The organism is Demequina sediminis (genome assembly GCF_039545075.1).
Lineage (GTDB): Bacteria > Actinomycetota > Actinomycetes > Actinomycetales > Demequinaceae > Demequina > Demequina sediminis.
On sequence record NZ_BAABRR010000010.1, the window covers coordinates 54,724 to 100,928 of the forward strand.

The following is a 46,205-nucleotide window of genomic DNA, read 5'->3' on the forward strand; positions in this document are numbered from 1 at the left end:
CCACGTCGCGCCGCGCGCGGAGGCGCTGCTGTACGCTGCGGACCGCGCGCACCACATCGCGACGCTCGTGCGCCCGGCGCTCGAGGCCGGAGCGGTGGTGGTGCAGGATCGCTACCTCGACTCCTCCGTGGTCTACCAGGGAGGCGCGCGCGGGCTGGGAGACGAGGTCGAGCGGATCTCGATGTGGGCCACCGAGGGCCTGCTGCCCGACCTCACGATCGTGCTCGACATGGCGCCGGACGCCGCGCGCGTGAGCCGCGACCTCGACCGCGTCGAGCGCGAGACCATCGCCAAGGCGGCGCAGATGCGCGCGGGCTTCCTCGCGCGCGCGGACCTCGACCCGGGACGCTACGCGGTGGTCGACGCCGCGCGGTCGATTGACACGGTGCACGGGTCGGTGGTGGCCGCGGTGCTCGAGCGACTTCCTGGTCTCGCTGCTGGCATGGGGATCGAACCGTGGGGTACGCCGTGAGCGTGTGGGACGAGGTCGTGGGCCAGGAGCGCCAGGTGGAACCCTTGCGCGCCGCGGTGGCGGATCCCGTCGCAATGACCCACGCGTGGCTCATCACGGGTCCGCCCGGCTCGGGACGCTCGTATGCCGCGCGCGCGTTCGCCGCCGCGCTGCAGTGCCCCCAGGGGGGGTGCGGGACGTGCCGCGAATGCGTGACGGCGCTGTCGGGCGCGCACGCCGACGTCACCCTGGTCGCCACCGAGAAGGTCACGATCTCGATCCAGGAGGTGCGCGACCTCATCTCTCAGGCGGCATCCTCGCCCAGCCAGGGCCGCTGGCGCGTGATGGTGGTCGAGGATGCCGACCGCATGACGGAGCGCACCTCGAACGTTCTCCTCAAGTCGATCGAAGAGCCCCCTCCGCGCACCGTGTGGCTGCTGTGTGCCCCGAGCCCGCAGGACGTCGCGGTCACCATTCGCAGTCGCTGCAGGATCATTGGGCTGACCACGCCGGAGCCCGAGGACGTCGCGCGGCTGTTGGCGTCGCGCGACGGCATTGAGCCTGGTCTGGCGCTCGAGTGCGCGCTCGCGGCGCAGAGCCACATCGGGGTGGCGCGTCGCCTCGCCCGGGATCCCGAGGCCCGCGCGCGCCGCGACCAGGTGCTCGCGCTCGCAACCGAGATTCGGGGCGTGGGCGACGCGATCTTTGCGGCCGCGGACCTCGTGGAGGTCGCCGAGGCGGATGCGAAGGCGGCCACCGAGGAGCGCGACGGGGCGGAGCGGGCGGAACTGCTCGCGATGTTGGGCGTCGAGGACGGCACCCGCATGCCTCCCGCGCTGCGCGCTCAGCTGCGCCAGCTCGAGGAGGACCAGAAGCGGCGCGCGACCCGCCACAAGCGCGATGTGCTCGACCGCGCGATCACGGACCTCATGTCGCTGTACCGCGACGTGGCCGTGGTGCAGACCGGGGCCACGGTGCGGCTGGTCAACGTCACGCACGAGGGTCACGTGCGTGACCTCGCGGCACGCACGACTCTCGCCGACACCATGAGGTGCCTCGACGCCCTCGGCACCGCGAGGGAGCGGCTCGCGGGCAATGTCGCGCCGCTGCTCGCGCTCGAGGCGATGGCCCTCGACCTGCGTCCGCACGGGCCGGTCGGTGGCACTCGTTAGGGTGGCGACATGAACCGCCGCCTCGCCGCGACCATCGCCGTCCTCACGGCATCGTTCCTCCTGGCCGCCTGCACTCCGGAACGCACTCAACTCATCCCCGAGGAGTCCGCGGTGACCGCGGCGCCCACCGGGGAGGCAATCGCTCCGGAGGACTCGCCCGTGTACCAGCAGGAGGTCGAGTGGAGCCGATGCGGCGAGCTTGAGTGCGCGACGCTGCAGGTGCCCGTCGACTGGACCGACCCGGCCGGTCCGACGGTGGACCTCGCGATCAACCGTCACGGCGCGACCGATCCTGACGCGCGGCTCGGCTCGCTGCTGATCAACCCCGGTGGCCCGGGAGGCAGCGGTCTCGACCTCACCGAGAGCTTCGTGGTGAGCGCGGGCGAGGACCTGCTGGCGGCCTACGACGTGATCGGCTTCGACCCGCGCGGAGTGGGGGCCTCCACGCCGATCGCATGCGGCGACGCCGAGCAGATCGACGAGTTCTTCCTCACGGACCTCACCCTCGACACCCAGGAGCAGATCGACGCGGCGGTGGCGTCCACCACGGCCTTCGCCGAGCGCTGCCGCGAACTCAGCGGACCGCTGGTCGAGAACGTCGACACGTCCTCCGCCGCGCGCGACATGGACGTCATTCGCGCGGTGCTGGGCGACGACCAGCTCCACTACCTGGGGTACTCCTACGGGACGCAGTTGGGTGCGGTCTATGCGGAGCTCTTCCCCGCGAACGTGGGCCGCATGGTGCTCGACGGCGCGGTGGACTTCCTCCTGCCGGCGGTGGAGCAGGCGGCCGGTCAGGCGCGCGGCTTCGAGGGCGCGCTCATGAACTTCATCGACTGGTGCCGCGGCGAGGAGGGCTGCCCGCTCGACCCCAACCCCGAGCGTGCGGCGGCGCAGGTGCGTGACATCGCGCTCACCGCGCGCGACGAGGGCTACGAGTCGCTCGACGGCAGCCCGGTCAACGGCAACGTCATGGTCTACGGGATGGTCGTGACGATGTACGACCAGAACTCGTGGGTCTACCTCCAGGCCGGGCTCGACGAGGTCATCAACGAGGGCACGGCGGATATCTTCTTCCAACTTGCGGGCTTCTACCTCGACAAGGACCCCGCGACGGGCGAGTACCTGTCCAACTCACAGTGGGCCTTCACGTCGATCGGCTGCCTCGATGCGGTGGGCGACGAGCCCACGACGGTCGCCTCGCTCGACCAGATGAGGGCCGCGCTCGACGAGGCGTCGCCGACGTTCGGTTGGTGGTTCGCGTCCTCGGTGGGCTGCGACGGCTGGCCGTGGGAGGCCAAGGAGCCGGTGACGGCGCTCGAGGCGGCAGATGCGGCCGCGCCCCTCCTGGTGATCGGCACCACGAACGATCCCGCGACGCCCGTCGAGTGGGCCGAGTCCCTCAGCGAGCAGCTCGCGAGCTCCGAGCTGCTGATCTTCGACGGCGAGGGACACACCGCGTACGGGCGCTCGAACCAGTGCGTGATCGACGCCGTCGACGGCTACCTCGTGGACGGACAGATGCCGGTTTCGGGAACGCGGTGCTGAGGCGCTAGTATGTCTACCCGTGCCCCTCGCGGGGCGCGACCGCGGTCCTCGGACCGCACGCCGCCTTAGCTCAGTCGGCAGAGCGATTCACTCGTAATGAATAGGTCGTGGGTTCGATTCCCACAGGCGGCTCTCACCGAAGCCCCTGGTATCCGTTGAGATGCCGGGGGCTTTGCCGTATCAGCGCCTCGCGGCTCGCAGCGCCGTCGCCGTCGCCGTCGCCGTCGAACTCGAACACCCACCGCTCGTAGCAGTCGTGGTCGCCCGTCCGCATGGTCTCGCCCCACAGCGCGTCGCCCGCTCCGGTCACGGTGACCTGCACCTCGCCACTGTCGACGGTGAGCGTCGTGAGAACCAGGTCAGCGTCGTCGCCTCACCACTCCGGCGCGGCGCTGCCAGCCGTTCACGATCGCTCCCGCGAGGCCCATGAGGGGCGTCATGAGCGGGGGGACCGGTATCGCCCCGATCACGACCGCGGTCGAGTCGCCCAGCACCGCGAAGGTTGCGATCGCGACGGACAGCACGAGCATCACCCACTACGTCCCGAGCTTGGTGAGGCGGCCGGGGTTCTCGAAGTAGAGGCCCTCCGCCTGAGCGGCGCGCTCCCGGCGCCCGATGTCCGAGCCCACGACCCAGTCCCACAGCACGTCGGGGATCGAGGCGGTGGCGGGGTCGAGCGCGCCGTCGCCCTTGCCCATGGTTTCCCGGTCACGACGCATGCTCCACGCGACGAGCACGGCCCCGACGAGCAACGACCCCGCCGCGGCGGTGACGATCGCGGCATCCGTGAGCGAGGCGGGCACCACCACGGCGAGTACCCCGACCATGATCGCGATCGAGCCGCCGGCGAGCGCGGGAATCGGGTCCCGCTCGCGGCGCTTCGATACGGCCGTGATCATCGCGATCGCGCCGCGCAGCTCCGTGGAGAGGCCCAGCGCCTCGACGGCCGCGACCGGGCTCAGCCGCGTCGCCCCGGCGAGAGCGACCAGCGCGAGCGGAACCGCGAGCACCACCGCGACCAGCCCGCGGAGTGCGCCCGTGTTCGCGAGCGCGCGGACCAGGCCGCGGACCTGGTCGCGCAGGGGTGGGTTGGCCGAGACGATGCTGGAGTCCGGCGGTCTTTGGTCCTCGGTCTCGCTCATGGCGACCCCCTCTGTCCCCGGTGGGGTGAATCGTGCGGCCGGGCATCGAACTGAGGGCGGTGATGGGCTACCATCGTGGCCAGACGCTCATTTACAACGATGAAGAAGCGGCGCGAAGGCGCCGGCAAGGAGGCCAGCCCGTGTCCATCGATGCCGCCGCACGTGCAATCGGTCAGCCGAACCCGCGGCCGAGCACACATCCGATCCAGAACCCGATCCCCAACCCGATCCCCAACCCGATCGTCCTGCAGCGCGCCGATCCCTGCGTGCTGCGCCACGAGGGCCACTACTACTTCACGGGCTCCCACCCGCTGTACGACCGCATCGTCCTGCGGAAGGCCGAGCGCCTCGAGGACCTGCAGGACGCACCCGAGGTCGCGGTGTGGACGCGCCACGACTCGGGGCCGCAGTCGGGGCTGATCTGGGCGCCAGAACTCCATCGCGTCAACGACGCCTGGTACCTCTACTACGCGGCGTCGCCCGACGGCGCCCCCTCGGCGGACCGGCCCGGCGCGGCCGAGACCTTCAATCACCGCAACTACGTGCTCGAGTGCACGGACCCCGACCCGATGACGGGGAGCTGGGTCGAGCGCGGGCAGATCGACACGGGGTGGGAGTCGTTCGCGCTGGACGCGACATCGTTCGTGGTGGGCGGCGTCCAGTACCTCGTGTGGGCCCAGCAGGACCTTGCCATCCCGGGCAACTCGAACCTCTACATTGCGCGCATGGAGAACCCGTGGACGCTCGCGAGCGAGGCGGTGTTGCTGTCGCGCCCCGAGTTCGAGTGGGAGACCCGCGTGTTCGCGGTCAACGAGGGGCCGAGCGTGCTCGTCCGCGACGGACGGCTGTACCTCACGTACTCGGCCTCGGGCACCGGCATCGAGTACGCGATGGGTCTACTGACCGCCGACGTCGACGCGGACCTTCTCGACCCCGCGTCGTGGGTCAAGAGCCCGGTACCGGTCTTTGTCTCGGAGCCGGACGTGGGGATCTACGGACCGGGACACAACTCCTTTACTCAGACGCCCGATGGCGAGACGGTGCTCGTCTTCCACGCGCGCACCTACACCGAGATCGTGGGTGACCCCCTGTGGGAGCCCAACCGTCACGCGTGCGCGCAGGTGCTGCCGTTCGACGAGTCCGGCGACCCGCAGTGGGGCCGGCCGCTCCCGCTGACGCGGCCCGTCCCCACCTCGATCGACGTGCTCCCGTAGTTCCGGCACCCCCGCCCCCCACCCGCCCAGAGCCACCCACCCCCCACCCACCCACCCCTGCACGCCATGGGACGCTCATGGTCGAATCCGGGAGGTCTCCGCCTTCCATGGGACGCTCATGGTCGGCGACCTCGTGCCGAGGCCCCTTCCGCGCTCGCCCGCGGCCACGTACGCTAGGGCAGTCCTAGGGTCTGAGGGAGGTCCGATGCGTCGCATCGTGGTGGTGTCCGTGCTGGCGGGCGCCGCGGTCGCGGTGGCGGGCTGTTCGCCCACCCCGGATCCCGAGCCGTCGGCGAACATCCCCACCGCCGCATCGTTCCCCGACCGTTCCGCGACCCCCGCGCCCAGCGCGTCCGCGTCCGAGGTTGCCGACCCGAACGTGTCGTACGTCGCGCGCACCGAGGAGTCGGAGATCACCGTGCTCACCGAGCCGGGCGGCGGCGAGGAGATGACGGTCCGCGCGCAGGATGTGCTCACGGTGCCGGACCAGACCCCGTTCGTTTTCCTGGTCAAGGAGGTCCGCGGCGACTGGGTCGAGCTCTACCTGCCGGTGCGCCCCAATGGGACCACGGGATGGGTTGAGGCTGACTCCGTGACGCTCAGCGCGACCACCAAGCGCATCGAGGTGTCGCTCGACGACTACCGCCTCACGGTCTTCGACGGCGACGAGGAGATCCTCACCACAGAGATCGGGCTGGGGCAGGACGAGCTGCCGACGCCCGGCGGCGTCTACTACATCCGCGAGCTGCTGCAGCCGCCGGATCCGACGGGCACCTACGGCCCGTACGCGTATGGGCTGTCGGGCTATTCGCCGGTGCTCGACGAGTTCGCGGGCGGCGACGCGGTCATCGGCGTGCACGGCACGAATGATCCGACGTCGTTCGGCCGCTCCGTATCGCACGGCTGCATCCGCATCCCCAACGACGTCATCACGCAGCTGGTCGAGGAGATCGGAATCCCGCTCGGGACGCCCGTCTTCGTCGACGAGCGCGCGTAGGGCTTTCGCCGCACACGCAAAGCGGACCCGGTGGGCGCTCGACCTGCTGAGGTTGGTCGGAGCTGCCCACCGGGTCCGGTGGCGCCGGTGATCAGCCGGCGTATTGGGCCTCGGCCACCACCGGGGTGGCGGGAGGCGCACCTAGGACCTCGACGATCTCCTTGGGCGGCGCCGAGTTGCAGTTCGGGGTCGCCGGCGGGTAGTTGACCGTGAAGGTCGTCGAGGGGTTGACCTCGATGAGCACCGTGGTGTCGGCGGCGCGGGTCCAACCGAAGTTGCCGTCACCCACGCTCACCCACTCCTCGGTGGCCTCGTTGTACTCCCAGCCTGGCCAGCCATCGGCCTTGCCGTTCGCACCCAGGCTCGCGCCGGGCCACAGGATCCGGCCGGAGCCGATCGGCACGGTGGCCGACCAGTTCTGTGCGGGATCGGTCGGGTGGACGAACGTGATCGTCGCGGTGCCGTCATCCGTCGACAGGTCGTCGGGGTCGTTCAGGACCACGTCGTAGTCGAGGAACGGCGCATCGGCGGAGCAGTACTCCGTGACGATCGTGCCGTCGAGAGTGACCTCGCCTGGCAGGACCCCACCGCAGCCCTCGGTGAGCTGCGACGCGATCGTGTAGGTGACGTCGAGCTCGCTCGAGCCACCGGGGAAAACGTGGCCGGGCTCGGCGACGAAGGTCACCGTGTGCTCGCCAGGGGTGCTCGGCAGCGACTCGGGTGCGATCGCGTTGGTCGTGAGCACGGTGCCCACGGAGCCGTCCGCGTCACAGCTGGCGGGCTTCACGGAGACCGAGGCCGCCGCGTCGACACACGGCTCGTTCGAGTCGGTGTCCTCCCACACCATCGTCGACTCGCCGCCGGGGAACACGTACCCCTCGGCCGCGGTGGCGACGACGGCAAGCTTGCCCTCATAGCCGTAGGCGGCATAGGAGTAGTGCTCGGTGTCCTCCGGGAGCGTCCAGTACGCGTTGTCGAAGCCGCACGCGTCCGTCCAGGTGGGAGCGTCGGGCGTGTCGAGGACGCAGGGCTCGTTGGAGTCCTTGTCCTTCCACGTCATGACGGTCTCGCCGTTGGGGAACACGTAGCCGTCCTGGGCCGTCGCGGTGACGACCAGGTAGCCGTGCCACGTCGACTGGGTGTACGTGACGTGCTCGGTGTCGTCCGGCAGCGTCCAGTACGCGTTGTCGAAGCCGCACTGATCCGTCCACAGCGGGGCCGCGGGCGTCGTCGCGCAGTGCTCGAGGCGCTCGTCGTCGGTCATGTCGCGGTCGCGGGTCTCGGTGGTGGTCGAGCTCGATCCCACCCACTCCCATGCCTCGGCATCCCACGTGTACGTGGTCGTGGTGACCTCGCGGGTCTCCGTCACCGCCTGCGCCTCGCAGCTCGTCGACTCGACGCCCCACTCGGTGCGCTCGACCTTGTCCTTGGGCTGCTCGGGCGGCGGGCAGTACTCCACGCGCTCGCCGGCGGTCATGTCGCGGTCACGCGTCTCGGTCGTGGTCGTGGGGGCGGCGGCCACCCACTCCCACTCCTGGGCGTCCCACGTGTACGTGGTGGTGGTGACCTCGCGGGTCTCCGTCACGGACTGAGCGTCACAGTCATAGTCGGAGACGGACCACTCGGTGCGCTCGACCTTGTCCTGCGGCTGCTCGGGGATGTCGGGCTGTCCGCAGACGAGCCCCTCCTGCCAGTGGTAGTTGGTGCCGTTCACTTGGACCCAGTCGACCGAGTAATACCCCGTCGCGGCGATGTTCACCGTCACGACCTGGCCGTCGGTCGCGCCGACGTTCGGGTGATAGTTCTGGGTCTGCTGCGAGCCGCCCGGCAGTGCGGTCCACTTGATGTTGACGTCGATCGAGTCGATGCCCTGCGGATACGTGATGGTGACGGCCTCGCACGTGACCTCGTAGTCCACGGGCACGTCGCCCTTGCACACGATCCAGTGCGAGACGGCCGCCTGCTGTCCGCCCGCGTTGAGCGGCGGCTTGTAGGAGGTGCCGGCGTTGGGGAACATGTAGACCTTGTTCCCCGCCCCGTCCTCGCCAGCGGAGCCGCCCTTGACGATCAGGGCGACGTAGCCGGTGCCCTCCCAGTTCGGGTCGAAGGGCGACAGCGAGACCGCCATGCCGTTGTCGACCACGCGGCCGTGGCTGTCCTTGTAGCAGGACACATTCCCGCCCCCGATGTCGTTCGAAATCACCGTCTCCCAATACTCCGGGCTGTTGGTGTTGTCCGTCCCGCCGCCGCCGTTGGCGCTCGCGGGTGTCGCTCCAATGATCACAAGCGCGCCAAGCAGCGCCGTGATCATGAGTTCCCTCAGTCTCATGATTCCCTCCCAGCCGCGGGAGTTCGAAGGCACCCTCAGCGATGCCCTAGCCCCTCAGCTGTCGCCATGCTCGTGGGGCGCCGGAGGGGCGTCAACGACGCCAGAGGTGCCATGTCACCTCATGTGACTCGGAGATACGGGCGTGAAGGATGTGACGCAAGGGATTGCGTTATCGGCGTTCCGCGTCGGTGGCACGGCTGCCGCCCGAACATCTCGCGGAGGGACGATGCGCGGGTCGCCGCACCCGACCAGAAGTGGATACTTCAACATGGGTTGAGATAGAATCGCGGCATGGAACCAGGCCGCGGCGACCGCCCCGTCGACCGCCTCGCGCTGCTCGCGGCGCTCGCGGATCAGCACCGGCTCGCGATCGTCGATGCGCTCGGTAGCGGGGACCTCGCTCCCAGCGAGCTCGCCTCCCACACGGGCCTCAGCTCGAGCCTGCTCGCCCACCACCTGCGTGTCCTCGAGGACGCCGGCGCCGTGGTGCGTCGCCGCTCGGATGCCGATGGCCGCCGCGCCTACCTCTCCCTTGACTGGTCGCCGGTGCTCGAGGCGGCGGTGGCCGCGGGGCAGGCCGGCGCCTCCCACTCGTCGCTCCCGGGCAGGCCGCGCCGCGTGGTGTTCGCGTGCACGCGCAACTCCGCCCGATCCCAGCTCGCCGCCGCGATGCTGGCCGCCACGGGCATCGTCCCCGTGGCCTCCGGCGGCACCCAGCCGGACCCCGCGATCCATCCCCTCGCGCTCGCGGAGCTCGAGCGCCGCGGGCTCTCCCCAGTCGCCGCGACTCCGATGCATGTGGACCGCGTGCGCGCCGAGGGCGACCTCGTGGTCGCTGTGTGCGACCTCGCGTATGAGTCGTGCGGGGGAGACCTCCACTGGTCGATTCCGGACCCCGCCGTCGAGGGCACCTCGCGCGCGTTCGGCGCAGCCTTCGACGCCCTCGAGCCGCGCGTGCGCCGGCTCGCCGCCACGCTCACCTCCACCCCACACCAAGGATCACCATGACCGCAACCCCTGCCGTGCTCTTCCTCTGCGTCAAGAACGGGGGCAAGTCCCAGATGGCGTTGGGCCTGTTCAGCCACTACGCGGGCGACCGCGCGACCGCGTGGTCGGGCGGCTCCGAGCCGGGCGAGTCGCTCAGCGCTGGCGCGGTCGCCGCGATGGCGGCGGTCGGGATCGACATCACGCATGAGCACCCCAAGCGCTGGACCGACGCCCAGCTCCACGAGGCGGACGTGATCGTCACCATGGGCTGCGGCGACGCGTGCCCGTACGTCCCCGGCAAGCGCTACGAGGACTGGGCGATCGAGCCCGGCCCGTCCGAGGCGCAGCGCGACGAGATCGACGGCCGCGTGCGGGACCTCATGGTGAGCCTCGGCCTCGAGCCGGGCCCCTCGGTGGTGCAAGCCTGACGGGACGATGCGGGGACGGGTCTCCCCGCATCGTCCCTGGGCCCCCTCAGCCCGTGTAGTCGACGTCGGCCGTGACGGGTGCGGCGGGCAGCTCATCCTCGAGCTCGACCACCTCCGGCACCACCACCTCGGGCTCCTCGGGCACCACTTCCTCGGGTAGCACCGAGATCGTGGGCGACGGAGACGGCTCCGGGGTCACGGACGGCTCCGGGGTGACCGACGGTTCCGGCGTCACGCTGGGTTCCGGAGTGACCGACGGCTCCGGGGTCACGCTCGGCGACGGGGTCACCGACGGCTCGGGCTCGACGGGCTTGCACCCGTTCTCCCACAGTGCCGCGGTGTCGTCATTCCAGTTGCTGCCGGGGAAGTCCGCGAACGGAGGGATGATGTCGCCCTCGTGGTCGCCGTGCCCGTTCCAGTCGATGTTGTACCCGTTATCGGTGGAGTTCCACGACACCCAGTTCACGGTGTACGGGTTGGACTCCGAGGCGGTCGCGTGACAGATCGTCACCTTCTCGCCCTCGACGTGTGGCCCCCCGTCGACGGCAACCGCTGCGGTCCCTCCCACGGCGAGCACCGCTCCGATGCTCGCGATCGTGACTATTGCCCTCAGCTTCATGATGACCTCCTGTGCCGAAGGGTCATCAAGGAGGCGCCCTCACGCCTCCGCTACCCTCAGCTACCTTCAGTGTTTGCCTCCCCCGGAGTCCCCTCAACGAGTTGCTCAGGACCGTGTCGACGCGTGCGACGCAGATATACGCGTGTGACGGATGTGGCAGAAGTGACAGAAGGTGGCGGGCGGGTCGCGTGCTCGGGTGGGGTCCGTCCCGACCGGTGCGAGAATGGCGCTCGTGACCGCCACCGCATCCGTCGCCACCACCCCCGAGTCGGCCGCCCAGGACGCCGCCGCCAGGGAGTTTGCCGCAGCGCTCTCGCGCGCGATGTCGGGCGAGGTCGACGCGAGCTCGCGCCGGCGAGCGGAGTACAGCACCGACGCCTCCAACTACCGCATCCCGCCGCAGGTGGTCGCGTATCCGCGCGACGCCGACGACGTGCTCGCCGCGCTCGCGACCGCGCGCGAGGCGGGAGTGCCCACGACGATGCGCGGCGGCGGCACCTCGGTCGCGGGCAATGCGATCGGGCCGGGGCTCGTGCTCGACGTGAGTCGCCACATGAATCGCGTGCTGGACGTCGACATCGAGGGCAAGACCGCGCGCGTCCAGCCGGGCGTGGTGCTGTCCGATCTGCAGAAGCGTGTCGCGGGCGCCGGGCTGCGCTTTGGGCCCGACCCCTCGACGTCGACCCGCGCGACGCTCGGCGGGATGATCGGCAACAACGCGTGTGGCCCTCACGCGGTGGCCTTCGGGCGCACCGCGGACAACGTGGTCGCGCTCGACGCCGTCGACGGCATCGGGCGCAGGTTCACCGCCGCCGCCCGCGGGCTCGACGCGGTGCCGGGCCTCGAGGAGATGGTGCAGGCCAACCTCGCGCTGATCCGCACGGAGTTCGGTCGCTTCTCCCGTCAGGTGAGCGGCTACAGCCTCGAGCACTTGCTGCCCGAGCTCGGCGGGGATCTCGCCCGCTTCCTCGTGGGCTCCGAGGGCACGCTCGCGACCACGCTCGAGGCGACCGTGCGCTTGGTCGACGTGCCGCCCGTGCGCCTCACGGCGGCCTTCGGCTACGAGGACATGCCCGCGGCCGCCGATGCCGTGGTGCCGATGCTCCGGCACTCGCCCCAGGCGGTCGAGGGTCTTGACGCCCGCCTGGTGGCGCGCGTCGCGGCGGCGACGGGCGCGGTGCCCGAGCTCCCCGCGGGGGCGGGTTGGCTGTTCGTCGAGGTGGGCGGGGCCACGGAGGAGGAGGCGCGCGCGACCCTCGCGGCGCTCGCGGCGGACTCGGGGAGCTCCGCGTGGCGCGAGGTCGTCGACCCTCGCGAGGCGGCGCGCCTGTGGGCGATCCGCGCGGACGGCGCGGGTTTGTCCGGGCGCACCCCGCAGAACACCGAGGCATGGCCGGGCTGGGAGGACGCCGCGGTGCCCCCCGAGCGCTTGGGTGCCTACCTGCGCGACTTCGACGCGCTCATGGATCGCCACGGCATCACGGGGCAGCCCTTCGGCCACTTCGGCGACGGCTGCATCCACGTGCGCCTCGACATCCCGCTCGCGGACGAGCCGGAGATGCTGCGCACGTTCATGGAGGATGCGGCCGCGCTGGTCGCGTCGCACGGCGGATCGCTATCGGGAGAGCACGGCGACGGACGCGCGCGCTCCGAGTTGCTGCCCGCGATGTACTCGCCGGACGCGATCGCGCTGTTCCGCGGCGTCAAGCACCTCTTCGACCCCGAGAACCTGCTGAATCCCGGCGTGCTGGTCGACCCCGACCCGCTCGACGCGCACCTGCGCCGCCCGGCCGCCCCACCCAGCCCCGGCATCGGCCTCACGCTGCCGCACGACCATGGCGACCTCACCGAGGCCGTCCACCGCTGCACGGGCGTAGGCAAGTGCCGCGCGGACGCGATCGGCACCGGTTCGGGCTTCATGTGCCCCAGCTACCAGGCGACGGGTGACGAGAAGGACGTGACGCGAGGACGTGCGCGCGTGCTCCAGGAGGCGCTCACGGGGGCGTTCCCCGGCGGAATCACGGCCCCCGAGGTGCGCGAGAGCCTCGACCTGTGCCTCAGCTGCAAGGCGTGCAGCTCGGACTGCCCGAGCGGCGTCGACATGGCCGCGTACAAGTCCGAGGTGCTGCACCGCACGTACCGGGGCAAGCTGCGCCCGGTCACGCACTACTCGATCGGATGGCTGCCGCGCTGGCTCAAGGTGATCGGGATCGCGCCGCGACTCATCTCCGCGGTGCTGCGCCCGGCGTGGGTGCAGCGGATCGCGGTGTCGATCGCGGGCATGGACACACGGCGGCGGTTGCCCGAGTTCGCGGTGCCCTTCCGGCGCAGTGCCACGGCCCGCTCTCGCCGTGCCGATCCCGCGCGGGCCAAGCGCCTCGACAACCTCGTGGTCCTGTGGGCGGACAGCTTCACCGACGGCCTCGAGCCGGACATCCCCGAGGCGATCGTGAGCGTGCTCGAGGACGCGGGGCTCGATGTGGTCGTGGTGGCCGGCGACGCCTGCTGCGGCGTGACGTGGATCAGCACCGGTCAGCTCGACGGCGCCAAGCGGCACCTCGATCATCTGCTGGGAGTGCTGGGTCCGTGGGCCGTCAACGGCGTGCCGATCGTGGGCGTCGAACCCTCGTGCACCGCGGTGCTGCGCGGCGACCTCACGGAGCTGCTCCCGGACGATCCGCGCGCTCACGCGGTCGCGCGGCAGACGTTCACGCTCGCGGAGGTGCTCACGGGCCGGTCGCCGGTGAAGCCGCGCGACGGCTGGAAGGTGCCCAGCCTCGCCGACGTCACCGCCGTGGTCCAGCCGCACTGCCACCAGTACTCGGTGATGGGCTACGCCGCGGATCGCGAGCTGCTCGCGCGCGGCGGGGCGACCGTCACGGAGACCGCGGGCTGCTGCGGGCTCGCGGGCAATTGGGGCACCGAGAAGGGCCACTACGAGACGTCGGTCCTGGTCGCGGAGAACTCGCTGTTGCCGGCGCTGCGGTCCGCACCCGAGGGGGCCGTGTACCTCGCGGACGGGGTCTCGTGCCGCACACAGGCCGACGACCTCGCGGGAGTGCAGGGCCGCCACCTCGCGCAACTGCTCGCGGAGCGGCTCGGTGGTGCGTCGTGACCGCCCCCGTTCGCTTCGCGGTGGTCGGGACGGGCTGGCGGACGCGGTTCTTCCTGCGCCTCGCGGCCATGGCGCCCGACCTCCTCGAGCCGGTGGCGATCGTGGGCCGCACGCCCCAGCGGGCGCGTGAGGCGCTCGAGCAGGCGCGCGTGGCCGCGGCGCCGTTCGCGGCGCACCTTCACGATCGCCTGCCCGCGGAGGGGCTCGACCACGCGCTGAGCCTGCGCCCCGACTTCGTGATCGCGGCGGTGCCGTGGGAGACCAGCCCGGAGGTGATTCGCGACGTCGTGGCGGCCGGGATGCCCGTGCTCGCGGAGACACCGCCCGCCCCCGACCGCGAGGGTCTGCGCGCGCTGTGGTCCGACGTCGGAGCGTCCGGGCTGGTCCAGGTCGCGGAGCAGTACACCCGCATGCCGGGCCACGCGGCGCGCATCGAGGTGGTGCGGCGCGGGGTGATCGGCGCGCCCCACCAGGTGCAGGTGTCCTCGACTCACCTCTATCACGCGGTGTCCCTCATGCGGACGATGCTCGGGTCGGGTGATGTGGCGGCGGTCACCGGGGCGAGGGTGACGGCGCGTCAGGCCACGGCGCCGATGGTCGACCCGCTCACGCCCGACGGTTGGGTGGGCGCCGGCGTGCCCGCCCCCGAACCCCGCACCACCACCATTGCGACGCTCGACTTCGGCGAGGGTCGCCTCGGCCTCTACGACTTCGTCGACAACCAGTGGTGGAACCCCTACCTCCACCGGCGCATCGTCATCAGGGGCAGCCTGGGCGAGATCGCCGACGACTCCGTGCTCCGCATGACCCCCGACGGTCCGATGGGCTCGCGCCTCGAGCACCGCCGCACTGGGGTGGACCTCAACCTCGAGGGCAACGCGTTGTGGCACACGTCGTTCGACGGCGAGGTGGTCTACCGCAACGCGTGGCACGACGCGCGGATGTCCGAGGACGACCTCGCGGTGGCGCAGCTGCTCGTGGACATGGGCGCGTGGACGCGCGGCGAGGGGCCCGAGCCGTATCCGCTCGCGCAGGGGCTATGGGACCACGCGTTGTCGCTCGCGATCGGCGACTCGGCGCGCACGGGCGAGGACGTGACCGTGGGCGCCGAGCCTTGGGCCTGAGGCGTGCGCTCGCGGCGGGCGTGCTGGGGCTCACGATGACCGCGTGCGCGCCCGGGGAGTCGGGGGGTGCGACCGACGACGGCGGGACCGACGGCGGCGCGGGCGTGCTTCACGTCGCCGTGGTGGGGGACTCGCTGTCGTTCGGCAACTCGACGTCGTTCACCGCGGATGGTCTGGGCGACGAGTCCTATGTGCGCTGGGCGTTCACCGACGGCATCGGGCTCGCGGGCGGCACCGCGGTGCCCGGGGCGACCTCGGTGCAGCAGGCGGCGCGGGTGGTCCCGGTGGATGCCGATGCACTGGTGCTCGCCCTCGGCACGAACGACCTCGCGTGGGGGTTGCCCTTCGAGGAGACCTCGGGCGCGCTCGCACAGATCGCCGACACGGTCGGGGCGCCGCGCGTGCTGCTGCTGTCCATCCCGCCCCTCGACTATGGGCAGGAGGTTGACGTCGCCGGCTTCAACCGCCGGCTCGAGGCGCTCGCCGCGGAGCAGGGGTGGGAGTACGTCGACGCGACCGCGCCGGTGCGCGAGGGCGACGGATGGGCGCCCGGCATGACCACCGACGGCGTCCACTACACGGTCGAGGGGGCCCGCGCGGTGGGCGAGAGCCTGCGCGAGGCGCTGCGGAACGGCTAACCCCCGCATCGTCCCCATCCCAGCCCTCCGCAACCTGCCGTTCGGGACACTCAGGACTCCATTTCGCCCCGAGAACTGAGGTTCGGGACACTCAGGACTCGGCGAACCCGCGCTAAAGTGCGCGCGTGGGGCGCAAGCTGAAAGTCGCGACGGCCGTCGCCGTGGTGGCGGGTGCGATCGCGCTCGCGGGCGTGCCGCTCTACGTGATGCCGGCTCGCGACGAGCCTCGCGCCGTGGACGCGGTCTACGTGATCGGCCCGCCCACGGACACGCGCATGGAGCTCGCTCAGTCGCTCGTCGCGGAGGGCATGGCCTCGACCCTGGTGGTGTCTCTCTCCGAGGAGCCCGAGGACCGTGCGCGCTACCCGCTCGCCGTCGCGGCCTGCGAGAGCGCCGACCCGGCCGTGGTCTGCGCCATGCCCGAACCCTTCACCACCCGCGGCGAGGCGCGCTGGCTGCGCGACCTCGCGGACAGCCACGCGTGGGAGTCCGCCGCCGTCATCACGGTCACGCCGCACATCACGCGGACGCGCGTCATCATGGAGAGGTGCTGGGACGGGGACGTCGCGTACCTCGACTCGGGTGAGCGGCTCGCGCCGCACTACTGGGCCTACCACTACGCGTACCAGAGCGGCGCCTTTCTCAAGGTGGCGCTGGAGGACGGATGCTGACCAGGGACGATGCGCGCGCCGGAGGGCGCTGTCGCAGCGCCCTGGCGCGGGTGGCGCGGGTGGCGCGGGTGGCGCGTGCAGGAAGGGCTGCCGCCGTCGTGGCGGTGGCGGCGACAGTGGGCGTTGTGGTGACGGCATGCGCGCCCGCCGCGCCGGTGGGCGTCGACGAGCTCGCCCGCGAGATGTTTGACCTCACCAACGCCGAGCGGGTCGAGGCGGGTCTCGCGCCGCTTGAGTGGAGCGACTGCCTCGCGGACAAGGCCCTCGAGCGCGCCGCGCCGTTCGCCGACGACCCGGACCTGGTCCACGACACCCTGATCGCGACGTGTCACGAGGGCGCGATGGCGGGGGAGAACCTGTCCCGGAGTGAGCGTGCCGCGGCCGAGGTCGTCGAGCTGTGGATGGACTCTCCGGGGCACCGCGCCAACATCCTGCGCGCCGAGTTTGTCATCGCGGGCATCGGCTGTGTCGAGGGCCCCGACGGCGTGCGGGCATGCGCTCATCTCTTTGAGGGCGCCGCGGACTGACCGCCTCGACTGCCTCCACCGCACGAAACGTGCGCCTGCAAGGGGGAGGAAAGAGAAATTGGCGACAATTCGGACAGCCGGTGCTACTGTCGGAATCGCGAGCGCAGGTCAGGGGGGCCTGTCGCGCGAATGAGGGGGAGTAGGCGCAATGATTCGTCGCTCGATTGCAGTGGGGGCCCTCGCGGCCGCCATCATCGCTTTTCCAACGGCCGCGATGGCGGAGGAGTACCCGGCTGGCGAAGCCAGCCTGGTCTGCGACGCCACCGTTGTCACCGCGGGTGACGAGTTCGGGTGCAAGGTCATCACGAACTATGGCGAGATGGGGAACATCCAGGTCTCGAACCCGAGCGTCGATGTCACCATCGCCGGCACGGTCACGTCCGCCGAGAAGTCCGTCGCCTCGGGTGAGGCGCCGTACGTGGTCGACACTCCGCTCGGTTCCTCGGGCATGCTCGACATCACCGGATTCGTGGATGGTGACCCCGTGGGGGTCGCTCAGGTCCAGGTGATCGCGGGTGGCGTGCTCGATGAGGAAGTCGTGGAGGAGGAGGGGACCCTCAGCGCCGGTGGCGTCGTCACCGCCGAGGAGACGCTGTCGGCCACCGGCTTCGAGAGCCTGCCGATGGCAGTGGGCGCGGGAGTCCTGCTCCTGGCCGGTGTCGGAGTCGTCATGGTGGCAGCCCGGCGCACCGCCGCCGGCACTCGCTCCTAGCGGCCTCACCGGCGCCCCGCTTCGCGGGGCGCCGGTTGCCGTTGAGGCGAGTCACGTCCTGCCTGGGGGGAGAGCGTCGTGAGCATTGCCGCAGCAGCGCCGCGCTATGCGGCCGCACCCATCTCGGTGCGCCGCGTCCAGCGGCGCATCGCGTTCACCGATGCCTTTGTCATCGTGCTTGTCATGGTGCTCGCGCATGGCATCCGCTTCGGATGGGATCCGTTCTCCGCGATCGTCGGCCCCGCGGGCCCCGCCTACTGGTGGGTCACGGTCGCCGTCGCGGGACTGTGGATGCTGCAGCTCGGGTGGACGCGCTCGCGCGACATCCGCATCCTGGGCCAGGGGCCCGAGGAGTACCAGCGGATCGGCACCGCGGGGTGGCGGACGTTCGCGATCGTCGCGATCATCGGCTTCCTCACGCAGTGGCAGGTGAGTCGCGGCTATCTGCTCTTTGCGCTCCCCGTGGGCACCCTGGTGCTCTTCGGCTACCGGCGCGCGTGGCGTGCATGGCTGCGCGAGCAGCGCCAGCTCGGGCGACTGCGCCAGCGCGTGGTGATCGCGGGGCCACAGCGCACCGCGGAGCAGATGATCCGACGCCTCGACCGCGTGCACCGCGATCACTCGTATGAGGTCGTGGGCGTGTGTCTCTCGGGTGACGCCTCGAGACCGCTCGCCGCGGACCTGTCCCATGTGCGCGTGCTGAGCGGGATCGGCGACGCGCCCATGGCGGCGTCGGCGGCCGGCGCCGAGTACATCGTGCTCGCCGGCACGGAGGAGGTCTCGCTGCGCGAGGCCCGCAAGCTCGAGTGGGCGCTCGAGGAGACGGGGATCGGGCTGATTGTCGCCCCCACCGTGTCCGACGTGACGATGCCCCGGGTGGCCGTCTCGCAGGTGGCGGGCCTGCCGCTCATGCATGTGGACCCGCCTCAGTTCACCGGGCCTACGCGCGTGCTGAAGTCGGCGGCGGACCGCGTGGGGGCGCTCGCGATCCTCGCGGTGCTCGGGTTGCCCATGATCGCAATCGGGATCGCGGTGAAGGCCAGCAGTCCCGGACCGGTGCTGTTCCGTCAGCAGCGCGTGGGGCTCGCGCATCAGCCGTTCGAGATGCTCAAGTTCCGCACGATGTACGTCGACGCGGAGGAGCGACTGGCCGCGATCCTCGACGCCAATGAGGGCAACGGCGTGCACTTCAAGATGCGCGAAGACCCGCGCGTCACCCCCGTGGGCCGGATCCTGCGGCGCTTCTCCCTTGACGAACTTCCCCAGCTGCTCAACGTGGTCAAGGGTGACATGTCGATCGTGGGGCCGCGCCCGCCGCTCCAGCGTGAGGTCGAGCTGTGGGACGAGGACGTCTCCCGTCGCCAGCTGGTTCGACCCGGAATCACGGGTCTGTGGCAGGTGAGCGGTCGCTCCGACCTCTCGTGGGAGGAGAGCGTGCGGCTCGATCTCCACTACACGCAGAACTGGACCCTGGGGCTCGACGCGGTGATCGTCATGCGGACCGTGTGGGCCGTGGTCGCGGGTCGCGGCGCGTACTGACCCGCGCCGCTCCGCCGGGGCCCATCGGGTCCGCCCCGGGGGCCCGCTACTCGGCGCGGCTGGCACCCACCGCGCGAGCCCTGCGCTCGCGCTTGGTGAGCGGGGCATCGGGCTGGGCCTGCGCGCCGCTGGAGGGGGGATTCGCGCCCGCGGCCAACTCCCGCTCGCGGGTGCCGGCGCCGCCCGTGAGGCCGGCACCGCCCGTGACGCCGGCATCGTTCCTCGCTCCGGCATCGTCCCTCACCCCGGCACTGGAGCGCCCGCGCGTCCGCTCGGCCTTGCGGGCCGCTCGCGCCGCACGGCGGCGCCTCCGCCACGAGTCCTTCGTGTCCGGCGTCGAGTACGCGTAGCCGTGGCCGCGGCGGCGGTACGTGTAGCCGTCCGCGCCACGCAGCGGCAACATTGACATCACCACGCCTGCGGCCGGCACGCCCACCTGCTCGATGCTCTCGAGCGAGGCGCGCACCTCGGGCGTGTGTGCGGTCCCCACGCCCACGAGCACCACGGCGGTGCCGACATGCTGGACGAGCACCGCGGCATCGGTGACGGGCAGGAGCGGTGCGGCGTCGTAGAGCACGAGGTCGTAGCGCTCCTCGAGCTCGCGCGCGATCCCCGCCATCGTGGGGGAGCCCAGGAGCTCGGACGGGTTGGGCGGGATGCCACCCGCGGACAGCACGTGCAGGCCGGAGGTGCCCCAGGGGTGGATTGCATCGTCGAGGGAGACGCGCCCGATGATGATGTCGGTCAGCCCCACGCCGCCCTCGAGCCCCATGAGCTCCGCGACCTTGGGGCGGCGCAGATCCGCCTCGACCAGGAGGACGCGCGTCTGGGTCTCCGCTATCGCGATCGCGAGGTTGGCCGAGGTGGTCGACTTGCCCTCCCCGGGGACCGAGGACGTGATGACGATGCTGTGCGCGGTGCCTCCCGCCTGCAGGAATTGCAGGTTGGTGCGCAGCGACCGGTAGGCCTCGGCGAGCACTCCTTGGCTGTCCTCCTTGACCAGGAGCGGCCGCGTGCGGGCGCGCGGGTCATAGGGAATGCCACCCAGGATGGGCGACGTGGTGATGCGGCGCAGGTCGCGCTCGGTGCGGACCTTGGTGTCGAGCGCCGAGATCAGCAGCGCGACCCCGATCCCGATCGACAGCCCTACGACCAGGCCCACCGCGACGTTCATGGTGCGTTGCGGACTCGTGGGTGCGCCGGGCACCTCGGCCTCCTGTGCGACCGTGAGTGACACGGGCGAGGCCTCCATGGTGCCGGTCTGCTCCCAGTCCTCGACCACGGTGATGAGCTGGCGGGCGACCTCGGTCGCGAGGCTCGCGGCCGCCCGGCCGTCCGAGCCCTTCGCGGTGATGTCGATGATCGTGGTGTTGGCGGGTGAGGTCGCGGACACGCGGCCGCGCACCGCTCCCACCGAATCCGTGAGCCCCAGCGCGTCGATCGTGGGTTGGATGACCGCGGCGGTCTTCACGAGCTCGGAGTACGTCTGCACCCGCTGCATCGTGTACGAGTTGCCCTGGGCCAGCTCGGAGGTGGAGCCGGCGCCGGTGGTGGACACGAAGACCCGCGCCAACGACGTGTAGACGGGCGTGGTGAACGTCGCGTACGCGAGGCCGGCACCCGCGGCCAGCACGGTCAGCGCGACGATCACCAGCCAGTGCTTCCTGAGGATTCTCAGGTAGTCCCTCAACTCCACAGCGGCCCCCCATCGTGGCCGGCCCCCCCGGCACGGCCATGCCCCGTTGATTCGGACACTACAGCAGGGGTGGGCCTTCGCGGGAGGGGGTGGGCGGGCATCGGCCCTCGAACCTGGGGGGTCGTTCGCGAAGTGGACCTTCTGGACGAACCGGATGAGTGTCTATAGTCGGGAGGTGAGGGACATGGGGGGCATGAGGGACATGAGCGCGAGCCTGGTCACGGTGGTGATTCCCACCTACAACGTCGGGGCCTTCGTGCGCGATGCCGTCGAGTCCGTGCTCGCTCAGACCCACACCGCGCTCGAGGCGATCGTGGTCGATGACGGCTCGACAGATGGCACGCTCGCGCATCTCGACGGCCTCAGGGATCCGGCGATCATGGACCCCCGACTGACCGTCCTCACCAAGGACAACGGCGGCGTCTCGACGGCGCGCAATCTGGGCATCGACAGGGCGCGCGGCGAGTTCATCGCATTCCTCGACGCCGACGACCTCTGGGATGTCGACAAACTCGAGCGCACCCTGCCGGCGCTGGACGCGCCCGGGGTCGTCGCGGCGGGCACGATGATGCGCTACGTCGACGAGTCGGGCCGCGACCTGGGATCCGCGGCCGGCGAGGACCCCACTGTGGGTGACGCACCCGAGCGGATTCGCGCGGCACGCCTCATGCCCTTCCCCCTCTCCGGGATCGTCTTCCGTGCGGACGCGGTGGCACAGGCTGGGCCGTACGATCCGGGGCTTCGGCTGGCGCAGGATCTCGACTTCCTGGCGCGGATCGCGAGGCTCGGCGAGCTCGGCTACGTGCCGCACCCGACGGGCGGGTACCGGCTGCGCACGACGGCCGCGAGCGCGCGCTCGTATGCGCGTCAGCGCAAGCACATGCGGTTCATCCAGGAGCGACTCGCGCGCCGCGACGCGGGCGGGGACCTGGGCTGGGACGAGTTCGACGCCACCTACGCCCCGTCGTGGCGCACGCGCCGGCGGGACTATGCCGCGGCCGCGTACCGCGACGGCGGACTCGCGCTCGCGCAGGGGCGCTGGGCGGGCGCCCTGCAGGTGATGGGGGCCGTCGCGGTCGACCCGACCTACGCGGTGCCGCGCTTGGTGCGGCACGTGCGGGCGCGCCGGGCGTAGGGACGATGCGCGCGCCCAGGGGGGTGGGCGGCCTCCTCTCCCTCGCTGATGCGGGGACGGCCTCGGTGGCCACGTTCCTCGCGGGGCTCATCGCGCTGCGCACGCTCGACGATGACCGGCTGGCCCTGTATGCCCTGGTCTTCGCGGCCGTGACGGCGCTGACCATCGCGCCGCAGTACATGGTCTACATCCCGCAGCGACTCCATGCCAACCGCCATGCCGAGCCGCGCCGCACCGACCTCCGCGCGGACCTGCGTGCTGCGGCGCCGCTATGGGCGATCACCGCGGTCGGGGTCGTGATCGCGGGGCTTCCGCTGTCGGGAGTGGTGGATGACCGGGCGGCGTTCGCGGCGCTGTGCGGGACCGCGGCGGTGCTGACGGGCCTGTCGCCGCTTCAGGATCACGTGCGGGCGTCGCTTCACGTGGTGGGGCGACACGGCGGGGCGGCGGCGGTGTCGGCGGTGAATCTGGCGACGGTCGCGGTGGTGTTCACGGCCGTGCTCGTGGGGGGCGGTGGGGCCGCGGACGCGGGGGGCGGTGGGGCCGCGGGTGCGGGCGTCGCCCTGATCGCCCTTGCTCCCTTTGGCGCGCTGGTGGCGGGCAACCTGGTCAGCGTGATCGTGGGGGTGCGGCTGCTGCGCGGTGTCGCGCTGATGGAGGACCGCGAGCTCGTGTCGGTGCCGCGCGCGATGCTCATCGCGTCGACCGGCTTCTCGCGCCACGGCGCGGGCTACGTCACCAACCTGCTCGTGGCCGCGCTGCTGTCGCCCGCCGCGCTCGCGGGCCTCGAGGCGGCGCGCGTGGCGGCGCAGCCCGTGCTCATCCTGGGCACCGGGGTCGCCTCCGCGATGATGCCACGGGCGGTGCGGGCGATCGGCGCGGGCGACCACCGCCGTGCCGCCAGGGTGATGCGGCGCATGGTGGCCGTGGTCTCGGGGACTGGGGCGGCGTATGCGCTCGCGCTGCTGCCGCTGGCGCCACTGCTCGCGGTGCTGTTCGGCCGTCCGGTCGAAGCCGGGCTGGCGAGCGCTCGCGCTGGCGCCTATGCGCTCTCCGCCGCGGCCAACCCGTTCAACGCGTACAACATGGCTGAGCGCAGGTATGGGCTCGCGCTCGGCCTCACGCTCGGGTCGGAGCTCCCGGCGCTCGCGGTGCTCGTGGCGCTCCTTCCGTCGCTCGGCGTCTTTGCGGTGCCGGTCGCGGGTGCGGTGTCGGCGCTGTTGAGGATCGCGCTCAACCTCGTCGTGCGCGCGCGGCGGGAGCGTAGACAGTGACAGTCCCCGCGGATAGCCTGGGCGACGGGGGAGAAATGACCGAAATGCGTGGTCTTCCGCGTGCCGGGCTGAGGGACGCTGGTCGGGCAAGCGTGCTCGCGCCCACGACGCTCGTGCCCACCCCGCCCGGACCCACCACACCAGTACCCACCACACTCGTGCCCACCCCGCCCGGACCCACCACACCAGTACCCACCACACTCGTGCCCACCCCGCCCGGACCCACCACGCTCGTGCCCCGTGCCCCTCGCACGGCCCTCCACGCGGGAGCGGCGCTGATCATTGCCGGTCCGCTGGTCGCGGTCGCGGGCGGTCGCTGGGGCAGCTACATCGGCATCCCCGGCACGCCGGTCTTCCTCGCGGATCTCCTGGTGATCGCCGGCCTCGCGCTCTTCGCACTCGACTCCGCGCGCCACGGGTCCGTCCCCGGAGTCGCGCGCTCCCCGCGCGTGCTGCGGACCGCGGCGACGCTGTGGGTCGGCGCGCTCGCGCTCGGCGTGATGCGAGGAACGGGAGACCTCTTGGCGGTGCGCGACGCGTTGCCGTTCGCATACCTCGCGCTCACTCCCGTCCTGGTGCGCGCGGTGAGGATCGTGGGCCGTGGGCGCGTCCTGCGCTGGGTGACGGCGGCGGCAGCGGTGCACTCGGTGTGGTTCGGGGCGGCCGTGTTCGGCGTGCTCCCGGAGATTTCGATGCCGCTCGCCGGCATCCCGGTGTTCACCACGCGCGGCGACTTTGACGGGCTGGTGTGCGGGATCGCGATTGCGACCATGCTGGCGGCGCGGCGCGTGCCGCTCGCGGTGCGGCTCGGAATCATCGTGCTCAGCGCCGCCGCGGTCATGGCGCATGGCTCGCGCGCGGGGCTCGTGGCGGCGCTGCTGGTGGTCGCGGTGACCGTGGTGGGCGCGCGCCCGTTCAGGGACGAGCGCCTCGGACCCGTCCGGCTCGCCGCCGTCTTTCTGGCATTGCCGATGCTCCTCGCGGCCTTCGTGGTGGCCGCGCGGTCCTCGGCGGGATGGGCGAGGGGCTTCGAGCGGCTCGTGGCGGGTCCCGCGGTCGAGGGGTCGTCCAACACGACATCGGCGAGGGTCGATGCGTGGGAGAGCATCGTCGCGCACGTCGCTAGCGACCCCTGGAGCAGGTGGCTCGGGGAGGGGTTCGGGTCCTCGTTTGTCGCCGACTCAGGAGCACTCGTCCACCTCTCGGGGGACGCCGCGGTGCGCCAGGCGCACAGCTTCGTGATCGGCTGGTTCGCGATGCTCGGAATCGTGGGTGCCACGCTCGCGCTGAGCGCGGTCGCGGCCGTGCTGATCGCCTCCCTGCGACGCGTGCGGACCGCGCGGGCCGCGAGGATCGGAGCGGCCATCCAGGTGGGGCTGTTGTTCGCGGCGCTGGTGGGCGTGATCCTCGAGTCCCCGTTCGGGTACATGACCTATGCGCTCGCGGTCGCGCTCACGTTCGCCGCCGATCCGGACCTCGATCATGCCTCCTGAGCGCCCCGTCCTTGACCCCGCGCGCATCCTCGTGACGGTGTGCACGTACGACCGTCCCGACGGGCTGGCCGCGTTCCTCGACACCTACCTCGCGGATCCGACCACGCAGCGCGCGACCCTGCTCGTGGTCGACAACAATCCGGACGGGAGGGCCGCCGCCACGGTCACCGCGGCATCGTCCCGGGCGCCGGGTCGGAGCATCGTCTACGCGCACGAGCCGCGTCCCGGCATTGCCGCCGCCCGCAACCGCTGCCTCGACCACGTCACCGCGGAGGTGGACGCGTTCGTCTTTGTCGACGACGACGAGCTCGTGCCTCCCGGCTGGCTGGGCGCGCTGCTCGACGCCGCACACGACCACGACGCAGACATCGTCAACGGCAACGTCGAGACCGTGCTGCCGTCGGACGCGCCGGGCTGGGTGCGCCGGTCGGGCCTGTTCGAGCGCCGCCGCCGCCCCACGGGAAGCAGCGAGGGCCTGCCCGCGACCAACAACACCCTGGTGCGGCGCGAGGCGTGGGAGCGCGCGGGCGCGCCGCGCTTCGACGAGCGATTCTCGGGCACCGGAGGCTCGGACACGCAGTTCTTCTGGGGGCTCATCCGCGGTCACGGCTGCACGTTCGTGTGGAGCGAGGAGGCGACGGTGCGCGAACCTCTCGAGCCCGCGCGCATGAGCCTGCGGTGGGCGTGGAGGCGTCACCTGCGCGCGGGCAACGTGCTGGGCAGGGTCATGCTCGCCGAGAGGTCGCGTGCCGCGGTCGCCGTCGGCGGCGTGGGGAGGGTGGCGAAGGCGCTCGCGACGGGAACGCTCGCGGCCATCACGCTGCACGACCCCACGGGGCACTTCGTGGGTCGGGTCGCGCGCGGGGTGGGGATGGTGGGTTCCGCGTCGCGGCACGTCGTGGTCGAGTACGGCCGTGGGGGTACGGGCTGAGCGCGGTGCCGGCTAGCCTTCCCGCCTCAGACGGACGATGCCCGGGCTGGCCACGGGGGCGCCCATGTAGGCGGCCCCGAGGGTCTCCGCGAGCGCGCCGAGCGTGAACTCTCGCGTGGGGCGCGGGCGGTCGCTGGGGTCTTCCGCGGCCGCCGCGACGAGCGCCTCGGCGAATCGGCGGGGGAGCGAGTCGGCGTCCGCGGTGCTCACCACGCGGGCGGCCTCGCCGGCCATCATCGCGACGCCTCCCAGGTCGAGGCAGACCACCGGGACGCCCAGGGCGGCGGCCTCGGCAGCGGCCCAGGGAGCCGAGTCGTGCAGCGAGCCGAAGGCCAGCGCGTCCGTCGCAGCCAGGAGCGCGAGCGCCCGGTCGCGCGGGAGCGAGCCGTGGAACGTCACGGGCGTCCTGAGATGAGTGAGCGCCGCAGCGGCGTCGCGATACGCGGACGCGTCGGTGCCCGGGCCCGCGATATCGATCACGGTGTCGGGCGGGAGGTGCGCGGCGGCGCGCAGCAGTAGCGGCAGTCCCTTCCATCGCGTGCCGCGTCCCATGAAGAGCACCCGCGGCGCCGAGCCTGGCCGGTGATCCTCGCGCAAGGGCAGCGCCGCGTAGTCGATCACGGCGTTGGATGTCACGCTGACGCGCGGAAAGCCGAGGCGCGAGAGCTCGGCCCGCGAGTCGGGGTTGAGGGCCAGGGCGTGGTCGACGCGGCGCCGAAGCCGTGCCGCCATGAGGCGTCGCGAGGCCCGCGTCGACCAGCGTCGGACGAGCTCGCTGGCGAGGGTGGCAACGCCGCCGCCCGCCGCGGCGCGCGCGATCGCCACGGACGGGTAGGTGGCGCCGCCGCCCGGGCCGGCGACCCACTGCTCCCCGGGGGCCTTGCGCAGCAGCATCAGCGGATTGAGGAACCAGTCCGAGGCATACGTCGCGTGGTGAAGGACCTGGTAGTCGCTCCCGGTGCGGTGGGCGCGCCGCCACGCGGCCGCCCGCACGCACCAGGCCGCGTAGCGCACGTGCACCGGCAGGCGCGCCTCCCAGGCACGCGACGGGATCGCGACCGCACGGGTCACCCCGCAGGCGGCCGGGATGTCGACCGCCGGGTCTCGGCCGGGCTCCGCGCGGGTCAGCACCGTGACGTCTCCCACGAGTGCGGCGGCCTTCGCGATCGCCGCCCCTGCTCCGGGCTCGGAGCCGCGGTGAGGGTCGCACGCGAACGCGAAGACCAGCACCCGCGGACGCGCTTCGCCATGGGTTCGCGCGGCACGAGCCGGCGCGGCGCGATCACTCGCCTCAGGCATCGTCCCTCCCCCCCGGTGCGACGCAGAAACTACCCCCGCAGTTGCTCCACGTTCTCGTGGTACCACTCGACGGTACGCCGCAGGCCCTCTTCGAGGGAGATCTGCGCGGTCCAGCCCAGCGAGGTCAGGAGCGAGACGTCGAGCAGCTTCTGGGGCGTGCCGTCGGGCTTCGTGGTGTCCCACTCGGTGCGGCCGCCGTAGCCCACCACTCCCGCAATGGTCTCCGCGATCTCGCGGATGGTGACGTCGGAACCCGTGCCCACGTTGACCTGCGAGGGCCCGTCGTAGTGCTCGAGGAGGTGGAGGCAGGCATCGGCCATGTCGTCCGCGTGGAGGAACTCGCGGCGCGGCGTGCCGGTGCCCCAATTGGTGACGGAGGCAGCGCCGCTCGCGACGGCCTCGTCGTAGCGGCGGATCAGCGCCGGCAGCACGTGGCTTCCCTGCGGCGAGAAGTTGTCGTTCGGGCCGTAGAGGTTGGTGGGCATCGCGGAGATCCACGCCTTGCCGTACTGGCGTCGGGCGGCCTGGATGTGGAGGATGCCGGCGATCTTGGCGATCGCGTACGCGTCGTTGGTGGGCTCGAGGTGGCCGGTGAGCAGGCTGTCCTCGCGGATGGGCTGCGGCGCGAGGCGCGGATAGATGCAGCTCGAGCCCAGGAACAGCAGTCGCTCGACGTCGTGCGCGATAGCGGCGTCGATCACGTTGGTCTGGATGCGCACGTTGTCGCTGAGGAAGTCCACCGGGTAGGTGTTGTTCGCCATGATGCCGCCGACCTTCGCGGCGGCCAGGACGACGTAGCGGGGCTTGGTCTCCGCGAAGAATGCGAAGGTCGCGTCGCGGTCCTTCAGATCAAGATCGGCCGATGCCCGTCCCACCACATGCGTGAATCCCGCCTTTTCGAGGCGGCGGACGATCGCGCTGCCCACGAGCCCGCGGTGGCCCGCCACATAGAAGGTGGCGTCGCGGTCGAGAGGGCCGGGCGTGAACTCGACGCCGTCGGACGCGACGTGGGATCCGCCGTGGGACTCGCCGTGGGACGCCGGCCCGGACGTCACTTGGCGGTCCACGAGTCGAGCGAGACCTTGTCGATCCACGCGGAGCCCTCGTGGGTGAGGGCCTCGACGTCAGCATCGGCCATGAGGCGGGCGAGGGCGCGGCCGTCCACGGTCGCCTTCCAGCCGAGCTTTGCCTCCGCCTTGGACGCGTCGCCGATCAGGGCGTCGACCTCGGTGGGGCGCAGGTAGCGCTCGTCGAACTTGACGTGGTCCTCCCAGTTCAGGCCCAGGTGGGAGAAGGTCTCCTCGAGGAAGTCGCGGACGGTGATGCCCACGCCCGTCGCGAGCACAAAGTCGTCGGGCTCGTCGACCTGGAGCATGCGCCACATGCCCTCGACGTACTCCGCGGCGTAGCCCCAGTCGCGGACGGCGTCGAGGTTGCCCAGCCACAGGTCATCCTGGAGCCCGGCCTTGATGCGGGCGGCGGCGCGGGTGATCTTGCGGGTCACGAAGGTCTCGCCGCGGCGCGGGGACTCGTGGTTGAAGAGGATCCCGTTGACCGCGAACATGCCGTAGGCCTCGCGGTAGTTCTTGGTCACCCAGTACGAGTAGACCTTCGCGGCGCCGTACGGGCTGCGCGGGTAGAACGGGGTGTCCTCGTCCTGCGGCGGCGGGGTCGCTCCGAACATCTCGGAGGACGATGCCTGGTAGAAGCGCGTGTTGATGCCTGCCATGCGGACGGCCTCGAGCATGCGCATCGAGCCGACTCCGGTGGTGTCGCCGGTGTGCTCGGGCTCGTCGAAGCTCACGCGCACGTGCGACTGGGCGGCGAGGTTGTAGACCTCGTCGGGCTTGATGGCGGCGAGGAGGGACACGAGCCTGGCGCCGTCGCTCAGGTCGCCGTAGTGGAGGAAGAGCTTCGCCTGAGTCTCGTGGGGGTCCACGTAGAGGTGGTCGATGCGGCTGGTGTTGAACGTCGAGGCGCGGCGGATGAGTCCGTGAACCTCGTACCCCTTCGAGAGGAGCAGTTCCGCGAGGTAGGACCCGTCTTGTCCCGTGATGCCGGTAATGAATGCGCGCTTCATGATGCTCCCCCAGTCAGTGTGGTGCGGTCGACGGGGCCGAGTTTACCGAGGTCATGTGACACTCAAGCGACCAGGTGTCGCCGACACCGTCGAGAGCGGGCGAGTCCCCCCGGTCCGCGACGCCCCCCATCGCCGCGAACCGCCCCCCTCGGGCCCCTGTTCCCCCGGTTCCCGCCCGTCAGGCGACCCGATGCCTCTCGCGCCACATGATCCGCTCGTACTCGTAGATGCCCACGGTGTACCGGCGCCACAGCCGCTGCGGCTCGCTGAGGAAGCGGAAGGCCCACTCGAGCTTGGCGCGGCGCATCCACAGGGGTGCGACGGACTTGGTGCCGGCCACGAAGTCGAACGCGGCGCCCACGGCCGCGGTGGTGAGTCCAAGGTCCTCCGCGATACGGGTGGCCACGATGTCCTGCTTGGGCGTACCGAGTCCCACCCACACCAGGTCCGGCTTTGCGATGGCGATGCGCTCAAGGAGTTCCGGTGCACAGAGTTCCTCAGCCGTGCCGAAGGGCGGCGCCAGCCGGCCCGCGATGATCGCTCCCGGATAGCGCTGGTTGATCACGGTCACGAGGCGGGCGAGGGTCTCGTCGTCCGCGCCGTAGAAGAAGTGGCGCGTGCCGGTGAGGCGTCCCCTGTCGAGTACCGCCTCGAAGAACGACGGGCCCCTGACATGGGCATCGTCCATCCCGCCCTTCTTGGCGACGGCGTCAGCGACGGGGCGGCCGTCGGCGAAGTTCTCTCCGCTCGCGTTGAGGAGTGCTTTGTATCCCGGGTTCCGGTCGGCCAGCACGATGCACCACGTGTTGGTGAAGCGCAGGCACGTCGAGTCGTGGCGGTGGGCATGTTCGAGGGCGTCTTGGACGGCCTGGTCGAGACTCGCGGGGGCGATGCTGACGCCACCGATGGACATGCCGGGGCAATGGTCACGGTTCACCTCTACTGGGGACGAGCGCGTTCCCAGTGATCCCCCCAGGCCGCGCGACGGTGAGTGCTATGTCCGCTTTCGCGTTATTTATGCAGTTCGGACACTACACAGATGTGACATAGGTCACAAGGGGTGCGAAAGGGATATTTGGGCGACCGTCGGACGGGAGTGGCGACCGGTGGGGTCAGCGACTCGGGGGTCAGCGACGCGGGCGTCAGCGACTCGGACGGCAGTGGCGACCGGTGTGGGGTCAGCGGCCGCGCAGTCCGGTGGGCGGTGGCTAGCTGGCGACGTCGGCGACCGCGGCGTCGACCTGCTCGCCCCTCAGCCACAGAGAGACGTCGCGGACCGCGCCCCTGATCAGTGCGTAGGAGTCGTGGTACGCGCGCTGCGAGCGGCGGTAGGGGTCGGGGACGTCGTCGAGGTCGAAGCCGGCGAGCGTGTACCGGTGGGCCGCGATCGCGGACGGAAGCTCGCGGATCCGCTCCACGACCGTCGCGGACTCCAGCACGGCCCCCGTGCCTGCCGACGCGGCGAGCTCCGCCAGTGTGAACGTGCGCTTGAGTGCCGATGGCGCGATCTGCACCGCTCTTTGCCTGTGCTCGCGCGTCATGGTGATGATGAGGTCCGCCTCCTTCATCAGTTGCTCCGTGAGCAGGCGACCGCGGTGGGCGGCTCCGTCGATGTCGTCGGTGCGGAGCTCGAGGAGCATCTCCTCCGGGATGGGGGAGTCGACCATCGCGTGGGTGCCCGCGCTGCCGACCAGTGCGTGGCCCTCGAGTTCTCGGGCGAGGAGGAGCTCGGCGGCAGGTGAGCGGCAGATGTTGCCCGTGCATACGGTCAAGATGCGTGCCATGCGGTCACCCCCTGTTGGCGCTATGCCCGCCGAGCATCGGTTTGTCCGAATTGTCGGATTCCACGGCGCGGTCCGCACCCACGGTACCAGCGCCTGGCACGGATGCCGAGAGGTGGGTGCGATTCGTGCGCGCGGCTCGCCGCAGCGCGCACCCGCCCCGCCGGCACCCGCCCCGCCCCGCCCCGCGACCACCCGCCCCGCCACCCGCCCATGTTCCCGCCTCACCCACCCGCGTAGAGCGGAGGCCCGTGGGTGACGCGGCCGACCCCGCGGTGAGTTCCCGGATGGACATACTCACGTGTGATGTCGAGTGCCGCCCTGCCGCCAAGCCGTGGGGTCTGGCTCTCGTCGATGTGGGAGGGTGGGATGAACCACACCACGCCGTCGATGATGTCGATCCCCCAGCCGTCGTCGTGAATTCGATGATGGCATCGGACGCAGAGCATGATCGCGTTGTCGAGACTCGTGTGCCCCAGATGTCGGGACCACCACCTGATGTGGTGCACCACGCACCAGGCAGGTGGCGCATGACAGAATGCGCAGCCTCCATCCCGCTCTACCAGGGCAATCCTGTGCCGCTTGTCGAAGAGCCGCTGTGCGCGGCCCATGTCGAGGACCTCCGACTGGCTGTTCAGGACCAGCGGGAGGAGCTCCGCGTCCACCGCCATGTGGCGTAGCGACGCCGCCGAGAGGGGCGCGTCGAGCTGATCGCAGTCGCCCATGGAGCCCACGGAGTCGGCGACCCGCTCGCGAAGCGCAGACTCATCGATCCGCACGATCACCTGAGTCTTCACTCCGCCCGTGAAGCGGTCGCAGTCGAGTCCGTGGGTGAAGAGCATCACGAAGGCGTCCGCCATGATCTGAATCCGTGGTCGCGTGTCGCGCATCGCGGGATCCTGGTCCTGCCGACGCTGATATGCAGCCCGGACGTGCGCGTCGAGGTATGCGGTCACGGCCGCCGACGATGCCGGATCGAGGCGGGCCGTCACTACCACCATCCCCTCGTGATCCGTCTGCACGGTGACGGCTCGCTGCTCGTACTGCGCCCGCTCGCGCTCGTGCGCATCCGTGGACTGCGCGAGGCTGACGAGCCGGTCGCACGCCCGCCGCAGGTCTCGCATGCTCATGCGCAGGGCCTTCTCCAGCAGCCGAGCCTCCGTGCCCTCCCTGAGCCCCGCCGCCGAGCCAGCCAGCTTTTCGAGCGTCCGGCGTAGCAGTGCTGCCTGCTCCGCGGTGAGCCGGCCCGCCGCGAAGGCCTCGAGGATGAGCGGATAGGGCGGCGGCGCGGACGTCGAGCCCTGTGCGCTGGCGTCACGGCCCTCACCGCCAGCCCCACCGCCGCCAAACAGTTCACCTGCCTCGATGGTCTCGCGCACGCGCCTGCCGCTGCGGCCCGTCACGGTTCCCGACATGTCGGGATTGCTCTGGTGGCCGTTCTTGCGCGCATACTCCATGGGCCGATGCGCGAGCACCGTGTCCGCCATCGCGAGCGGCACCTCCGCCAGGTTGCGCACCAGCACGGCCGCGCGCTGCACTTCGACCACTTGGTCGGACGGCAGCGCGGACAGGTCGCGGCCGGCAAAGGCGCTCAGCGCCTCCACCGCGACCATCAGCCTGTCCGTCGAGAACTCCATGCTCACAGTCCATCACGCACCTCTGACATTCAGGACAAACCGGACTCCAATGCCCCCTCGCCTGTGGATAACTTCTCCCCTATAGTCGGATTTGGGTGGAAATGGCGGGGGGGGCTCGCGCCGGCCGCCCGCTGGGGAGGCCCGCTGGGGAGGCCCGCTGAGGGGAGGGCGCGTGGGTAGGGACGATGCTCGGGCTGGCGAGGATTCGCCGCGCGCCGAGTCCCCCCACGAGCCACCCCCGGCCACCCCACTCCCGGCCACCCCACCCCCCCGCCAACCGAGCAAGCGGGCGGGACTGGCCCACGGCATCGGCCTCACGCTGGCATTCCTCACGACGGCCGCGCTCCTCGTGACCGCCGCCCTGCTCGCCTACGACGCCACCCGCCTCCAGCGCGCGGCGACGGACCTCGAGACCCACGCCCAGGCCGCCCGCGACGCGCTCGAGGACCGCGACGCCCCGGCCCTCGCGCGCGAGGTCGAGGCCCTCGAGGTCGCCGCCACGGCCGCGAGCGAGTCCACCGACGGCCCCCATTGGTGGCTCGCCGCGCGCACCCCGTGGATCCGCGACCAGGCCATACCCCTGCGCACCGCGGGCGCCGCCGCCCACGCGATCGCCACCCAGGCCCTCGCGCCACTCAGCGATACCGCCGCGCGGCACGACGGCGGCCTCGACAGCATCGCGACCCTCCAGTTCGAGAACGGCCGCCTGGACCCCGCCATGCTCGAGCCCTTCAGGGAGCCCCTCGCGCAGGCCGCGCAAACCCTCCGCGACCAGCAACAACGCCTCAGGGACGCGGCGACGGAGTACACGCTGCCGCCCATCGGCGACCCGTTGGCGCGGCTCGCGGCCCAGCTCGATGACCTCGCCGCTCAGCTCCAGAACGCGCACGTGACGGCCGAGTTGCTCCCGGGAATGCTCGGCGAGCAGGGGGACCGCACGTACCTGATCGCGGTCCAGAACAACGCCGAGCCGCGCGCCACTGGCGGCATTCCTGCCTCGCTCATCGAGGTCACGGCCAGCGACGGCACGCTCACGCTCGGCGGCTTCACGCCCTCGTATACCCTCACCGGCCCCGCAGGCCACGCGACCGCGACCCTCACCGACGACGAGCTCGCGCTCTTCTCCGCCCGCATGTCCCGCTTCCCGCAAGATGCGACCTTCACCCCCGAGTTCCCGCGCGCCGCCCAGGTCCTGCTCGACTTCTGGGAGGCCGCGCACGGCACGCGCCCCGACGGTGTCCTCGCGATCGACCCGGTGGCCCTGGGATGGCTGCTGGACGATGCCCCCGTCACCCAGGTGCCCCCCTTCGAGATCGCGGGGGACACGTTGGCAAGCATCATGCTCGCCGACGCGTACCTAGCCTTCCCCGACCCTGGCGACTCGGACGCGTTCTTTGCCAGGGCATCGTCCGCGTTGTTTGAGACCCTCCTCGAGGAGGGACCGTCCGCGGACGGGATCGACCGCGCGATCGAGGGCGGGCGCCTCATGCTCTATTCGGACCGTCCGGCAGAGCAGGAGCTGCTCGCGACTACACCGCTAGGTGGCACGTTCCTGTCTCGAACGGACGCGCTCGGCGTGTTCCTCAACGATGGCTCGGGCTCGAAGATCGGCTACTACGTCGACACCGCTGTGACGCTCACGGACCACCTCTGCACGGACGGCCGGCTCGCCGCGCAGACCCTCGAGATCACCCTCACGCACACCTTCGATGGGGACCTGGCGGCGCTCCCCAGCTATGTGAGCGGCGGCGGCAACTTCGTGCCGGACGGCGAGTTTCACGCGAATGTGCTGGTCTACCCGTCGGCGGGGATGGGGGTGACGGCCATGACGCGCGACGGCGAGCCCGGTTTCCTCGCCCCGCACACCCACGATGGCCGACCGATGTCCCAGGCGCGAGTCGACCTGGCGCCGGGCGGGTCCACCACGCTGACCTATGACCTGACGGCCACCGCGGTCGCCGCGCCGCCCACGCTAGTCCTCACCCCCGGCCCGCGTGAGGCCACCGCCGACCGCGTCACCGAGGCGGCCGCGGGCTGTTAGCGACCGGCCTGCTAGCGACCCCGCACCCAGCTCGCGACGTCTCCCACCATCTCGCGCAGCAGCAAGTACGCGATGCGATACGTGGTCTGGTCGTGGCCCATGGGATCGGGGATGTCGGTCGAGTCTGCCTCGTCGACGACGGCCAGATGGAGCGCCGCGACGCGCGGGACATCGAGGATCCGGTCCCTCACCGAGTCGCCCCGCAGCACCGCGCCCGCACGCGCCACGGCCGCGAGGTCGCCCAGGACAAAGGCGCGGTCGGCGGCGCCCGGAGCGAGAGGCTCCACGTAGCGCAGCTGTCTGCGCGACGCCGTGAAGATCAGGCCCGCGTCCTCGAGCATCCCGCGCGTGAGAGACCTTGCGCGGTGCCGCTTGGCATCCACGCCGTCCCGCTTGAGCTCGATGCGCATGTTGCGCGGCATCACGGCGCCCTCGCGCGCATGCGTGCCAGCGCTCGTGACGCGCGCCTCCTGCCCCAGATGGGCGCGCAACAGGATCTCCGCGACGGGTGAGCGACAGACGTTCCCCGTGCAGACGGCAAGGATGTCGGTCACGGTGCCCCCCATGACGGTGCCCTCGGTCGGCGCTTTCGCGCCATCCTGCCAGCCACGGGCGTGCTTGGGAAGGGAGGGAGGCGCGCCCGGTGCGCCGGTGCAGCAGGCTACGGTGGCGGGTTCTAGGGAGGGACGATGCCCGCCACGCGGCCGAGCACGGCCGGTCCGTCGCCATTTCCGACGCACGCTCGCGATTCGTGAATCACCCTGGCGTCAGCGTGGTCGCGCTCCGCTCCCGAGCACCCTCACTCCCGCGAGGCGAGCCACTCCTCGAACTCGGCGGCGGGCATCGGCCGTCCGAAGAGGAAGCCCTGGGCGTACTCGGCCCCCAACTCGCGCAGACGGGTTGCCTGCTCGGGGGTCTCGACGCCCTCGGCGATGGTCGCGAGTCCAAAGTTCTGAGCGAGCGCCACGATGGTCGACACCAGGTCGCGGTCGGGCTTGCTGGTTTCCATCTGGTCCACGAAGGAGCGGTCGACCTTGACGTAGTCGACCGGGAAGTCCTTGAGGTAGCGCAGCGACGAGTACCCCGTGCCGAAGTCGTCGATCGCGATCCGCACGCCAATCCCGGCAAAGCGGTGGAGCTGGTCCACGACGATCTCGGACTGGGACGCGATCGACTCGGTGATCTCGAGCACGAGCGACTCCGGAGAGATCCCCGCGAGCTCGATGGCCGCCTCGAGGTGGTGGGCGAACTCGATGTCGTAGAACTGGTCGACAGAGATGTTGACGGATATGAGGATGTCCCCCAGCCCGGCGTCGCGCCACCGTGCCACCTGGGGTTGGTACGCGAGCGAGAGTTCGCGGTTCGACATCGCACTCCGCAGGGCGAGCTCCATGCGCTGGCCGCGCGCCTCCTCCTGGCCGGAGAGTTCGTGGTGCAGTGCCACGCGCCGCCGTCCCACCTGTTTGGCGGCCAACATGGCGGAGTCGGCCCTGCGCAGCAGCGTCTCGGGATCCGTGCCGTCGGCGGTGATGATGGCGGTCTCGTACTGCACGGTCTGACCCTGGGCCACGCGCCCAAAGTGCGCGGCGGTCTCCTCGATGCGGTCCGCCGCGATGAACGGCAGAAAGTTCTTGCCCACGACCTCGTCGGGCGAATACCCCATGAGTTGCGCGGTGGCATTGTTGGCGTACATGACCTTGCCGTCGATGTCGATGGTCGACACGGCGTCGACGTTGTCCTCGTAGAGCGAGCGGTAGCGCTCCTCGCTCTCGCAGAGCTTCAGCTCCATCTGGCGGCGGTCGGTGATGTCGCGCGCGCGTCCAAAGATGCCCACCACCAGGCCGTCTTCGATGTAGGGGCGGGCCAGCACATCGAGCAGGACCACGCGGTCGTCACTGGTGATGAGCCTGGCCTCGAATTGCTCGACGGAGCGGTGCAGGACGCGTGTGAGGCGCGCGTCGAGGTCCGCCAGGTCATCGGGGTGGACGCGCATCCGGTGGTCGCGGCCGACGATGAGGTCCCGCGGGAAGCCGACCTCGACGCGCCGGCCTCATTGATATCGATCACGGTGCCTGCGGTGTCGAGCACGTACGTCATGTCGGGGCTGTCGTTGACCAGCCGCCGGAACTGCTCGCGCGTGGTGCGCAACGCCCGTGTGAGCGCGTTGGCATCCAGTTCGCGGGAGGAGACGATGCGCAGGGAGGGGTCCTCCCCCGCAGGAGCCACGGTGAGGAGCACTTGGGTGGAGCGGCCCAGGGGCTCGCGTGTCTCTGCTTCGACGCGCACGGGCTGGGCGGCCTGGTCCGCGTCGAGCGGCATCGCGTCGAAGTCGGCGTGATAGAACCGGCGCAGGTCCTGGCCACGAGCCGCTGAGGGGGCCACCGCGAACAGTTCGGCAAAGGCGCCGTTGACGGACACGATTTCCCAGCCGGCAGACCCGGTGCTGGTGTTGCGCACGCGTGCGGTCGCGACAGGGACCGGCAGGTGTGCGATCACGTCCTCGATGCGGGGGGCGTCTCCGGCCTCGTCGAGAGTTCGGGTGCTATGCATGCTCAACGTCCGTGCCCTCCCTCTTGGCTCGGTACATCGCCTGATCCGCGGCGCGCAGCAGATTTTCGAAGCTCTCCGATGCTGATCCCATGGCTACGCCAGCGGACACGCCGATCGAGAACTCCTGACCGTCGATGTCGAGCGGGGCGACCAGGGCTTCGACCAGACGCGCGGCGATCGCGTGCGCCTCCTTCGGTTCCACGTCGCGGCACAGCACCACGAACTCGTCTCCCGCGAGCCGGGCCGGCAGGTCGCGGTCACGCGTGACGCCCGCGATGCGCCGGCCGAGCGCGGCGAGCACGGCATCGCCGACGTCGTGACCGTAGTCGTCGTTGACGTCCTTGAAATCGTCGAGGTCGAGGAAGATGGCCGCGACGCGTGACCGGCGGGTGGAGGACAGCCGCGCACCGAACTCTTCGAGGTAGCGCCTATTGGGAAGGCCGGTGAGCGTGTCGTAGCGCGCCAGGTCCGCGAGGTGGGCGTTCTTGCGCGCGGTGACCGCGGCGCGAATGTCCTCGCCCAGGTCCAGCGCCTCCTCCGCGGCGCGTGCCCACGGCAGGGAACGTCCGGCAACGGTTTCGCGCCACAGCGCGAACTCGCGGCGCGGGGACACGGGGGTGCTCCGGTTGGCACGCGTCTGTTCGCCCAACCAGTGGACGTCGCGTTCGGCTTCCCGACGCATGAAGACCAGCATGTCGTGCGTCTCGCCGTGCTGGGGGTCGCTCAAGGGGAGGTAGATCACGCCGGCGACGCCGGGGATCTCGGCGTATGCGGAGGGGAACTCCTCGGCGAGCGCGTCCGTCACCACGGGATCGTCTCCCGCGTCTGTGCGGCCCGCCGCGAAGGCCTTCGCGGCGGCCGCGAGCGCCTCGCGCGGCGGCACCGCGCCGTCAGAGCGTTCCTCCTCCCCGATCTTCAGGTACACGCCGTCACAGGGGACCATCTCGCGCAACAGGCCCACGGCATCGTCCATCACCCCGTCAAGGGGGGCGGTGCCGTAGAACGGCGCCACAAGCTCCGCGCGCTTGAGACGCAGGGAGATTTGGCGCTCAAGCCGCGCGATCCGGCGGGTGGACTCGATGCGTGCGGAGAGCAGGCGTGCGACCACTTCGAGTTGGCGCCGCACGGGACGCGGGAGGTGGCGCGGGCTCCGGTGTGAGCAGATGATCATGCCGGTGAGGCGATCGCCGTCGGTCATGCTCAGTGACACGGTGGCCACTTGGCCCATGTTGCGCATGAACTCGAGGTGGTGGGCCGCGGGGACGCGCAGGTCCGTGGAGGTGAGGTCAACGGGCTCGTGTTCACCCTGGAGGTAGCGCATGGGAGACACGGGCGCGATCGCGTCGACAATGCTCCGGGACAGCTTGCGCACGTACAGCTTTCTCGCCTGCGGCGGGATGTCCGATGCCGGGAAATGCAGGCCCGTGTACGGGTCCATGCCTGGTTCGTGCTCGTCCGCGATGATCAGGCCGCGGCCGTCGTCCAGGAACCTGTTGATGGTCACGCGATCGAACCCGGTCAGCACCTTGATCTCGGCGGCGGCGGCGTGGACCAACTGGTCGGGGTCGGTGATCGAGGCCAGACGATGGATGGCGTCCAGCGCTCCTGCGACGGTCGCCGCGGAATCGGCGCCGGTGGGTTCGAGCTCGACCAACAGGTGGGTGGGATGCGTGCGAACGGCCACATAGTGGGGAACGTCCTCGAGGACGATGGTGGCCTCACCCTCGCTGCCCTCGCTCACCGCGCGCGGGAGGTCGGGGTGAGCGCGGTCGAGGGTGCGGCCTAGCCAGGATGCGCGGTTGGCGCTGACGGCGTTGATGACGCCGCTCAGGGGAGAGACGCGGAGCACCGCGCCGATGCTTTGGACCTCATCGATGGTGTGGAGGGGGATCGCCCCGCACTCGCGGTGACGGCGGCGTTCGTCCTCGCTGAGGTGGGGCCGGTCCGCGCGGGGACGCGCGAGGGGTGGCTCCGCCGTGTGCGGCGTCTGCTGCACGGTGTCCTCCCCAGGTCAACATCGAGTGGTGGCCAGAGTGTAAGCACCACTTGTCACGCTCAGCGCCCGTTGTGGCGAAGTCCACGCTGGCCGAGTGACAAGTGCCACATCTGCGGGGGTCCGGGTAGCCTGGCGGCACTGGTGAGACGTCGTCCGCCGCCACCACCACATACCCGCTGAGGAGCCGCATGACCCCGCGACCGCACGCCTCCGGCGCGCGTTGGCGCTCCGGCGCGCGCCGCCGTGCCGGCGCCCAGCACGCCAGCGGCCAGCGCCCGCGCCGCGTCTGGCCGTGGGCCGTGGGCATCCCAGTCCTGGCACTGATCGCGACGGGGGCGGCCTTCGCGTGGGATGGCTACCAGCTCCTGCAGTCCAAGGACGCGCTCACGCAGCACGCCGCCGCCGCGCAGGACGCGCTCGCGGCCCGCGACCCCAATGCGCTCACACACGAGGTCGCGGAGCTCGAGAAGGCCGCCACCACCTTCGCCGGCGCCACCGACGGCCCGCATTGGTGGCTTGCGGCCCGCACGCCGTGGGTCCGCGACCAGGCCACGCCTCTCGCGCAGGCCGGCGCCGCCGTGGAGGCCATCGCCACGGATGCGCTCGCGCCACTCGCGGACATGGGCAGCCTTGATGCGCTCGCGGTCCCTGGCTTCACCGACGGCCGCATCGACCCCCTCACGCTCGAGCCGTACAGGGACGCGCTCGCCCAGGCGGCCGCCACCCTCGAGACGCAGCAGTCCACCCTCGAGTCCCAGGACCTCACCGCCACCCTCCCGCAGATCCAGGAGCCGTTCCTCGAGCTGCGCACGCAAGTGAACGCGGTGGCGGCGATGGTCCAGGGCGGCCACGTGGCGGCGGAGCTGCTCCCCGCGATGCTGGGCGGCGACGGACCCCGCACGTACCTGGTGATGGTCCAGAACAACGCGGAGCCGCGCACCACGGGCGGCATCCCTGGCGCCATCATCAAACTCACCGTCACCGACGGCCGGATGACCATGGGCACCTACGCCCCGGCATCGGCGCTCGTCAGTCAGGACGGCGTGGGCGGCCTCACGGAGGATGAACTCCGCATCTTCACCCGCCGCATGGAGGTCTACCCGCAGGACGTGAACTTCACGCCCGAGTTCCCGCGCTCGGCGGAGCTCATCACGCGCTTCTGGGACGCCGAATACGACCAGCAGGTCGACGGCGTGATCTCGATCGACCCCGTCGCGCTGGGCTGGATGCTCGAGGGCGCACCGGCCACGGCCGTGGGCCCGTTCGAGATCACGGGGGAGAACCTCGCGCAGGTCATGCTGCGGGACAGCTACCTCGAGTTCCCCGAGCCGGCGGAGCAGGACGCCTTCTTTGCGCGCGCCTCGGCGGAGCTGTTCGGGAGGATCGTCTCGGGGGAGGCCACGGCCCTCGCGGGGGTGGAGCGTGCCATCGAGGCGGGGCGGTTCATGCTGTGGTCCGCGCAGGGCGAGGAGCAGGCCCTCCTGGCGTCCACGCCCATCGCGGGTGGCTTCCTGGAGAGGGCCGATGCCGTGGGCGTGTTCGTCAACGACGGCTCGGGTTCGAAGATTGGGTGGTATGTCGATTCCGAGACCACGGTGACGGACCACTTCTGCTCGGATGGGTCGCTGGGCGGGCAGACCATCGAGGTCACCTACACCCATACTTTCGATGGGGACGTGGCCAGCCTTCCCGAGTACGTCTCGGGCGGAGATGTCTACGTGCCGGCGGGGGAGTTCCACGCGAACGTGCTTGTCTACCCCGCGGTGGGAATGGGTGTGGCGAATCTCACTCGGGATGGTCGGCCGGGATTCTTCAACCCGGAAGTCCATGACGGCCGGACGGTCGCGAGCACGCGCATTGTGCTCGAACCCGGACAATCCACCACGCTCGTGTTCGGACTTATCGCCACGGAGCCGTCGCTCCTGGCACCGGCCGTGGTGGAGACCCCGGGTTCGAAACCTAATGTTTACACCCGGACTGCCGATTAACTGCTAGATGGCTGTTAACATGAACGCGAATCCATGGCGGTGCAGAGAGCGCCGCACGCTGGGAGGCAAACAATGATCGCTCGTACTTTCGCATCTGTGGCGCTGGCAGGCGCCGTGGTGCTCGCACCCACCGCCGCTTTCGCGGAGACCTACCCCGCCCCTGACGACGCGCTGACGTGCTCGGCGACCGTTGTCGACCAGGGCCAGACGTTCGACTGCACGGTCGAGGGCCCCAACGGCGCCTCGGCTCAGCTGCAGACCACCACCTCGGGTGACGACGCCACCATCGCTGGCACCGTGACCTCTGCGCCCAAGACCATCGTCAACAACGTCGCGGAGTTCACCGTGACGGCGCCCGGCACCGCCGGCGTGATCGGCATCTCCGCCATCATCAACGGCGAGGCCGTCGACACCGCCTCGGTCAACGTCGCGGCCGCGACCGGTGGCACGGACGAGGAGCTCTCGAGCACCGGCTTCGAGAACGCCGGCCTGGCGATCGGTGCGGGCGTCCTGCTCGTCGCCGGCGCGACCACGGTGTTCGTGGCCGGCCGTCGCCGCGCGAACGTCAACGCGTAAGGCTCACTCGCTTTAGAGCAAAGGCCCCCCGCACCTCACGGTGCGGGGGGCCTTTGTCATTGCCGGCGGGACGATGCCGGGCTACTTCTTGCCGTCGGTCTCCGCGTAGGTGTAGCCGTAGCGGCCGTAGCCGTACGCGTCGGGCCCCTTGGTGGGCAGCATGGTGAGGACCAGGCCGGACAGCGGGGCGCCCACGGTCTCGAGTGCCGCCAGGGCGCTGTCGACCTGGTGGGCATGCGTCGATCCCGCGGCCACGATCAGCACGGTGCCGCCCACCAGGCGCGCGAGCACAGCGGCATCGGTGACGGGTAGCAGCGGGGGAGCGTCGTAGAGCACGACGTCGAACTCGGCGTTGAGGCGCGTGATCAACGTCTCCATGAGGGAGCTGCCCAGGAGCTCGCTGGGGTTGGGCGGGATCGATCCTGCCGGCAGCAGGAACAGATCGCTCCTGCCCCAGCGCTGCACGGCGTCGTAGAGCTCGACGCGGCCGATCAGGACGTCGGTGAGGCCCACGCCCGACTCGACACCCATGTAGGCGGCCATCTTGGGGCGGCGCAGGTCCGCGCCCACCAGGAGCACGCGCGCACCGGCGTCGGCGAGCGTGATCGCCAGGTTGGCGGCGGTGGTCGACTTGCCTTCGGAGGGCATGGAGGACGTGATGACAAAGCTGCGCTCGGAGCGCTCTGCGTCCAGGAACTGGAGGTTGGTGCGCAACGTGCGGAAGGACTCGGCCCGGGGGCTCATCGCGTCCTCGTGGACAATGAGCGGCCGCTGCTTGGCCTTGGGGTCGTACGCGATCCCGCCCAGCACGGGGGCGTCGGTGACCCGCTCGAGGTCGCGCTCGTTGCGCACGCGAGTATCAAGCGTCGCGCGGACAATCGCGAACCCCACCCCGAGGGCGAGGCCCAGGAGCAGGCCAAGCGCCACGTTGAGGTTCCGGTTGGGTGACGTGGGCGCCCCGGGGACCTCGGCCTGCTGCACGACGGACAAGCGCACGGGTGAGCCGGCCGCGGCATCGGTGGTCTCGATGTCCTCGACGGTGGCGATCAGCTGGTTGGCGGTCGCGGTCGCGAGCGAAGCAGCGAACACGGCGTCCGCGTCGGTCACCGTCACATCGATCACGGTGGTGTTGAGGGGCGTCGAGGCGGAGACCTGACCCCGTACCTCCGACACGGCGCGTCCCAGGCCTAGGTCGTCGATCACGGGCTGGAGCACCGCGGAGGTCTTCACCAGGTCCGAGTAGGTCTTGACGCGCTGCTGGGTGAAGGTGTTGCCCGTTGCCAGGTCCGCCACGTCGCTCGAGTTGGCCGTCGAGACAAACACCTTGGCGGAGGCTGTGTAACTCGGCGTCGACACGACGGAGAACGCGAGCCCGGCGCCGGCGCCCAGCGCCGTGAGGACCACAAGGGCGATCCAGTTCTTACGAAGGATGCGAAGGTAATCCTGCAGTTCCACGGTTCTCCTCACGCGCAGCCGTCCGGCGGCGCCCCCGCAATTGTTCCATGGCTATGTCGGCGTTTCGTGACTTTCGAGGGAGGTCCTGAACAATTGTCATAGAGCGCCGCTACTCTGGGCACCGTGACACCGGGGGACATCGCAGCGGACCAGGCGGCGCCGAGCGCCCACGCATCCATCCAGCGCATGTACGGCGCGCGCGGCTGGGCGCACAAGTATCAGGCGCGCCTTTTCCTCTCCGACACCTTTGTGGTGGCGCTGGTGATGGTCTTCGCGCACGCCGCGAGGTTCGGAAGGGACCTCTGGGCGCCCGTCGCTGGAACCGGGAATCAGACGTACGCGGTCGTCACCTTGGCCATCGGGATCCTGTGGATCATTCAGCTCGGAGTGACCGGATCGCGCGAGGCCAGGATCCTCGGACACGGTCCTCAGGAGTTTCAGCGGGTGGTGGCTGCGGGGTGGTGGACCTTCGCGATCGTCGCCATTGTGGGATTTCTCACGCAGTGGCAGATCAGCCGCGGCTACCTCCTCTTTGCGCTTCCCCTGGGCACCGTCGTGTTGCTCATCTATCGCGCGGTGTGGCGCACCTGGATCCACGCTCAGCGGGACCGCGGCGAGATGCAGGCGCAGGTGTTGGTGGTGGGTCCGCTCTTGGTCTCCGAGCAGATGGTGAGACGCCTTCATCATGCGCGGCGCGCGGGTTACAACGTCGTGGGGATCTGCACGCCGCCGGGCACCACGACCCCTGCGGTCGCTGACATCGACGGTGTGCCGGTCCTGGGTCCGCTTGACGACGGAGTAGCGCAGGCATCCGCCGCGGGTGCGGAGTTCATCCTGCTCTCGGGCAACGACGCCATGTCGTTGCGCGAGGCGCGTGCGCTGGGCTGGTCGCTCGAGGGCTCGGGAATTGGGCTCATTGTCGCCCCGTCGATGGTTGACGTGGCCGGCCCCCGCGTGAAGATGTCTCCGGTCGAGGGCTTGCCGTTGCTCCACGTGGAGGCGCCGCAGTTCTCGGGCCCCACCGTGGCGCTCAAGCTGCTCACCGACCGCATTGGTGCCGCGCTGATTCTTGCGGTGCTGGCTGTGCCGCTCGCGATCATTGCCGTGCTGGTCAAGCTCTCGAGCCCAGGGCCGGTGCTCTACCGCCAGGTGCGCGTGGGGCTCGACCACCAGCTCTTCGAGATGCTGAAGTTCCGGTCCATGTACGTGGATGCGGACGCCCGTCTGGCGGATCTGAGGGAGTCGAGTGACGGCAACGGCGTGCTGTTCAAGATGCGCGAAGACCCGCGCGTCACGCGCGTGGGCCGGGTCCTGCGGCGGTATTCGCTTGACGAGCTCCCGCAGCTGCTCAACGTGCTCAAGGGAGACATGTCGCTGGTGGGTCCCCGGCCCCCATTGCCGAGCGAAACCGAGCACTGGGACGCTCGCGTCTCGCGCAGGCAGCTGGTGCGCCCGGGCATCACGGGCCTGTGGCAGGTGAGCGGACGTAGCGACCTTTCGTGGGACGAGAGCGTCCGGTTGGACCTCTACTACACCGAGAACTGGAGCCTGGGCGGCGACGCGATGATCATCCTGCGCACCCTGTGGGCCGTCATCGCCGGTCGCGGCGCCTACTAGGGAGCTAGCTCGCGTGCTGCGACGGTGTTGAGGACCTCGCGCCAGGCGTCGATCGCCGAGTCTGCAGAGAGGTTCGCGCGCCAGTAGTCCGACCTGAGTTGGCTCATTCGCTTAGTGCGTGAGTTCAGGATCGTTCGAGTGCGTCGAGGATGGCTTGCTCCGCGTCTGGGATCTCGGGTGTGAAGGTCTGTTCGGTGCCGTTGATCGCGATGGTCGCGGATCGCAGGGGCCGTAGCTGACGGATCACGTTGCGGATCGCGAGCCCGCTTCGGGCTTGGACCTCGCGGCTGACGGCCAGTGCGGTGAACACGATCGTCAGGTGTGCCTCGATCGCGTCCCGGGTGTGGTGGAACATCGGCCGGGCGCGTAGGTCGGTCGGGTCTGCCCCAGCATCGGTTGACTCTGACCGTCACGGATCTCGGTCCGTGCTGGAAGGATGTTTCCCGTGCCCAAGCCCTATCCCGCTGAGTTCCGTCGTGATGTCGTTGCGGTCGCCCGTCGGGGCGGCTCGATCAAGCAGATCGCGAGGGACTTCGGTATCACCGAGTCGTGCCTGCGCAACTGGTTGAAGAATGCCGACGTCGAGGACGGTGTCCGTCCCGGTGTCGTGGCTGAGGAGTCGGCCCAGATGCGTGAGCTGAAGAAGCGCAACCGTCAGCTCGAGGAAGAAGTCGAGATCCTCCGCCGCGCCGCCGCGTACTTCGCGAGGTCCCTCTCCCCAAAATGACGTACCCGCTGGTCCTTGACCTTGCCGCTGACGGCCTCCCCGTCGCGGTGACCTGCCGGGTGCTGGGCTTTTCCAAGCAGGCGTTCTACAAGTGGAAAGCCAACCCGATCACGGACGCTGACCGTGATCGCGCGTACCTGATCAACGCCGCCCTCGACGTCCACGCCGACGACCCCGAGTTCGGCTACCGGTTCATCGCCGACGAACTCCACGCGCTCGGCCTCGAGGTGTCCCGCAACACGGTCCACGCGTTGTGCAAGGAAGCGGGCATCATCGCGGCCGTGCACCGCAGGAGGGGAACGGGGAAGACAGCCGGCCCGCCCGTCCACGACGACCACGTCCGACGCGTCTTCACCGCCGACGCCCCCGACCGGGTGTGGCTCACGGACATCACTGAGCACCCCACGGGCGAAGGCAAGTTGTACCTGTGCGCGTTCAAGGACGTGTTCTCGAACCGCATCGTCGGCTACTCGATGAGCGACCGGATGACGTCATCGCTGGCGGTCGCGGCGCTCGAGCAGGCCGTCGCCCGACGCACCCTGACAGGTGCTGATCTGAACGATCTGACCTGCCACTCGGACAGAGGGTCCCAAGGCGGATTCAACTGGTCGTCGCAACACCTCGATCTAGAGGTGTGTGATGGCACGTCGTCAGCAGAATGCGGATCGCGCGATCAGGCCGAAGCTCAGGTCGCCGGGGCATCCGAAGTTCCAACG

38 protein-coding genes, 1 tRNA gene and 3 pseudogenes (1 of these 42 running past the window's edge) are annotated in these 46,205 nt (G+C 70.7%); 24 read left to right on the top strand and 18 right to left on the bottom strand.

The window, feature by feature from the left end:
• The 4 genes from tmk to ABEA62_RS09855 form a co-directional block, all read left to right on the top strand.
• Window positions 1-472: the 3' portion of a dTMP kinase gene (tmk, locus tag ABEA62_RS09840; RefSeq protein ID WP_345379877.1), read on the top strand. The gene continues 185 nt to the left of window position 1, outside the view; 472 of the gene's 657 nt are visible here — the last part of the coding sequence; its start codon lies beyond the left edge, outside the window; its stop codon occupies window positions 470-472.
• The gene (locus ABEA62_RS09845) at window positions 469-1,623 is read left to right on the top strand and encodes a DNA polymerase III subunit delta' (protein ID WP_345379915.1); all 1,155 of its coding nucleotides are present in this window, start codon (window positions 469-471) and stop codon (window positions 1,621-1,623) included. The genes tmk and ABEA62_RS09845 overlap by 4 nt, the downstream gene beginning before the upstream one ends.
• Before the next feature lie 9 nt (window positions 1,624-1,632).
• Window positions 1,633-3,171, top strand: coding sequence for an alpha/beta hydrolase (locus ABEA62_RS09850; RefSeq protein WP_286214182.1), 1,539 nt, complete (start codon window positions 1,633-1,635; stop codon window positions 3,169-3,171).
• A 59-nt stretch (window positions 3,172-3,230) separates the two neighbouring features.
• Window positions 3,231-3,303 (top strand) — tRNA-Thr (locus ABEA62_RS09855).
• A gap of 1 nt (window position 3,304) precedes the next feature.
• Here the strand turns inward: ABEA62_RS09855 and ABEA62_RS09860 are convergent.
• The 3 genes from ABEA62_RS09860 to ABEA62_RS09870 are packed head-to-tail and all read right to left on the bottom strand — an operon-like array spanning window position 3,305 to window position 4,313.
• Complete coding sequence (locus ABEA62_RS09860; protein WP_286214181.1) at window positions 3,305-3,493, bottom strand: hypothetical protein; 189 nt, start codon at window positions 3,491-3,493, stop codon at window positions 3,305-3,307.
• A gap of 37 nt (window positions 3,494-3,530) precedes the next feature.
• Window positions 3,531-3,704 carry a DUF389 domain-containing protein gene (locus ABEA62_RS09865; RefSeq protein WP_345379880.1) on the bottom strand — a complete coding sequence of 58 codons (174 nt, stop codon included), beginning with the start codon at window positions 3,702-3,704 and terminating at the stop codon, window positions 3,531-3,533.
• 3 nt (window positions 3,705-3,707) lie between these two features.
• Window positions 3,708-4,313: a hypothetical protein gene (locus ABEA62_RS09870; RefSeq protein WP_286214179.1), complete on the bottom strand. Its 606-nt coding sequence runs from the start codon at window positions 4,311-4,313 to the stop codon at window positions 3,708-3,710.
• A 140-nt stretch (window positions 4,314-4,453) separates the two neighbouring features.
• On the opposite strand from ABEA62_RS09870, the gene ABEA62_RS09875 reads away from it, so the two are divergent.
• Entirely contained in the window at window positions 4,454-5,527 is a 1,074-nt protein-coding gene (locus ABEA62_RS09875) for a glycoside hydrolase family 43 protein (protein WP_286214178.1), read from the top strand.
• Between the two features lie 205 nt (window positions 5,528-5,732).
• Window positions 5,733-6,524, top strand: coding sequence for a L,D-transpeptidase (locus ABEA62_RS09880; protein WP_286214177.1), 792 nt, complete (start codon window positions 5,733-5,735; stop codon window positions 6,522-6,524).
• 91 nt (window positions 6,525-6,615) lie between these two features.
• Here ABEA62_RS09880 and ABEA62_RS09885 read toward each other — a convergent pair whose 3' ends face one another.
• Window positions 6,616-8,853, bottom strand: coding sequence for a hypothetical protein (locus tag ABEA62_RS09885; protein ID WP_286214176.1), 2,238 nt, complete (start codon window positions 8,851-8,853; stop codon window positions 6,616-6,618).
• A 291-nt stretch (window positions 8,854-9,144) separates the two neighbouring features.
• On the opposite strand from ABEA62_RS09885, the gene ABEA62_RS09890 reads away from it, so the two are divergent.
• Window positions 9,145-9,861 carry an ArsR family transcriptional regulator gene (locus ABEA62_RS09890; protein WP_286214175.1) on the top strand — a complete coding sequence of 239 codons (717 nt, stop codon included), beginning with the start codon at window positions 9,145-9,147 and terminating at the stop codon, window positions 9,859-9,861.
• On the top strand, window positions 9,858-10,268 hold the full coding sequence (locus tag ABEA62_RS09895) for an arsenate reductase/protein-tyrosine-phosphatase family protein (RefSeq protein ID WP_286214174.1): 411 nt from the start codon (window positions 9,858-9,860) through the stop codon (window positions 10,266-10,268). The genes ABEA62_RS09890 and ABEA62_RS09895 overlap by 4 nt, the downstream gene beginning before the upstream one ends.
• A 46-nt stretch (window positions 10,269-10,314) precedes the next feature.
• On the opposite strand, the gene ABEA62_RS09900 is transcribed toward ABEA62_RS09895, so the two are convergent.
• Window positions 10,315-10,887, bottom strand: coding sequence for a hypothetical protein (locus ABEA62_RS09900; protein ID WP_345379886.1), 573 nt, complete (start codon window positions 10,885-10,887; stop codon window positions 10,315-10,317).
• A 223-nt stretch (window positions 10,888-11,110) separates the two neighbouring features.
• On the opposite strand from ABEA62_RS09900, the gene ABEA62_RS09905 reads away from it, so the two are divergent.
• The 7 genes from ABEA62_RS09905 (at window position 11,111) to ABEA62_RS09935 (ending at window position 19,213) form a co-directional block, all read left to right on the top strand.
• Window positions 11,111-14,002: an FAD-binding and (Fe-S)-binding domain-containing protein gene (locus ABEA62_RS09905; RefSeq protein ID WP_425558020.1), complete on the top strand. Its 2,892-nt coding sequence runs from the start codon at window positions 11,111-11,113 to the stop codon at window positions 14,000-14,002.
• Entirely contained in the window at window positions 13,999-15,126 is a 1,128-nt protein-coding gene (locus ABEA62_RS09910; protein ID WP_286214172.1) for a Gfo/Idh/MocA family protein, read from the top strand. The genes ABEA62_RS09905 and ABEA62_RS09910 overlap by 4 nt, the downstream gene beginning before the upstream one ends.
• Window positions 15,117-15,764, top strand: coding sequence for an SGNH/GDSL hydrolase family protein (locus tag ABEA62_RS09915; protein WP_345379888.1), 648 nt, complete (start codon window positions 15,117-15,119; stop codon window positions 15,762-15,764). Before ABEA62_RS09910 ends, ABEA62_RS09915 begins: the two co-directional genes overlap by 10 nt.
• A 125-nt stretch (window positions 15,765-15,889) precedes the next feature.
• Window positions 15,890-16,435, top strand: a complete 546-nt coding sequence (locus ABEA62_RS09920) for a YdcF family protein (protein WP_286214170.1) — start codon at window positions 15,890-15,892, stop codon at window positions 16,433-16,435.
• On the top strand, window positions 16,429-16,962 hold the full coding sequence (locus ABEA62_RS09925; RefSeq protein ID WP_286214169.1) for a CAP domain-containing protein: 534 nt from the start codon (window positions 16,429-16,431) through the stop codon (window positions 16,960-16,962). Before ABEA62_RS09920 ends, ABEA62_RS09925 begins: the two co-directional genes overlap by 7 nt.
• Before the next feature lie 148 nt (window positions 16,963-17,110).
• Window positions 17,111-17,674 (top strand): hypothetical protein, encoded by a 564-nt coding sequence (locus tag ABEA62_RS09930; protein WP_286214168.1) that lies wholly within the window; start codon window positions 17,111-17,113, stop codon window positions 17,672-17,674.
• A 78-nt stretch (window positions 17,675-17,752) separates the two neighbouring features.
• Window positions 17,753-19,213, top strand: a complete 1,461-nt coding sequence (locus tag ABEA62_RS09935) for a sugar transferase (protein WP_286214167.1) — start codon at window positions 17,753-17,755, stop codon at window positions 19,211-19,213.
• Between the two features lie 46 nt (window positions 19,214-19,259).
• Here the strand turns inward: ABEA62_RS09935 and ABEA62_RS09940 are convergent, their stop codons facing one another.
• The gene (locus tag ABEA62_RS09940; RefSeq protein WP_345379892.1) at window positions 19,260-20,909 is read right to left on the bottom strand and encodes a tyrosine-protein kinase domain-containing protein; all 1,650 of its coding nucleotides are present in this window, start codon (window positions 20,907-20,909) and stop codon (window positions 19,260-19,262) included.
• A 184-nt stretch (window positions 20,910-21,093) separates the two neighbouring features.
• Here ABEA62_RS09940 and ABEA62_RS09945 point away from each other — a divergent pair, with 184 nt between their 5' ends.
• From ABEA62_RS09945 to ABEA62_RS09960, 4 genes are read left to right on the top strand one after another with little or no spacing between them, the layout of a single operon-like run.
• Window positions 21,094-22,044 carry a glycosyltransferase family 2 protein gene (locus ABEA62_RS09945; protein ID WP_345379918.1) on the top strand — a complete coding sequence of 317 codons (951 nt, stop codon included), beginning with the start codon at window positions 21,094-21,096 and terminating at the stop codon, window positions 22,042-22,044.
• A gap of 5 nt (window positions 22,045-22,049) precedes the next feature.
• Window positions 22,050-23,318, top strand: coding sequence for an MATE family efflux transporter (locus ABEA62_RS09950; protein WP_345379894.1), 1,269 nt, complete (start codon window positions 22,050-22,052; stop codon window positions 23,316-23,318).
• A 35-nt stretch (window positions 23,319-23,353) separates the two neighbouring features.
• Window positions 23,354-24,811 carry an O-antigen ligase family protein gene (locus ABEA62_RS09955; RefSeq protein WP_345379896.1) on the top strand — a complete coding sequence of 486 codons (1,458 nt, stop codon included), beginning with the start codon at window positions 23,354-23,356 and terminating at the stop codon, window positions 24,809-24,811.
• Window positions 24,801-25,742 (top strand): glycosyltransferase family 2 protein, encoded by a 942-nt coding sequence (locus ABEA62_RS09960; protein WP_286214160.1) that lies wholly within the window; start codon window positions 24,801-24,803, stop codon window positions 25,740-25,742. The genes ABEA62_RS09955 and ABEA62_RS09960 overlap by 11 nt, the downstream gene beginning before the upstream one ends.
• Before the next feature lie 12 nt (window positions 25,743-25,754).
• On the opposite strand, the gene ABEA62_RS09965 is transcribed toward ABEA62_RS09960, so the two are convergent.
• The 6 genes from ABEA62_RS09965 to ABEA62_RS09990 all read right to left on the bottom strand — a co-directional run bounded on the left by ABEA62_RS09965 (window position 25,755) and on the right by ABEA62_RS09990 (window position 32,539).
• Window positions 25,755-27,041: a glycosyltransferase gene (locus ABEA62_RS09965; protein ID WP_345379898.1), complete on the bottom strand. Its 1,287-nt coding sequence runs from the start codon at window positions 27,039-27,041 to the stop codon at window positions 25,755-25,757.
• A 29-nt stretch (window positions 27,042-27,070) separates the two neighbouring features.
• Window positions 27,071-28,096, bottom strand: coding sequence for a GDP-L-fucose synthase family protein (locus tag ABEA62_RS09970; RefSeq protein WP_286214158.1), 1,026 nt, complete (start codon window positions 28,094-28,096; stop codon window positions 27,071-27,073).
• Complete coding sequence (gene gmd / locus ABEA62_RS09975) at window positions 28,093-29,124, bottom strand: GDP-mannose 4,6-dehydratase (protein ID WP_286216738.1); 1,032 nt, start codon at window positions 29,122-29,124, stop codon at window positions 28,093-28,095. The genes ABEA62_RS09970 and gmd overlap by 4 nt, the downstream gene beginning before the upstream one ends.
• A gap of 175 nt (window positions 29,125-29,299) precedes the next feature.
• Window positions 29,300-30,034 (bottom strand): WecB/TagA/CpsF family glycosyltransferase, encoded by a 735-nt coding sequence (locus ABEA62_RS09980; protein ID WP_286214156.1) that lies wholly within the window; start codon window positions 30,032-30,034, stop codon window positions 29,300-29,302.
• 295 nt (window positions 30,035-30,329) lie between these two features.
• On the bottom strand, window positions 30,330-30,905 hold the full coding sequence (locus ABEA62_RS09985; RefSeq protein WP_286214155.1) for an arsenate reductase/protein-tyrosine-phosphatase family protein: 576 nt from the start codon (window positions 30,903-30,905) through the stop codon (window positions 30,330-30,332).
• A 221-nt stretch (window positions 30,906-31,126) separates the two neighbouring features.
• Entirely contained in the window at window positions 31,127-32,539 is a 1,413-nt protein-coding gene (locus tag ABEA62_RS09990; RefSeq protein ID WP_286214154.1) for an HNH endonuclease signature motif containing protein, read from the bottom strand.
• Window positions 32,540-32,711: 172 nt separating this feature from the next.
• Between ABEA62_RS09990 and ABEA62_RS09995 the strand changes: the two genes are divergently transcribed.
• A complete protein-coding gene (locus ABEA62_RS09995) occupies window positions 32,712-34,580 on the top strand; it encodes a DUF4012 domain-containing protein (protein WP_345379904.1) in 1,869 nt (622 codons plus the stop codon).
• An 11-nt stretch (window positions 34,581-34,591) separates the two neighbouring features.
• Here the strand turns inward: ABEA62_RS09995 and ABEA62_RS10000 are convergent, their stop codons facing one another.
• The 4 genes and pseudogenes from ABEA62_RS10000 to ABEA62_RS10015 form a co-directional block, all read right to left on the bottom strand.
• On the bottom strand, window positions 34,592-35,134 hold the full coding sequence (locus ABEA62_RS10000; protein WP_286214151.1) for an arsenate reductase/protein-tyrosine-phosphatase family protein: 543 nt from the start codon (window positions 35,132-35,134) through the stop codon (window positions 34,592-34,594).
• A gap of 245 nt (window positions 35,135-35,379) precedes the next feature.
• A complete protein-coding gene (locus ABEA62_RS10005) occupies window positions 35,380-36,573 on the bottom strand; it encodes a sensor domain-containing protein (RefSeq protein ID WP_345379907.1) in 1,194 nt (397 codons plus the stop codon).
• Between the two features lie 56 nt (window positions 36,574-36,629).
• Window positions 36,630-37,130 (bottom strand): annotated as a pseudogene (locus ABEA62_RS12710) (PAS domain-containing protein); the annotation flags it as partial.
• Window positions 37,123-39,126 carry a sensor domain-containing diguanylate cyclase gene (locus ABEA62_RS10015; protein WP_345379909.1) on the bottom strand — a complete coding sequence of 668 codons (2,004 nt, stop codon included), beginning with the start codon at window positions 39,124-39,126 and terminating at the stop codon, window positions 37,123-37,125. The pseudogene ABEA62_RS12710 and the gene ABEA62_RS10015, both read right to left, overlap by 8 nt.
• Window positions 39,127-39,314: 188 nt before the next feature.
• Here ABEA62_RS10015 and ABEA62_RS10020 point away from each other — a divergent pair, with 188 nt between their 5' ends.
• Complete coding sequence (locus tag ABEA62_RS10020; RefSeq protein ID WP_286214146.1) at window positions 39,315-41,114, top strand: DUF4012 domain-containing protein; 1,800 nt, start codon at window positions 39,315-39,317, stop codon at window positions 41,112-41,114.
• A 72-nt stretch (window positions 41,115-41,186) separates the two neighbouring features.
• Window positions 41,187-41,690, top strand: a complete 504-nt coding sequence (locus ABEA62_RS10025; RefSeq protein ID WP_345379911.1) for a hypothetical protein — start codon at window positions 41,187-41,189, stop codon at window positions 41,688-41,690.
• Between the two features lie 81 nt (window positions 41,691-41,771).
• Here the strand turns inward: ABEA62_RS10025 and ABEA62_RS10030 are convergent, their stop codons facing one another.
• Window positions 41,772-43,145, bottom strand: a complete 1,374-nt coding sequence (locus ABEA62_RS10030; protein ID WP_286214144.1) for a tyrosine-protein kinase domain-containing protein — start codon at window positions 43,143-43,145, stop codon at window positions 41,772-41,774.
• Between the two features lie 123 nt (window positions 43,146-43,268).
• On the opposite strand from ABEA62_RS10030, the gene ABEA62_RS10035 reads away from it, so the two are divergent.
• Window positions 43,269-44,762, top strand: a complete 1,494-nt coding sequence (locus ABEA62_RS10035) for a sugar transferase (RefSeq protein WP_286214143.1) — start codon at window positions 43,269-43,271, stop codon at window positions 44,760-44,762.
• Between the two features lie 124 nt (window positions 44,763-44,886).
• On the opposite strand, the pseudogene ABEA62_RS10040 reads toward ABEA62_RS10035, so the two are convergent.
• Window positions 44,887-45,138 (bottom strand): annotated as a pseudogene (locus ABEA62_RS10040) (IS1634 family transposase); the annotation flags it as partial.
• 69 nt (window positions 45,139-45,207) lie between these two features.
• Here ABEA62_RS10040 and ABEA62_RS10045 point away from each other — a divergent pair.
• Window positions 45,208-46,082, top strand: a pseudogene (locus ABEA62_RS10045) (IS3 family transposase); the annotation flags it as partial.
• Window positions 46,083-46,205: the final 123 nt, after the last annotated feature.

What these genes read in the sequence shown, in the direction of transcription:
- ABEA62_RS09885 (WP_286214176.1), bottom strand. Translation starts at nt 8,853, where the DNA reads ATGAGACTGAGGGAACTCATGATCACGGCGCTGCTTGGCGCGCTTGTG.
- ABEA62_RS09960 (WP_286214160.1), top strand. Translation starts at nt 24,801, where the DNA reads ATGCCTCCTGAGCGCCCCGTCCTTGACCCCGCGCGCATCCTCGTGACG.
- ABEA62_RS10005 (WP_345379907.1), bottom strand. Translation starts at nt 36,573, where the DNA reads ATGCGCGTCCACCCCGATGACCTGGCGGACCTCGACGCGCGCCTCACA.
- ABEA62_RS09895 (WP_286214174.1), top strand. Translation starts at nt 9,858, where the DNA reads ATGACCGCAACCCCTGCCGTGCTCTTCCTCTGCGTCAAGAACGGGGGC.
- ABEA62_RS09905 (WP_425558020.1), top strand. Translation starts at nt 11,111, where the DNA reads ATGGCGCTCGTGACCGCCACCGCATCCGTCGCCACCACCCCCGAGTCG.
- ABEA62_RS10025 (WP_345379911.1), top strand. Translation starts at nt 41,187, where the DNA reads ATGATCGCTCGTACTTTCGCATCTGTGGCGCTGGCAGGCGCCGTGGTG.
- ABEA62_RS10020 (WP_286214146.1), top strand. Translation starts at nt 39,315, where the DNA reads ATGACCCCGCGACCGCACGCCTCCGGCGCGCGTTGGCGCTCCGGCGCG.
- ABEA62_RS09955 (WP_345379896.1), top strand. Translation starts at nt 23,354, where the DNA reads ATGACCGAAATGCGTGGTCTTCCGCGTGCCGGGCTGAGGGACGCTGGT.
- ABEA62_RS09890 (WP_286214175.1), top strand. Translation starts at nt 9,145, where the DNA reads ATGGAACCAGGCCGCGGCGACCGCCCCGTCGACCGCCTCGCGCTGCTC.
- ABEA62_RS09950 (WP_345379894.1), top strand. Translation starts at nt 22,050, where the DNA reads ATGCGCGCGCCCAGGGGGGTGGGCGGCCTCCTCTCCCTCGCTGATGCG.
- ABEA62_RS09925 (WP_286214169.1), top strand. Translation starts at nt 16,429, where the DNA reads ATGCTGACCAGGGACGATGCGCGCGCCGGAGGGCGCTGTCGCAGCGCC.
- ABEA62_RS09880 (WP_286214177.1), top strand. Translation starts at nt 5,733, where the DNA reads ATGCGTCGCATCGTGGTGGTGTCCGTGCTGGCGGGCGCCGCGGTCGCG.
- ABEA62_RS09980 (WP_286214156.1), bottom strand. Translation starts at nt 30,034, where the DNA reads ATGTCCATCGGTGGCGTCAGCATCGCCCCCGCGAGTCTCGACCAGGCC.
- ABEA62_RS09900 (WP_345379886.1), bottom strand. Translation starts at nt 10,887, where the DNA reads ATGAAGCTGAGGGCAATAGTCACGATCGCGAGCATCGGAGCGGTGCTC.
- ABEA62_RS09965 (WP_345379898.1), bottom strand. Translation starts at nt 27,041, where the DNA reads ATGCCTGAGGCGAGTGATCGCGCCGCGCCGGCTCGTGCCGCGCGAACC.
- ABEA62_RS09945 (WP_345379918.1), top strand. Translation starts at nt 21,094, where the DNA reads ATGGGGGGCATGAGGGACATGAGCGCGAGCCTGGTCACGGTGGTGATT.
- ABEA62_RS09985 (WP_286214155.1), bottom strand. Translation starts at nt 30,905, where the DNA reads ATGGCACGCATCTTGACCGTATGCACGGGCAACATCTGCCGCTCACCT.
- ABEA62_RS09870 (WP_286214179.1), bottom strand. Translation starts at nt 4,313, where the DNA reads ATGAGCGAGACCGAGGACCAAAGACCGCCGGACTCCAGCATCGTCTCG.
- ABEA62_RS09990 (WP_286214154.1), bottom strand. Translation starts at nt 32,539, where the DNA reads ATGGAGTTCTCGACGGACAGGCTGATGGTCGCGGTGGAGGCGCTGAGC.
- ABEA62_RS09850 (WP_286214182.1), top strand. Translation starts at nt 1,633, where the DNA reads ATGAACCGCCGCCTCGCCGCGACCATCGCCGTCCTCACGGCATCGTTC.
- ABEA62_RS09930 (WP_286214168.1), top strand. Translation starts at nt 17,111, where the DNA reads ATGATTCGTCGCTCGATTGCAGTGGGGGCCCTCGCGGCCGCCATCATC.